The following is a 55,133-nucleotide window of genomic DNA, read 5'->3' as shown; positions in this document are numbered from 1 at the left end:
GGAGCGCCGCCGCGCGCTCCCCCAGACGAGGAGAAGCAACTTGCCGTTGACCGGAAAACAGCGCCGCCAGCTGCGTGCGCTGGGACACCACCTGGAACCGGTGGTCATCGTGGGCCAGTCGGGCGTGACCGAGGGCGTCATCGCCGCCGTGCAGCAGGCGCTGCATGACCACGAGCTCATCAAGGTGAAGATCAACGAGGGCCCGGAGACGCGCCAGGAGGCCGCGCAGAAGCTGGCCGAGGGCACCGGCGCCGAGCTGGCCCAGCTGCTGGGCCGCACCGCCCTGCTCTTCAAGAAGCGGGACGAGGACTCGGAGTTCGACAAGCTGTGAGCCGCGCCCTCAGGGTGTGAAGCCCGCGGCCCGGGCGGCCAGCTCGGCTCCCGAGCCCAGCCGCTCGAGCAGCGTGGGACCGAAGTACTGACGGCGGCCCTCGCCCTCGTTCGTCCTCACCTTCTCGGGCGTCTCCACGTAGCCCACGTAACCGTCCGCGAGCCCCAACACCCGCGTGGCCCCGGTGCGTGGCGCCAGCAGCGCGCCCACGCCCACCGTGGGCTCGCCCGGTAGCAGCAACAGCTCCAGCGGCCCCAACGCCAGTGCGCCCACCTCCGCCGTCCGCGAGGCCGAGGCGCACAGGAAGTTGTCCCCCGCCGCCCGCGAGTACGAGGGCACCAGCCGCGACGCATCCGGCCTCGGCAGCGCCACCTCCACCCGCGCGAAGCCCAGCCGCGTGCTCCCGGCCACCGGCACCGGCACCGCGCGCTCGGCCAGCCCCGACACCGCCTGAGCGAAGGACAGCGCCAGCGCCGCGCCCTCGCCCTGGCCGTAGGACACCGAGACGTTGCCCACCGTCCCCTGCAGCACCAACACCACCCCGCCCTTCTCCTCGCGCAGCTGGCTCAGCCGCCCCGGCCAGTCCGGGTCCACCACCGCCCGCTGCCTCGGCACCACCGTGGGGTGCGCGGCGAACACCAGCAGCTCCGCCACCGGCCCCTCGGCCCCTCGCAGCACCGCGCGCGTGAGCGCCCCGTCCGGAATCTCTCCGCCCGCCCGCGAGCGCACCAGCACCGGGTCCTTCGACTCGCCCACCTCCAGCGACACCTCCGTGAGCCGGGCCGCGGCCTGACGCAGCGCCTCGCAGGCCCCGGCCACCGCCGCCTCCAGCGCGTCCTCGCGGAAGCGCCCGGTGCCCGCGAGCTGCGACACCCACCGCGCGTCATACCCGCCAAAGGACGAGTGCGAGTGCGTCGCCGTCACCACCACGCCCCGCAGCCCCAGGCCGGCCGTCCGCTGACGCACCGCGGCCACGAGCTCGTCGGGCACCAGCAGCAGCTCCAGCGACACCAGCCCCACCTTCACGTCTCCTGCGGCCAGTACCACCGCCCGGGCCTGGGGTGCCGGGTCCGCCTGGCTGGCCTCGGGGCGAGGGGGCGCATAGCCCGCCACCACCACCGGGTAGGGAGGCTTCAGGGGCACCTTCGCCGCCCCGGCCCTCCATGCGCCCTCGGCCCGCGCCTGCCCGAGCACCACGGGGGGCCGCTCGGTCCACCGCCCGCACCAGTTCCAGGACGCGAGCGCGTACGCCGACCCGAGCGTCAGCAGCACGAAGGGAAGCAGGGAGCGCAGCAGTCGCCGCCGCCGGGAGGACATGCGAGGGGGAACCTACCTCCAAACGAGGAATTCCGGGGGCTCGGGCGCACGCCTGCCCTCGGAGAGGCACTCGCCCGTGGAATACCCATGAGCGCGGCAACCGTTCCCCACCGTTCTCCAGTTCCGTTCGGCACCCGAAGGGGATAAGGCAAGCGCGCATGTGCGGCATCTTCGGAATCGTCAGCCACCCGGAAGCTTCCAACCTGACGTACCTCGGCCTGCATGCGCTCCAGCATCGCGGGCAGGAGTCGGCGGGCATCGTCGCATCCGATGGCCAGAGTCTTCGGGCCCACCGCGAGATGGGCCTCGTCGCGGACATCTTCACCGCGCCCGTGCTCGAGAAGCTGCCGGGCCACGCGGCCATCGGCCACGTGCGCTACTCCACGGCGGGCGTCAGCCAGCTCAAGAACGCCCAGCCCCTCACGGTGGAATACGTGGGCGGCCACCTGGCCGTGGCCCATAACGGCAACCTCGTCAACGCGCAGGAGCTGCGCACCCAGCTCGAGGCCGACGGCGCCATCTTCCAGTCGGACTCGGACACCGAGGTGGTCATCCACTTCATCGCCCGCTCCAAGCAGCCCACCTTCGAGCAGAAGGTGACCGAGGCCCTCTCCAAGGTGAAGGGCGCCTACAGCATCCTCTTCCTCACGGACAAGAAGCTCGTCGCGGTGAGGGACCCCAACGGCTTCCGGCCGCTGGTGCTCGGCATGGTGAAGAACAGCTGGGTGCTGGCCAGCGAGACCACCGCCCTGGATCTCATCGAGGCGGAGTTCATCCGCGAGCTCGAGGCCGGCGAGATGGTGGTCATCGACGAGACGGGCCTGCGCTCCAGCCAGCCCTTCCCGCCCACGCGGCTGGGCCGGTGCATCTTCGAGCACGTGTACTTCGCCAAGCCGGACTCGGTGCTCTTCGGCAGCAGCGTGTACGAGGTGCGCAAGGAGCTGGGCCGGCAGCTGGCCAAGGAGCAGCCGGCGCCCGGGGCGGACCTGGTCATCGCGGTGCCGGACTCGGGCGTGCCCGCGGCCATCGGCTACGCGCAGGCGAGCGGCATCCCCTACGACGTGGGCCTCATCCGCAGCCACTACGTGGGCCGCACCTTCATCGAGCCCCAGCAGTCCATCCGCCACTTCGGCGTGAAGCTGAAGCTGTCCGCGGTGCGCCAGGTGCTCAAGGGCAAGCGCGTGGTGGTGGTGGACGACTCCATCGTGCGCGGCACCACCAGCCGTAAAATCGTGAAGATGCTCAAGGCCGCCGGAGCGCTGGAGGTGCACCTGCGCATCTCCTCGCCGCCCACGCAGTGGCCCTGCTACTACGGCATCGACACGCCGAGCCGCCAGGAGCTCATCGCCTCCAGCCACAGCGTGGAGGAGATCGCCCGCTACGTGACGGCGGACACGCTGGGCTACATCACCCTGGAGGGCCTGGGCAGCGCGGTGGGAGACCGGGAGCGCGCCACCTTCTGCACCGCGTGCTTCTCCGGCCAGTACCTCACGGGCAACCTCAACGTGGGTGCCCCGGCGCCAGCGGAGCCCGCCGCGAAGCTCGCCAGCGCCTGAGAACCGGGGCCTTCGGAGATGGCGAGCCCCTCCCATCCCGAGTTCCTCCGCGCGGAGCGGCAGTTCACCCGCTCCGTGCTCGCCGGCATCGTGCTGCTGGGCCTGGTGGCCGTGGCCGGGCCGCTGCTGTCCTACCGCGGTGACGTGCTCGAGGTGCGCGGCCAGTTCCGCTCGCGCATCGCCCGCGAGGCCCGGGTGTACGCCGAGGCGCTCGGCCTGCACCTCCAGCTGCTCAAGTCCGAGCTGGCGCGCGTGGCCGTGGGCGTGGGCCCCGACCTGCAAGAGGAGAAGGCCACCGAGGACATGCAGGACCTCTCCTCGCCGGACGCCGGCATCTTCCGCCAGGGCATCATCCTGCTGGATGCGGCGGGCCGTCCCCGCTGGAGCGAGCCCCATGAGCTGCTCGCGGGCCCCGCGCTGCTCGAGCGCCCCTGGTTCCAACACGTCCTCGTCCGGCAGGCCCCGGTGGTGGATGCGCTGGCGCCGGGCTCGTCCACCTTCGTCGTCGCCGTGCCCGTGGTGCGCCGGGGCCGGACCATCGGCCTGCTCGTCGGCCTGCTCGACGCGGGCGCGGACCTCCCCGGGACACGGCCCTCCAGCGAGCACCTGAGCCTGTTGGTGCTCAACCGCAACGGGGACCTCTTCCTCCCTCGCGCGCCCCCTGCCTGGGCCACCGCGCCGGGCTTCGCCTCGAAGGTGGAGACGCTGCTCGCCGAGGGCGGCCAGGAATTGGAGACGGGCGGGAGCCAGGTGTTCGCCTCGGCCACGCCGGTGCCGGGCACGGAGCTGCGGCTGGTGCTCGCCGCGGACGAGAGCGCCACCCTGGCCACCATCCGCGGCCGGCTGCTGGTGCAACTGCTGGTGCTCGCCGTGCTTCAGGTGGGCACGCTGCTGCTCTTCGGCCTGCACTGGCGGCGCGTCTACCGCCTCTTCCTGGAGATGGAGCGGCGCGCGGCGGAGAAGGAGACGATGGCCGCCCTGGGCTCGGCCGCCAGCCTCATCGCCCACGAGGTGAAGAACTCGCTCAACGGCCTCAAGGTGGCCACGGGGATGCTCTCCCAGACGGAGGAGCAGGGCCTCGCGGTGCGCACGCTGCGCGGGCAGATAGACCGGCTGGCGCACCTGGCCACCTCGCTGCTGCACTTCGGCAAGCCCGCGCGCGTGCAGCGCATGCCGGTGGACCTGCCGCACCTGGTGCGCGAGGTGCTCGACGGCCTGCGCGTGCTGCCCGAGGCCGAGGAGGTACGCGTGGACGCCCACCTGCCCGAGGCACTGCTGCTGTCGGGAGACCCGCTGTTGCTGGCCACCGCGCTGGACAACCTGGTGCGCAACGCGATGGAGGCGGCCGTGGCGGCCAAGGACCTGGGGAAGGTGGCCTCGCCCGAGGTGCACGTGAACGTGCGCCAGGACGGCGGCGAGGCGGTGGTGGAGGTGGAGGACAACGCGGGCGGTCCCCCTCCGGGCTTCGAGGACCGTCTCTTCGAGCCCTTCGTCACCACCAAGCCCAAGGGCGTGGGGCTGGGACTGTCCATGAGCCGGCGCGCGCTGGAACAACAGGGCGGGCGCCTCCTCTTCGAGCGCCTTCCCAACGGCAGCCGCTTCACCCTGCGGCTGACGCTGCAGGCCCCCCAGGACTTCCACGACTCGCAGGAGCCGATGACATGAACGCTCCCCTCCTCTTCGTCGATGATGATCGGGCCTTCTCCTCGCTGGGCGCGGCGGCCCTGCAGCGCGAGGGTTATGCCGTCACCCTGGCGCGCTCGCTGCACGAGGCCCGTGCCGCGCTCGGCAAGCTGACGCCCGCGCTGGTGGTGCTGGACCGGCGGCTGCCGGACGGAGACGGACTCGGCTTCCTCCCCGAGCTGAAGGCCCAGGCCCCCGGCGCGGCGGTGGTGATGGTGACGGCGCACGGAGACATCGCCAGCGCGGTGGACGCGGTGCGCGCGGGAGCCGCGGACTACGTGGCCAAGCCGGTGGAGCTGGCCGACCTGGTGCTGCGCGTGCGCCGGGCGCTGGACACGGGCCACTTGAAGGAACGGCTGGCCGCCGCCGAGGCCGAGCTCTCCGGACGGCGCCGGCTGGTGCCTCCCGCCTCGGGCGCCATGCAACGGGTGCTGGCCGCGCTCGAGCGCATCGCCGCTTCACCCCGCAGCGCCGTGCTGTTGCTGGGCGAGACGGGCGTGGGCAAGGAGATGCTCGCGCGGCACCTGCATGGACTGTCCTCGGGAGGCGAGGGCGCGCCCTTCGTCCACGTCAACTGCGCGGCCCTGCCCGAGCAGACGGTGGAGAGCGAGCTGTTCGGCCACGAGAAGGGCGCCTTCACCGACGCGCGCACCGCCCGCCGCGGCCTGGTGGAGGTGGCCAACGGCGGCACGCTCTTCCTCGACGAGGTGGGCGAGCTGCCCCCGGGCCTGCAGGCCAAGCTGCTCACCTTCCTGGACTCGGGGCGCTTCCGGCGCCTGGGCGGCACCACCGAGCACTCCAGCAGCGCGCGGATCGTCGCCGCCACGAACCGCGATCTGCCGGCCCTCATGGCCCGGGGCGAGTTCCGCGAGGACCTCTGGTTCCGCCTGAGCGTCTTCCGCATCGACATCCCCCCGCTGCGCGAGCGGCGCGAGGACATCCTCCCCCTGGCCGAGGGCATCCTCGCCGACCTGCGCCGGGAGCTGGGCCGCCGGGACACCCCGCTCGGCCCGCGTGCCCGGGCGCGGCTCCAGTCGTATGCCTTCCCCGGCAACGTGCGCGAGCTGCGCAACCTGCTCGAGCGCGCGCTGGTGATGGAGCCCGGCCCGGAGCTGCAGCTGGACGTGCTGGACGGCGTGAAGCCCGCGGCGGCCACGGCGGCGGCGAACACCGTGGACCCGGAGTCCTTCGTCCTCTCCGGCCCGCCCCGGGCGCTGGAGGACGTGGAGCGCGCCTATACCCGCTGGGCCCTGGAGAAGCTGGGCGGCCGGCGCATGGAGGCGGCCAAGGTGCTCGGCCTCTCGTACCCCACGTTCCTCAAGCGGCTGGGCGAGGATTAACGCGGGGCCTCGGCCCCAGCGCCCGCGCCCGTGCCCATGTGCGGCAGCGCCCCGATGGCCCGCAGCATGCCGCCGAGCACCTCGTCGAGCGTCGTCCGGCCCCGCGCCACGCGCTCGGGATGCTCGAAGGTGAGCCGGCCCCGGTTGAGGGCCTCGTCGAGCTCCGACAGGAGATTCGCCACCTCCTCGGAGACCCCCTGGCCCATGAGCATCGGCACGAGGGCCGCGGGCAGGTGCTCCTCCACGCGCACCGGCCGGCCGAGCAGCCGCGCCAGCGTGTCCGCCACCTCGTCCGGGCTGTAGTCCACCGGCCCCGTCAGCTCCACCACGCGCCGGCTGAACGCGGGCTCGCACAACATCTGGGCCGCCAGTTCCCCCACGTCCCGCGTCGCCACCATGTGCAGCGGACGGTCCGACGGACCGATGAAGCTCGGCATCACGCCCGAGGCCACCACCGCGGGCAGCCCCTCGCCCCAGTTCTCCATGAAGTACGCCGAGCGGAGGACGGTCATCGGCGTGCCCACGGAGGCCAGCTCCCGCTCGGCGAGATTCAACGTCTTCACGAGGCCCGTGCCTCCGGCGTGCTGCGCCCCCACCGAGGAGAGCAGCACGAAATGCGGCAGCCCGCTCTCGTCCACCGCCCGCCGCATCGCGTCCACCACCGTCCAGCACGCCTCCATCACCCCGGTGCTCGAGGGCACGGGCGGAGGCAGCATCAGGTACGCCCCCTGCGCGCCCACCATGGCCAGACTCAGCGCGGCGACGTCGCGCAGGTCCGCCAGCACCACCTCGGCGCCCCACTGCCGCCACGGCCCGGCCTTCGCCTCGTCCCGCAGGATGACCCGGACCCGCGCGCCCTTCTCCAGCAGCGTCCGCGCCACCACCGCCCCCGTATGCCCCGATGCTCCCGTCACGACGTACATGCGGCCCTCCTCTTCAGGACTAATGTGCTGCCCCTCGCCACTTCCGGAGGACCCCCCGCGGGTGAAGCCTCCCGAGGGCCAGCCCGACAGCGCCCTGGCAGGCGGCGGAACGAGGCCCCGTGCGTCCGCCCCCAGCACGCGAGCCCAGCCGAGCGCGGGCCCCCTGGCTTGACAGGGCGGCGAGGCTTCGCGAGCGTCCCGATGGAGGGCGCCGCCCGGGCGTCCGGGAGGAAGGCATGAAGAACGAGTCCCACGCCGAGCTGTCCGCGGCCCTCTGGCCGGATGCGAAACAGGTGCCCGCGAAGGTGCTGGAGTGCCGCCACTGCGGCCGGAAGAACCGCGTGCACGTGCCCCGGGCCGTGCTCGAGCCCAAGAAGTGCGAGTGCGGAGTCTGCGGCCAGCCCCTGTTCCTCTCGCCCCAGGAGCCGCTCACCGGCATCACCTCGAGCGCGTACGAGCACGCGCTGGACCGCACGACGCTGGCGGCGCTCAAGGCCATCCCCGGCTTCCCGGCGTTGATTCGCTGGCTGATGTCGCAGCTCGGCGAGCGCAGCCTGAAGCTGCTCAACCTGTCCAGCTCCGTGCTCTGCGGAGAGGACCAGTTCCCCGAGCTGGTCGCGCTGCTGGAGCGCTCACGCGCGAGCCTGGCTCTGGCGCAGAAGCCCACGCTGTTCCTCTCCGAGTCCCCGCACGCCAACGCGATGACGTTCGGCAGCGAGGAGCCCTCGGTGACCATCTACGCGGGCCTGCTCGACCAACTGGACGACAGCGAGGTGCTCTCCGTCATGGGGCACGAGCTGGGCCACATGCACGCCGAGCACGGCCTCTACCGGACGGTGGCCCAGGTGATGGCGAGCGGCACGCACCTGCTGGGCACGGTGGGCCAACTGCTGAGCTTCCCGCTGCAGAAGGCGCTCTACAAATGGATGCGCTGCTCGGAGCTGACGGCGGACCGCGCGGGGCTGCTGGCGTGCAGGGATTTGGGCGCCTCGCTCAACGTGCTGATGAAGCTGGCGGGCGGACACCGGCCGGGCGTCACCCGGCGCACGAAGATGCAACTGGCCCCCTTCGTCCGGCAGGCGCGCGCGCTCGCGAAGATGGAGGAGGACAACTGGTTCGATGGCCTGCTGGCCACGCTGATGACCATGGACAGCAGCCACCCGTTCGTCGCCTGGCGGGTGATGCACCTGCTGGAGTGGGTGGAGCACGGCAACTACCTGGAGATTCTCGCCGGGCACTACGAGCGCGCGAAGCACCCGCTCGCGGCCTGAGCCAGGAGGCCCTCCATGCACCCCGAGACGACTCGCCGCACGCTGTCCTTCGGCCTGCTGCTGATGGCCACCACCGCCTCGGCCGCCGAGCCGAAGAACGCCTCCTGGGCCGAGCTCCAACCCATCCCGGCCCGCCTGCCCGCCGTGAAGCAGAAGCCGGCCGAGCCCGCCCCGTGCCAGCCGGAGAACTTCATCCCCGGCGAGACAGCCTACGAGCGCGTCAAGCAGGCCGGTGAAGAGATGACCCTCAACGGTGAGCAGCAGGAGAACGAGCGGATGGTGAAGCTCCCGGCCCCGTACGCGCTCACCTACTACGCGTTCGGCTGCGCGAGCGATTTCTCATACGTGCTCGACATTTCGCGCAATGGCAAACGCCACGGGCTCTACCAGCACGTGCTCGGCTTCGAGGCGCACCCGTCCAGGCCCGTCCTCTTCTTCGCGCAGAGCGAGCGCAAGAACGGCCGCTACCAGGAATTCATCGGGCTGGTGGACCTCGACACCAAACGCAAGACGCCGCTGCCGCCGCTGCCGTGCGTGTCGGGCTCGAACGCGCGCTTCTCGGGAGAGCGCCTCATCACCTACGGCGAGGCTCGCGCGGGCAAGGACGGCAAGACGGACGTGTGCCTGTGGAGCCTCGACGGCAAGCTCCAGGCCCGGCTGCTCGCGGACCTCGATTGGATGGCCGCCGCGGGGGACATGCTGCTCGACCAGGTGGGGGTGCTGCCGAAGGAGCCCGGCACCTTCTACGCCCTCCACTACGACCGCTTCGGAACGCCCTCGCACTGCGAGCTGCGACTGCAGAGCCTCACGCGCGCCAACCAGTCGAAGCGCATCGACCTCGGCGTCTCCGACTCGCAGGAGGCCTGCGTGAGCAACACAGCGAAGCTCGACACCGCGAGCCTCTCGGGCCGCTGACACCGGGGACGCCGACGGCTACGAGTCCTTCAACGGAGACGCGCGCGCCCCATCATCCAGCAACTCGGAAACGGTCGTGACCTGGAGGGCCCGATCGAGCCAACAGTCGAGCGTTTCCAGCTCGGTACAGTGGAGGATGCGCTGCCGGGAGGCTTCGTCGACGGGAATCCTCCGGAGGGTGAGGATCCGCAGGAGACTCTCGACACGCCCCCGGCACAACCCCTCTTCCCTGCCGCGCGCCAGACCCTGCTGGAGTCCCCGCTCAATCATTTCCTCGGCCCAGCTTCCCATCAGCGCCTCCGCTTGCTGTGCGTCCATCACCGAATGTAGCACCTGCCCCGCTGCTCTTTGGATGGTCTTGCCTCCAATCCAGAGGAGGTAACGCATGACCACCACCAGATGTTCGGTGCCCTCGGGGGTGGCATGCACTTGCGCGAATAGAGCCGTCCACGCTGGGAGACGGTGGGCCAGTTCGTCGCTACGCCCATAGCGCAACACCAGCCACGCCAGCTGCGCCAACGGAGGACCGGACCGGGCTCGCAGTGCCTCTTCCCGCTCGGCCGTCAGGTCGTCGAGCAGGTACTCGAAGCGTGGCACCAAGGCTCGCCATGACTTCCGCGCCTCCTCTGTCTCCCCCGGTAGCTCGAAGAGGTCCTCCACCCGCCGCGGCGCCGTCCAGGCTCCCTCCGGCCCGTGGAACATGACGAGCGGGATGATGACCGGGAGCAACGCGCTCTCCAGGTGCTGCTGGCGCCAGTGCTCCAACTGGCGCACCACGTAACGCAGCATGCGCAAAGCCATCCACCGGTCCACCGACGACTGGTGTTCGAGCAGTACGTACAGCAGCAACGAGCGTCCCGTGCGCAGGCGGGCGGTGAAGAGCAGATCGCTCTCGGTCTCTCGCAACTCCGGGTCGACGACAGAGCCGGACTCCCGCCGAAGGGATGACCAGTCCACCTCGGAGACGACATGCGGGGGCAGCACGGCACGCAGCTCGGCCTCGGCCCGCTCGGGGTGGCCAAAGGTATAGCGGACGAAGAGGTCATGAGGACCGGGCATGGTGCACGGCGCCCAAGCACGGAGCGCGCCAGCCAGGCTTCGTGTCCTCGCGGCCGCTGGATGCAGTGCGCGGGAGGCCTGCCCACGCAACACGGCGAAGCTCGACACCGCGAGCCTCACGGGCCACTGACATCGGAGCCGTCGGCGCCCACGCGTCCTACGACGCGGCCGGCGGATCGTTTCGAGCGCCAGGGGAACACTCCCGTGCACACTCGGTTTCACCGTTAGTCTTGAAAAAAAGGGAAATGCTTGAGATGATTGATGTTCCTCATGGGACGTGGGCTCGCGTGCTCCGTGATGCCCGTGCCTGGAGATGGACCGTCCCGGGAGGGCTCTTCGCTCAACTGACGGCGTGTGCCTCACGCCGGAGGTGCACCCATGAAATCGCGGTTCCGCCTGCCCCTGCCCCTGTGTTGCCTCGGGGGTCTCCTGCTCGGCTCGACGGCCCTCGGCCAGCAGGATCCTCGCGTGGTCGTCGTCAAACCCTCCACCGCCGTGAAGGCCGGTGGCGTCAGGCCGTCCACCGCCCAGGCGCAACGCACCGCGCCGGTCGCGAAACGCTACTGGGCCGACTACGCCGGCAATGCCATCCGCCGCAGCGACCTCGACGGCTCGAATGTCGAGACCCTCGCCACCGACACCAGTGGCCCCTACGGGACCACCTATGACCCGGAGACGGGCAAGGTGCTGTGGACGAGCTCGGGCGACGAGCTGGTGCACATGGCGTCCTCCGACGGCACGGCCCTCAGCGGGTACGTCACCCTCAACAGCTCGTTCGAGGAGTATTCCGCGATCGTCGTCAAAGGCTCCGAGAGCAACGTCTCCTACGGGGTGGTGGACGCGCAGCTCGTCAAGGTCACCGAGGATCGCAACACCGGCACCGAGCGGCGCGACGTGCTGCTCAAGCTCGCCTCGCCCGACGAGGTGCACGGCCTGGCGCTCGCGCCGGACAACAGCGCCCTGTACCTGGGAGACCCCGACGGCCGGATGACCCGCAAGCTGAACCTCACCACCCTCCAGGTGCAGCAGCTCGTCTACGACAACGGAGGCAGCTGCACGACGTGCGCCATGGCGGCCCCCGCTCCCAAGCCGGCCGCGAAGCCCCTTCCCTCGTCCCAGGAGAAGCGCCGATGAACTCCCGGACCTCCCTGTCCCTGTTCGCGCTCGTCGCCGTCCTGTGCGGCGGCACGCTGGCCGGCGCGCAGCCCGTCACCGGCTATGTGGACCTGCACTCGCACCTGATGGCCGAGCACAGCTTCGGCGGCGGCTGGTTCTCGGGCACCCTCGAGGGACCCATGGACGTGGCCGTCCAGCGCTGCGATGGCAACTTCCCGCTCAAGTCCCACGCGGCCACGCGCTTCCCCGTCGTGTCGGAGCTGCTCGGGGATGACACCGGCTGGCACCTGGGCAAGCGGCGCGGGTACGACCGGCGGCAGTGCCGCTATGTCTTCGGCATCCCGGTGCCCGGCACCTGCCCGCAGCAGCACTTCGAGCAGTGGCCCATGTGGAACGCCATCGCGCATCAGCAGATGTGGCAGGGCTGGTTGCAGCAGGCCTGGCAGAACGGGCTGCGCGTCATGGTCGTGTCCGTCGCCGAGTCCAACTTCCTGTGCTCCAACACGGCCCCCGTGACGCGCCGCTACGACTGCGACGAGATGGCGTCCGCCAAGCGGCAGATCAACGCGGCGTATGGCTTCGTCTCGCGCAACAGCAGTTGGGTGGGCATCGCCACCACGCCCGCCCAGGCGCGCGCGCTCATCCAACAGGGCAAGCTCGTGCTCGTGCTGGCCGTCGAGGTCACGCAGCTCTTCCCCACCGGCGACTTCCTCGCGCAGCTGGACGAGCTGCGCAGCCTGGGGGTGAGCTCGGTGCAGGTGGCGCACCATGCCGACAACCGCTTCAGCGGCGCGGCGCCGATTCCCGAGTTGATGAGCGCCGCCGACAAGATCGAGCTCCTCTCGCTCGGGAGCGATCTCACGCGCATCAACGACATCGTCTGCCGCAACAGCACGGGCAGCACCGGCAAGTGCGATGGTGACACCTACCTCAACGAGCGGGGCCTCTCCGCCGAGGGCAACACCCTGGTCCGCGCGATGATGGACCGCGGCATGCTGGTGGACGTGGCCCACCTGTCGCGCAAGGCGTTCGCGGACACCTACCAGCTCGCGCAGCAGCACGGGAACTACCCGCTGCTCTACTCGCACGCGCACATGTGGAACACGATCGACCCCTCCATGGAGCGCCACGAGAAGTACATCAAGCCCGCCGAAATCCAGATGATCACCAGCACGGGCGGCATGGTGGGTCTGCGCCCGGGTCCGGAGTCGACCCTCCAGTACGGCTCCGTCAGCAACAGCTGCCAGGGCTCCGCCAGGTCCTTCGCCCAGTCGCTCATGTACGCCGTCGACAACGGCATGAAGGTGGGGTTCGGCGCGGACCTCAACGGCTTCATCTCGCAGCTCAAGCCCCGCTACAACCCCTTCACCTGTCCCTCGGACTACACGCAGATCAACAACGCCGGGGGGCCCAACGAGCTGCAGCGCAAGGGCCTGGCCCACGTGGGCCTGCTGCCGCAGCTCATGACGGACCTGCAGACCGTGGGAACGCCCAGCGCCTACCTCGACCACCTGAACCGCTCGGCGGAAAACTTCCTGCAGCTGTGGGAGCGCGGCGTCAGCCTGGGCACGGCGACGTCCGGCAACTGGACCGGCTGGCTCAACCGCGACGGCCCGAGCGGCTCAGGGGATTGGGAGGCACTGAGCGATTTCCTCCCCCTTGGCCAGGCGTGCTCCAGCCCCGTCGGCATCCAGTGCCAGACCACCTCCGGGGTGGACTGGACGCAGAGCGGCGAGGTGTACAGCTGCACGCCCTCCGGAGGCGGCATTTGCGTCAACGCGAACCAGTCCGATGGGTACTGCCAGGACTACCGGGTGCGCTTCCTCTGCCCGATGAGCGGCACGTTCAGCTACAGCGCCACCAACACGAACAGCGCGCAGCAGAACACCGTCACTCACTCGGTGCTGCTCAATGCCGGGCAGACGATTCAGCTCGGCACCTGCTCGGTGACGGGAGCCTCCGGCTCGGGTGACACGTACCTGCGGGTGTATGGCCCGGGAGGCACGCAGGTGGCCCTCAACGACGACAGCTGCGGGGTGCTCTCGTACCTGACCTACACGGCCAGCCAGAGCGGTACCTATCAGCTTCGCGCCGGCTGCTACTCTGGCGGGAGCTGCAGCGGCACGGTCGCCTACACCATTCAGTAGACAGGTTCGTCTCCCCGGCGGGTTCGAATCCCGTCGGGGAGAACCTGGGAAGCCGGCTCAGCGGCGTTGTGCTCAGGCGCTCGGCCCGACGCAGACACGAAACCGCCGCTGATGCGGACTTCACATCAGCGGCAGTTAGACCACCTTGGGCAGTCCGGCCGGTTACTGACAGGCGATTCCCGGTAGGCCCCGGTACGCGCCCTGCGAGGTCCACCGCGTGTAGGGCGTGCCGCACGACCCCGCGTACGGGTCATCGATGCCGTAGCCCGGCACCCAGTACTCGAAGTGCAGGTGCGGACCCGTGGAGGCACCGGACGAGCCCGCCCGGGCAATCCAATACGCGCAGCTGAGCGAGGTGTTCACGGCGAACTGCTGGGTGTACTTCATCAGGTGCCAGTACTTGCTCTTCGTGCCATCCGGGTGCCGCATGATGATGTAGTTGGCCGTGTAGAGGCCGCAGGCGGCGTACGGGTTGGACTGATTCCAGTAATTGCACCTGTCGTAATAACCATCCGCCGAGGACTCGATGACACCCTGGGCGGCGTTCATGACCCATACGCCGTAGTCCATCTTGCTGAACCCGCCGACCAGGGCGTAGTCCGTGCCCGTGTGGCCGCTGTAGCGCACGCCCCCACAGGCGTAATCCCTCCCACCGTAATCCTTGTACGCGCTCACCGTGCAGCCGCCGTTGCCACACTGGTCGGAGAGCATGGACATGGGAAAGCGGAACATCGTCTGCGCCGAGGAGACCGTCGGAACGGCCAGCAGCGCGAAGAGCAACGTCAGGGCCAGCTTCTTCATCATCGTCATCACTGCTCACCTCCCAGATCCGGAGCCGCCTGGCCCGTCCGCACGTTGATCTTCCAGAACTCGCCGCCGCCCGCGTTGTAACGAAGCACGTCGTTGCTCACCCACTCCATGTGGTGGCTCGAGACGGGCGGGGGAACGAAGCCCACCGGCGCGCCACCGAACAGCATGTAGTTCTCCAGCCCGACGTTGGTGAGCTGCTTGGGCTCCTCGCCCTCCACCGACGTGACGTAGAACGAGGCCACGCTGGTCCGCGCGGACACGAACACCACCGTCTTGCCATCCGGGGAGATGGAGGGCGTCGCATCCACGCCGGGCCCATCCGCGAGCACCTTCACGCGACCGTTCAGGTCGATGAGGCCCACGGCCGTCTCGTGTCCCTCGGCGTTGCCCATCAGCGTGGCCACCAAGGCGTCACCCTTCGCCGTTGGGAAGAGATCTCCGCCCACCCGCTGGGCCAGCAGCCGCTCACGACCGCTCGGCTCGCGCAGGCGCAGGTTGCCCTCGCCATCCAGCAGGGCCACGTGCGGCCCCACCGCGCGCGCCTCGCGGTACTTGAACTCGCGCGCCACCACGCGCACCGCGCCCGTCGGCTCGTCGTACTGGACGATGGCCAGCAGCGGCACGTCATCCGTCGCCTGCGCCTGCTCGGGAATCTCGGCGACGACACCCGCCAGCATGGTGCGGCCCTGGCCGAAGAGGTGGATGAACCGGGCCTTGGGCCCGAACTCCCTCTCCACGGCGGGGACGATGCGCTCACGCGCCTTGGTGATACGGCGGGCATCCGAGGGGTTCATGCGCTCCGCGGCCGACGCGCTCGTCGTCGCCGCCAGCGTCAACGCCGCCATGGACAGAAATAGCGCCGGGACGGCGCTAGCGATGGTGAGGGCCGGGATGAACGGGTGTTTCCTCATGAAGACGACCTCCGGGGGCGGCGTTTCCGCGCTGCCAGGTGGGAATGGAGTGAATCCCCCGATAGACGTCCTGAAAACGGATCCATCCCACCCAAGCAGGAAAACATTCGACTCAGGAGGGATTGCCCCGGCTCCAACCCATCGGCGGACGCCCCCGGAGGGCTCAACCCCCTCTGCGCGGGCCGCCGCTCACGTGTCGTCGCGGCTGTCGTCCTTCAAGTGATTCACGTCCCCCCAGGTCACCAGCCGGAAGGAGCCCGCGTGGTAGTCGAACTGGCTCCAGCTCGCGTTGAGCACGGAGAAGGTGCGCGGCGCGCCGGGCGGAATCCCCAGGCAATGCCGGAACAGACTGCTGAGGACTCCGCCATGGGTGACCACCACGATGCGCCCTCCCGCGTGGCGGGTGCCGAGCTCGTGCAGACACTCGACCGCATGGCGCAGCCGCTGTGACGCGCTCTCTCCACCGGGGATGACGAAGTCCGGCCCGCCCGCCGCGTACTCCGCGAACACCTCGGGATGGCGTTGGCTCGCCTCCTCCCGCGTGAGCCCTTCCAGGAGGCCCAGGCCCCGCTCGCGCAGGCGCATGTCCTCGACGACGGGGTGGCCCGTGCGCGCGGCGATGCGGCGCGCCGTCTCCAGCGCCCGGCCCAGGTCACTGCAGTAGAGCGCATGGAAGGAAACGGACGCGAGGCGCTCGGCGAGCGCGTCCGCCTGACGTAGGCCCTTGGCGCTCAGCCGACTGTCCAGGTGCCCCTGCAGGCGACCCAGGGAGTTCCACTCCGTCTCTCCGTGGCGGATCAGGATGAGTTCGGTCGTCATGAGGGACAGCGCGGACTCTACCTGGAAGCCCCCTCTTGGACGGCGGCCTCCCGGAGCTCGCACCGTGAGTGACTTGAAGAATCTTCAATGAAAGGATTTTGAAGTCCGCCCCCCGGCTTCAATTTCCTTGAAGTGGCCAGGGAACCCAACCCCTCGGAATCACTCGAAGAATCCCCGGCACGTGGCTTGCGAAGGGAACCCTCCCGAACCCCACCGGGAGCCACTTCCTTGCGTCGCGTTCCATCGCTGCTCGTCTCCTGCATGCTGCTCGGGGCCACCGCCGCCTCCGCGCAAGCAGCACCTTCTCCGGCCGCCCCGGCCTCCACGCCCGAGGCCACTCCGGCGCCCGCCGCTTCGCCCACCCCCCTCTGCCTCGCGTCGCTGCCGGACGAGGACAGCGTGGCCGCGCTGCTATGGGAGCGCTCGCCCGAGTTCGCCAGCGCCCGGGCCCGCGTGGCCTCCGCGCGCTCGGACGTGGTGCGTGCCGGACTGCTGCCCAATCCCGAGCTGGAGCTCGGCGCCAACACCCTGCCGCTGGGCTCCACCAACCCGCCGGGCCTCAACCGCTGGACGGAGGTGCCCAACTACGGCGTGGGCCTCTCCGAGCAACTGGAGCTGGGCAAGCGCGGCCCTCGCAAGGACGCGGCCCGCGCGGCCCTGGCCTCCACCGCGCTCGAGGTGCAGGCGCTGCTGCGCGCGCGCACCTATGACTTGCTGGAGCGCACCGCGGAGGTGGCCACCGCCGAGGTGCGCGTGGCCGAGCTGGAGAAGCTGGCCGCGGACGCCGCGCGGCTGACGGAGCTGCAGCGCGCCCGTGCGCAGCACGGAGAGACCGCGGGCCTGGACGCGGACCGCGCCGCGCTCGAGGAGGCCCAGCTCCAGGGCCAGCTCGCCGAGGAGAACAACCACCTCACCGAGGCGCTCCTGACGTGCTCGCGGACGGTGGGCCTGGCCTGCACTCCCTTTGGTGGCCTCGAGGCGGCGTCCCAGTTCCTCACCACGCGACTGGCGCGCACGCTCGCGCCCGTGGACGTACAGCAGCGGCCGGACCTGCGCTCGCTGGAGGCGCAGCAGCTCAGCGCGAAGTCCGCCCTGACGCTCGCGCGGCGGCGCTGGATTCCGGACCCCACCCTGCGCGTGGGCTACCTGCGCGACCAGTTCGTCATCTCCGGCAACCAGCGTGACTCGCTGGGCATCAACCTCACCATTCCCCTGCCCTTCTTCGACCATGGCCAGGCGGACGCGCTCGCCGCGAGCGCCACGGCCGAGGCCGCCGAGCGGGCCCGCGCCCAGCTCACCGCTCAGGCCGGGCGTGACCTGACGGCGCTCACCACACAGCGCCAGTCGGTGGAGACGCGGCGCGAGCGCGTGCGCACCCAGACGCTCCCCCAGGCCGCCAACCTGGTGCAGCGGCTGGAGGCGGCGGTGAAGGCCGGCGGGGCCTCGATGCTCGACTTGCTCTTCGCCCGCCGCACCTACGGCCAGCTCGTGCTGGACGCGGCCGACCTGGACCTCGCCGCCTTCCGCCTCTCCGTCTCGATGGAGCGCGTGCGCGGCGCCGGCCCCAAGCCGCCTGGCGAGCTGGCCGAGCACTTCTGACCTTCTTCCCTTCTTCGGAGACCCCACCCCCATGACCGCTTCTTCCTCCCGTTCTCTCCGCCGTCCCCTCTGGCTCGCCGCCGCGGGCCTCGGCCTGGGCACCGCCGTCACGCTCGGCCTGGTGCTCGGCAACCCCAACCGCGCCGAGGCCGAGGGCGCCGCCGCCTCTGGCCCCGTCGTAAAGGGTGAGAGCGTGCACCTGCCTCCGGATGGGCCGCAGTGGCAGTACATCGAGCTCGCGGTGGCCGCCGAGGCCCCTGCGCTCGCGCCGCTGCCGGCCCCGGGCCGGGTGGACCTGGACGAGCACCGCACCTCCGCCGTGGGCTCGCCGATGGCCGGCCGCGTGGACCAGGTGCGCGTGCGCATCGGTGACCGGGTGAAGGCGGGAGACCGGCTCTTCTCGGTGCGCTCGGGCGCCTTCGCGGACCTGGACCGCGAGGTGAAGAGCGCCGAGACGGACGTGGCGGACAAGCAGCGCGTGGCGGACCGGGTGCGCGAGCTGGTGGGCCTGCAGGCCGCGCCGGAGAAGGACCTGCTGGCCGCGGAGGCCGAGCTGCGCCAGGCGAAGCTGGCCCTGCAAGCGGCGCAGTCCAAGAAGTCGAGCCTCTCGGTGTCGGCGGACGGCGACAACCTCTTCTGGGTGACGGCGGCGCGCGCGGGCACGGTGGTGGACCTGGAGCTCACGGGGGGCCAGGAGGTGACGCCGGACCGGGACAAGCCGCTGCTGCGCATCTCCGACCTGGGCGAGGTGCTCGTCATCGCGGACATGCAGGAGGGGGACGCGGCGGACCTGCGCGAGGGCCAGACGGCGCGGGTGCGCACGCAGTCGGGCGCGGTGGAGCGGCGCGGCAAGGTGGAGCGCATCTCCGAGGTGGTGGATCCGCAGCGGCGCACGGTGGAGGTGCGCATCCGCGTGGTGAACGAGGACCGGGCGCTGCGGCCCAACGCCTTCGTGGAGGTGACGCCCGAGGCGCCCTCGGGAGTGAAGCGGCTGCGCGTGCCGGCGACGGCGGTGGTGACGGACGGAGCGCGCTCGGTGATTTTCGTGGCGCGCGAGGCCGGCCGGCTCGAGCGCGTGGCGGTGACGACGGGCCGCCGCCGCGATGGCGAGGTGGAGGTGCACGGCGGACTCGAGCCGGGCAGCCGCTTCGTCGCCCGGGGCGCGCTGCTGCTGGAGAACACCATCGAGCTGGCCAACTAGGTCCGCGAGGAAACGTCCATGTTCGAGAAGCTCGTAGACTTCAGTCTCAGGAACCGCGCGGCGGTCATCTTCCTGACCCTCCTCGCGGCCATCTGGGGATGGATGTCGTTCAAGGACCTGACGGTGGAGGCCTTTCCGGACCCCACCGACACGCAGGTGAACGTCATCACCCTGTACCCGGGCCAGCCCTCGGAGGAAGTGGAGCGGCAGCTCGGGCTTCCGCTGGAGCGCGCCCTCAACGGCACGCCGGGGCTGGGGCGCCTGCGCAACCTGTCGCTCTTCGGCCTGTCCTTCGTGACGCTCACCTTCAATGACGGGGTGGACGCGCTCTTCGCGCGCCAGCAGGTGCTCGAGCGCCTGCGCGACGCGGAGCTGCCCGAGGGCGTGACGCCGGAGCTGGGACCCCTGGCGACACCGATCGGTGAAATCTACCGCTACACGCTCAAGGGCGCGAAGGGCGACCCGATGAAGCTGCGCACGCTGCAGGATTGGGTGGTGCGGCCGGGCCTGTTGCGCGTGGACGGTGTGGCGGACGTGGTGAGCTATGGCGGCCTGCTGAAGGAAATCCACGTGCAGCCGGACCCCACGCACCTGGCGGCCTTCGGCCTGACGCTGGAGGACCTGGAGAACGCGCTGAAGGACGGCTCGCTCAACGCGAGCGGCGGCACGCTGGAGCGCGGCAGCGAGCAGTTCGTCATCCGCAGCGAGGGCCTGTTCCACGGCCTGGACGACATCCGCGATGTGCGGGTGGCCACGCACGAGGGCACGCCCGTCTTCATCAAGGACGTGGCCGAGGTGACGGAGGGCTGGGCGCCGCGCCAGGGCGTGGTGAGCCGAGAGGGCGACAACGACGTGGTGGAGGGCATCGTGCTGATGCGCCGCGGGGAGAATCCCTCGGTGGTGCTGGCGCGGGTGCGAGACGCCATCGGCAACATCAACGCGCGGCTGGTGCCGGACGGGGCCGAGGTGTCGGCCTTCTACGACCGCACGGACCTGGTGAACACCACGCTCAAGACGGTGGGCCACAACCTGCTCGAGGGCGCCATCCTGGTGACGCTGGTGCTCTTCGTCTTCCTGTTGGATTTGAGGGCGGCGCTGGTGGTGGGCTCGCTGATTCCGCTGTCGCTGCTCACGTCGTTCATCTACCTGAAGCTGCGGGGCATGTCGGCCAACCTGCTGTCCATGGGCGCGGTGGACTTCGGCGTCATCGTGGACGGAGGCGTGGTCATCATCGAGAGCATCCTGGCGCGCATGTCCCACCATGGGCCCCCCGGGCACGAGCCGGAGACGCCCATGGAGCGCATCAAGAAGGCCACCCAGGCGGTGGTGAAGCCCACGGTGTTCTCGCTGCTCATCATCATCGCGGCCTACCTGCCCATCTTCATGCTGCAGCGGGTGGAGGGGCGCATCTTCAGCCCCATGGCGAACACGGTGGTGAGCGCGCTGATGGGAGCGCTCATCTTCTCGGTGACGCTCATTCCGGTGCTGGCCTCGTTCGTGTACCGCAAGCCGGTGCAGCACAAGGAGTCGCCGGTGCTGCGCGCCGCGTCCAAGGCCTATGGCCCCACGCTGCGCTTCGCCCTCGGGCGGCCCTGGCTCGTCATCGCGCTGGCCACGGTGGGCCTGCTCATCGCCGGGTGGATGCTGCCGCGCCTGGGCAGCGAGTTCCTCCCCCAGCTCAACGAGGGCGGCCTCTACATGACGTTCACCCTGCCCTCCAACGTGTCGCTGTCCGAGGGCCGCAAGCTGGTGCCACGCCTCACCCAGCTCATCCGCCAGGCGCCGCAGGTGGACAGCATCCTGAGCCAGCTCGGCCGCCCCGAGGACGGCACGGACGCCACGCTCACCAACAACCTCGAGTTCTTCGTGAAGCTCAAGCCGCCCGAGGCGTGGCCGAAGGAGACGCCGGACCTGCCCTCGGTCATCGCCGTGCTGCAGAGGAACATCGACGAGGTGCCGGGCATCGAGGTGAACTTCAGCCAGCCCATCAGCGACAACGTCAACGAGAGCATCAGTGGCCAGTTCGGCCAGGTGGCGGTGAAGCTCTACGGGGATGACCTGAAGGTGCTCCAGGACCAGGCGGAGAAGGTGAAGAACGTCATCGCCGAGGTGCCGGGCGTGGCGGACCTGGGCATCGTGAAGAGCGGCGAGGTGCCGGACATCAAGGTGACGCCGGACCGGGTGGCGCTGGCGCGCTACGGCATGTCGCTGGGCGACTTCCAGCACGTCTTCCAGACGGCGGTGGGTGGCCGTCCGGTGAGCGAGTTCTGGGAGGGTGAGCGGCGCTTCGACGTGGTGATGCGCCTGCCGCTCTCCAGCCGGGACGACGTGGAGAAGCTGGCCAAGCTGCGCGTGCCGGTGGAGGGCGGCGCCACGGTGCCGCTGGAGGCCCTGGCGCACGTGGAGACGGGCTTCGGCCGCGCCTCCATCAACCGCGAGAATGGCCGGCGCTACATTGGCATCCGCATGAACGTGCGCGGGCGAGACCTGGGCTCGTTCGTCAACGACGCGCGCACGGCGGTGCAGGCCAAGGCGCCCAGCCCGGCGGGCACCTCCATCGAGTGGGGCGGCGAGTTCGAGAACAAGGAGCGCGCGATGAACCGGCTGATGACGGTGCTGCCGGTGGCGCTCATCCTCACGCTCATCCTGCTGTTCAAGGCGTTCGATTCGTTCGGCCGCGCGGTCATCACGCTGCTCAACGTGCCCTTCGCGCTCATTGGCGGCGTGTTCGGCCTGTACCTCGCGGGCATGCCGGTGTCGGTGGCGGCGGCGGTGGGCTTCATCGCGCTCATCGGCCAGGCGTCGCTCAACGGCGTGCTGGTGATGTCGGCCATCGCCGAGCGGCGCGCGGCGGGCGAAGCCCTGGACGACGCCATCGAGCGCGGCGCCCAGGAGCGGCTGCGGCCGGTGCTGATGACGGCGGCCCTCGCGGCGCTGGGCCTGGTGCCGGCGTGCATGAGCCATGGCATCGGCTCGGAGACGCAGAAGCCGCTGGCGGTGGTCATCGTGGCGGGCACCCTCTCCGCGTGCGCGCTCACGCTGGTGCTGCTGCCCGTCATGTACCGCCTGTTCACCCAATACACCGAGCGGCTGGTGGAGAAGATGCCCGCGCGCTTCCTCAAGGTGGTTCCGGCCGCGGAGAAGCTGAAGAAGACGGGCTCCTGAAGTCGTCGTAGCGGTCAGCACCCCCTCTCCCGTTTCGGGGAGAGGGTCGAGGTCGAGTGGGTGCATGCCGTGCGCCCAGTTCCCTCGGGGAGAGGGCCGGGATGGGGTTTCACCCCTCACCCCACCCCGGTCCTCACTCGGTATCCGGCCCAGCGACCCTGTCGGGGGCGACAATAGGGACGGGGCGCGCTACATGAAGGGCATGCGCCCCCTGTTCGCGGACCCGAAAACCGACTTCGTCTTCAAGAGAATCTTCGGTACCGAGGAGCACAAGCCCCTGCTGGTGGCCCTGCTCAACGGGCTGCTGGAGCTGGACGAGGCGCACCGCGTGGTGGAGGTGGAGCTGCTCTCCGCCGAGCAGCGGCCGAAGGTACAGGAGCTCAAGTACTCCATCGTCGACGTGAAGTGCACCGACGCGCGAGGCACCCACTACGTGGTGGAGATGCAGGTGCTCAACGTGGAGGGCTTCGAGAAGCGCGTGGTGTACAACGTGGCCAAGGCGTACACCGGCCAGCTCGATGCCGGGCAGACGTACCCGGACCTGGATGACGTCATCGGCGTGACCATCTGCGACTTCGAGCTGTGGCCCCAGCGGGAGGCGCCTCGGGTGCCGATGCTCAGCCGCTGGCGGATGCAGGAGCAGCACGGGGGCGCGCGAGGGCTGGGGCAGCTCCAGTTCGTGTTCCTGGAGCTACCCAAGTACGACGCATCGCGTCCCCCGCGGACGGTGGTGGAGAAGTGGGCCTATTTCTTCCGGGAAGCGAGCAACCTGGAGATGGTGCCGGAGGTATTGGCCGAGCAGCCGTTCCGGGACGCGCTGGAGGCGGCTCGCGCCGCGGGTTTCACCGAGGAAGAGTGGGACGCCTACATCCGCGCGGGCATGGCGCTCCAGGACGAACGCGGGGCCTTGTCGCTGGCTCGCAAGCAGGGACTCCAGGAGGGGCGCCAGGAGGGACTCCAGGAGGGGCGCCAGGAGGGACTCCAGGAAGGGCGCCAGGAGGGACTGCGAGCCATGCGCACGGCGCTATACGAGTTGCTGCGGCAGCGCGGCCTGTCGCCAGGCGCCCAGCAGCAGGCCCGCGTGGAGGGCTGTGAGGACTTGAGCACGCTTCAGCGCTGGCTCGTCCAGGCCCTGACCGCCACGAGCGCCACCGACGCCCTGCGGTGAGGGCCGGGAATAGGGGCCCGCCGTGCCTTCGTGACGCGGCTCAGAGCGTCTCCGCCCCGAGCGCCCGCATCACCACGCGCTCCTGCTGGAAGCGGCGCTCCAGCTCCTCGCGGTAGCAGCCCCACCACGCCCGGTCGAGCCGCTCCACCATCACCTCGTAGAGCACCATCTCGTCGCGCACCGTCTCACCCTCGTCCTTCCACGCCCCCATGGCCGGAGACTGCAGGAAGGCGGTGACACCGCCGAAGCGCTCGGTGAGCTCGGCGCGGACCTTCTCGAAGTCCGCCCGGGGGAAGGGCCGCTGCTCGTTGTCGCGCAGCGGCAGCAGGAACTGGACGACGTGCATGCCTTAGAGGTGCGAGGGCGTGTTCGGATCGAAGCCGATCGGCCGCGTCTCCTCCGCCGCCTTCTCACTCTCGGTGCGCACGTCGTACTGGCCGTGGTCCTGGAACTTGGCGCTGTCCATGCGCGCCTCGCTCAGCGAGTCCGGCCCCATGTCCAACCGGTCGGAGGCTTCCAGCACCTCGCCCAGGCTGGCCTTGCGCAGCTGGTCCTTCTCCAGCGACAGGTGGATGTCATCGCCTTCAATCCGCTCCACCGAGCGGAAGGGGACGCGGTAGTCCCGGGCGTAGAACACGCCCTTCTCCACGACGAAGGCGTCCTCCGCCAGGCCAATCACCTTGCCCAGCCGGTGCCCGTCCCTGCTCTTCACATCCATGCCGACCCGAACATCCATCCGCTGCGCCATCGCTCGCTCCTCGCTGCGGTGAGGGAATGGAGGCGGCCGGGTCCCTCCCGGCCGCGCCCCGGGGGAAGATGGGAATCGAGGCATCCCCCTCGCAGCGGGCCCTCGCTCGCCCCCCTCCTTTTCAGCCAGGGGATGGAGTTCCAGCCCGGTTGTCCGCCAGACTGCACCCCATGGACGACACCGCCCAGCCCCCACGCCTCTGGATCCCTCAGAGAAGCACGGTCCCTGGCACCTTGAGCGGCGAGGACCTCGCGCGCTTCACCGAGCGGGAACATGAGGTGCTGTGCCGGCGCTGGCGGCTGTTCGCGCCCATCAGCTTCGTCCTCGTCGGCCTCACCGAGGTGGCGCCGCTCTTCTCGCCCAACTTCCCCTCGGCGATGCACGTCACGGGCTGGGTGCTGGCGCTGATGGCGGGCATGTACCTGCTCGCGAGGCGGAAGCCGGGCCGGCGGGTGATGGGATGGGCCACGGCCGTCACCGGCATCGCGGTGGCCGCCTATAGCGCCACGCCCGCGGCGGAGATGGGACGCTTCGAGTCGCAGCACGTGCTGGCCATGGCGGTGCTCATCGCCATGCTGCCCGGCATCTTCTCGCTCACGGTGGCCGAGGCGACGGCGACGCTCGGCGGCAGTCTGGCTGCGTGGGTGGTGGTGTGCAGCCTGTGGAAGACGCAGGGGCCGGTGGACTTCACCGGCTTGGACGTGACGCTCACCTACCTCGTGTTCCTGTGCGTCGTCACGCTCGTGGTGCACCACATCAACCGGCGGCTGCGCATCCGCGAGTTCGCCGGGCGGTGCGAGCTGGAGCGCGTGCACCGCTTCGCCGTGGAGGAGGTGCTCCACCGTCACCTGCCGCCGAGCTACGTGGACCGGGTACTGTCCGGGGAGCACCCGCTGGACGGGCCTCCGGAGCGGCGCGTGGTGACGGTGGTGTTCGCGGACATCGTCTCGTTCACCCCGCTGTCGGATGGCCTGCCGCCCGAGGAGCTCGCCCGCCTGGTGGGGCGCTTCTACGACGTGATGGCGGGAGTGGCGTTCGAGCACGGGGCGACGCTCGACAAGTTCATCGGGGACGCGGTGATGGCGCTGGTGGGCGCACCGGACACGATGACGCCCCAGGAGCAGGCGCGGCGCGCGGTGGCGATGGCGCGCGACTGGCACCGGGTGGCGCGCGAGCTCGTCTGGCCGGGCTCGCGGGGAGAGGGACTGCGGCTGCGCGTGGGCATCCACCAGGACCCGGTGGCGGTGGGCGCCTTCGGTGGGCGGCTGCGCAGCGAGTACACGGTGCTGGGGCGCGGGGTGAACATCGCCGCGCGGCTCGAGCAGCGCTGCCAGCAGGGAGACATCCTCGTGTCCGAGCCCGTCTTCCAGCACCTCTCGCCCCGGCCCATCGACGCGCGGGCGATGGGCGCGCTGGAGCTCAAGGGCATCCCCGAGCCGGTGCACTGCTATTGCCTGACCGCCATCGACGACGCGCAGGCCCTCGAGGCCCCCGCGGCGTGAACCCGGCCGGGCCTACCCGGCGAGCCCGCGGCCCACGAGTGTCTCCGCGCGCCGCACGTCTCGCTCCAGCTCGTCCCGCCGGGCCTGCCTCTGCGGCTCGGAGGTGAAGGGCACGCGGGCCAGTTCCTCCTGAGCGGCGAGCGCCACGCGGGCCATGCCGTCCCGGGAGATGACGCCCACCTCGAAGGCCTCCACCGCCGCGCCCACGTAGGTGTCGAAGAAGAAGATGCGCCGGCCGCGCCACGTCTGGCGCACGGACTCGGGCGTAGCGACCACGTCGTGGATGAACACGGCCCGCACCGAGTCCGGGTGCTCCTGGAGCATCCGCTCGCCGAAGACCACATCGCCCTGCCCGCTGTCGCCCGTGAAGACGAAGCCGTACTCGGGATAGAGCTGCACGTAGCGGCTGAAGTTCTCGTACTTCATGGCGGCGATGCGCGCGTTGCCGAGCAGGTGCGTGAACGAGCCCGAGAGCATCACCGCGTGTCCCACGCCGTGCTCGCGCAGGGTGGCCAGCGTGCGGTCCTCGATGAGGCCGAGCGGATCCCGCGGCCGCGCGCTGATGAAGGTGAGGTCTCCCTCGCGCCCGGGAATGAGGCCCGGCCCGCGGTCCAGCTCCCGGTAGAACTGGAGCACGCCCGGGTACACCGTCTTCGGCGGATAGCGCGCGTCCACCCAGTTGGCGAGGAAGGTGTCGTCGATGTCGCTCAGCACCTTGTTCTCACCGCTCGGCGCGGACCCGGCCTCCCGGCGGATGTGCGCGAGGATGTCCTGCCGCAGGCCCTCATCATCCACGTCACCGAAGAGGAGTTCCTGGAGGTCCTGGGAGTTGCCGCGCCCATCGAGCAGGTTCTTGAACACCGTCAGCTCGCGGCCGCGCACCCCGAGCAACAGGGCATGCACCATGCGCTCGGCCAGTCCGGCGGTGTCTCCCGTCTGGAGCGCGGACACGAGCGAGGCACGCAAGGGCAGGCCCAATTCGGGCGCCCGCTTCACGCACAGCAACGCCAGCAGCGCGGTGAGGTTGTCCGGGCCCACGACGCGGTCGTCCACGTCGGAGAGCAGGGCATCCAGGTCCACGTTGAGCAGCAGGTAGTTGAGCTCGGCGGCACTCGCGCCCTCGAGCAGGTCGAGGATGCGCCGCTCCTCGCTCCGGTCGGTGTGGCCGGTCATCAAGGAGCGAAGCGTCTGGAGCTTCCGGACAGCGGCGGTGAGGTCCACGCGGCCAGCCTACCGCGAGCCGCCCTCGCCTCCGCCATGGGGCCTGCCCCCACCACCGGGACCTCCCGGTCCAGCGGGTCCCTCCGGCGGAGCACCGGACCCTCCCGGCCCACCGGGACCGGCGAGGCTCGGCGCGGGGCCTCCGGGGCCCACGGTGCTCAGGCTCGGCGCGGGGCCTCCGGGGCCCACCATGCTCAGGCTCGGCGCGGGGCCTCCGGGGCCGACGATGCTCAGGCCTTGCGTGGAGACTCCCGGCCCCACGGTCCCCGGCGTCGAGATGGAGAGCGGCGCCGCCTGCTGCGGGCCGCCCATGAAGATGTTGATGACCAGCGATTGGGGTGCCGGTGCCGCGGGCGGCGGTGCCGCGCCGGCCGTGGGCACCGAGAGCGAGCTCAGCGGCACCTCGGTCAGGTCTCCCGCTTCACCCAGTCGCTCCAGCTTCACGGCCGCACCCGTCGCCGAGTCCACCGTCAGCAGGTACCTCGTCTGCTTCGACATCTCCCCTCCTCGTGGTTGTCAGTGGGCTCTCGCGAGCCGCTCCGTCCGCAGTCCTTCGGGAAGCATCGCCAGCGTCACCAGGAGCGAGCCCACGCTCGCGATGATGCCCCGCTCGAGCAGCCGTGTCAGTTCCCGCTCCAGCGTGCCGGGAGCCGCGGGCCCGGAGACGGCCTCGGCCGCCGTGCGCAATGCCTGCTCGCGCGAGGTGGGCGCGTCACACGCCAGCAGCAGCGCCACGGTGGCCTCGGCCAGGCGCTCGCTCGCGGGAGTGACGTTGAAGCGGCTGTCGACGAGCACGAAACCGCCCTGCCAGTGCGGCCTCACGGCGAGCTCGCCGTTCTCTCGCCGCTCGTGACGCTCCTGCCACTGGGAGATGAAGGACTGGAGCGCCGCGCCCCGCGCGAGCACCTCGTTGAAGCGCGGGTGCTCGTAGTCGAAGTAGTAGGCCAGCGCGTGGAGCGTCTCGTCCGGGAAGGACGGGAAGACGTGCCGGTAGGCGGGCATGGGGGAGATGCGGGTGAAGCCCTGCTCGAGCCAGCCCGCGTGGTTGGGGCTGAAGCGGTCCATGCGGATGGGCGAGCTCATGTCCGGCGGCCGCAGGTGCGCCATCTTCCGCAGCAGCTCGAGCGTGCGCGAGTAGTCGTCGATGTCTTCGCGGGGGAAGCCGTAGATGACGTTCCAGAGCGAGTCCACGCCCTGCTCCTGGCACCAGCGCAGCAGGGCCACGTTCTGCGCGCCCGACACGCCCTTGCGCATCACCTTGAGCGTCCCATCCGCGAGCGTCTCCACGCCGGCCTGCACGCGGGTGATGCCCGCCTCGCGCAGCAGGCGCACCTGGCGGCGTTTGAGATTGGATTTGATCTCGAAGAACTTCTCCGTGCGCGTGGGCTGGCCCGCCCAGTGGGGCAGCAGGTCCTTGAAGTAGTCCATCGCCAGGATGTTGTCGGCGTACTGCACGGGCGCGGCGCCGTGACGCCGGCCCACCTCCTCCAGCTCGTCCACCACGCGCCGCCAGCTCTTGCGGCGGAACGTCATCGCCTCGCCATTGAGGCCGCAGAAGGTGCAGTGCGAGTGCTCGCCCCACCAGCACCCGCGCGAGGCCTCCAGGGGCAGCCACATCCCCGCCATCAGCTCGGGCGCGCTCGTGCGCACCAGCTGGAAGAAGTCCTCGTAGTCCGGCGTGGGCAGCGCGTCGAGGTTCGCGTAGCCCGGCTCCTTGCGCCGGGGGGACTCGCGCACCCCGCCGCCCTCCCGGTAGAGCAGGCCCGGGGGCACCTCGTCGCGGCCCCGGCTCAGGTTCTCGCACAGCTGGGGGAAGGAGTCGTCCGCCTCGCCCGTGGCCACGTAGTCGAGGAACTCGAAGCGCTCCATGTACTGCCGGCCCATGCCCGCCTCGAAGTTGGCGCCACCGGCCACCAGCTTCACCCGGGGGTAGCGCTCGCGAATCATCCGCGCGAGGCACAGCGAGGGCATCGTCTGCTCGAAGGTGCTGGTGAAGCCCACCACGTCGTACTGGCCCCAGTCGCAGGACTCGAAGACGACGCGCAGGAACGCGGGCGCCAGCGCCTCCAGCGCCCAGATGTGCTCGCGGGAGGCGGGCGCCAGGCCCCACACCGGATGGTCCAGCACCTCGCGGGCATAGGCCTCGCGCGCGCCCTCGCGGCGCCCGTGGAAGGCCTGCGCGAAGGCCCACTCACCCGCCAGCACCGTCATGGGCGCCTCGTGGCAGAAGAAGCGGTAGGCCTCCGCGCCCAGCATCTTCCACAGCGTGACGTTGAAGTACCGGGTGTGGCACTCGAGGCCCCGTGCCTTCACCGCCGCCTGCAGCAGGCCCGCGGCGAGACTCGGGCGATGAACCGCCGCCAGCGGCATCACGACCAGCGCGACCTTCATGGGCCGTGAAGCATAGGGGAGCCCTTCCGAACCGGCCAGTGAGGAGCCGTACGTAGGGGCCTGAACAGCACGGCCCACGAGCGGCGCACCCGGCGGCGAGTGCGGGCACAATCTCCCGGGTGCCCACGTGGGCACGCCCCGTTCCATGGCCACGACGCCCCCATCACTCGAGTCTCTGCGCCGCCAGCTCGAAGGCCGGTGGGAGAGCATCGAACAGGCCCGGGAGTGCTATGCCGCGCTCACCCGGAGGCTCGCCTCCTTCCAGTGGAAGCGCGCGCTGCGCGGCCATCCGGAGCTGCTGGCCCAGACGCGGGAGCAGGAGGCGGAGCTCACCGAGGTGCTCGCGTACATGGAGCACCGCGCCCGCCTGGAGGGGTGGACCCCGGACCACCCGGGGCTCGGCGTCCTCCACGAGCTGCGGGCCTGGCGCACGAAGCTGGAGGCCCTGGCGCGCAAACGGCTCGCGGGCTCCCTGGCGCAGCAAGGGGATTCCTTCCAGGAGTTGCTGGAGCAGCTCGAGGCGCTGGCGCTCGCGCCCGAGGCACGGCCGCTCCAACCCGACGAGCCCGTGCTCCTCGAGGGCTGGATGCCGGCCTGGCCGGGTCCCGGACGCTTCTGGCTGACGCCGGAGCGGCTGGTCTGGCGGCCCTGGTTCTTCGGAGAGCCGGTGCAGCTCGAGCCGGAGTCCCTCTCCCCAGAGAACATCGCCGTGCTGCCCAGGGGATTCTTCCTGCTCGCGGAGGGAAGGCGGGGGTTCACCCTGCTGCCCTCCGTCGGCCAGGCCCTGAAGCTGAAGGCGCTGCTCGAGCTGTGCCGTCAGCTCGCGCAGCACCGGCGTGAGCAGCCCCAGGTGTTCGACCTCATCACCCCTCCCATGTACTGGCACCACCCGGACTACCCGGCCGACAGGCGCTGGGGCCTGGGAGTATTCGGGCCCCATGGCATGACCTTCCTTCCGGTGCGCGAGCCCACGCTCCGCGAGCGACTGAAGCGCTGGGTGGGCTTCGAGGTCCGCCGTCCCGAGCCGGAATTGCGGCGGCTGGAGGGACTGGTGGAGCGCCTGCGGCGGCTGCCCTCCGACACGTTCAACCAGGCCCTGGGGGAGCTCACCCGCGCCCAGGGAGGAAAGCACTACTGGCCGGCCACCGGGCTCGTCCGCCTCCCGGACGCCGGACAGGACTTCCGGTTGCGGGCACCAGCGCAGGTGCTGGTGGTCCCCGCCTCCGAGCAGAGCGGTGCCCTCCACACCTTCCTCGAGCGCTATCCGCCACAGGGCGAGGACGCGGTCTCCCGCAAGGCTCCGGCGAGCTGGTGGTGGCGGCACTCCAAGGAGAAGGTGGGCATCGTCCTGGGCGCGGCCCTCTCCTACCCCCTGGCCTTCATGCTGCCCTCCGCCGTGAGCTGGCTGGCCTACCTCGCGGGGCACGGCCTCTCGTTCTGGTCAAGCGCGCGCTTCGCGAAGGCCAAGGGTTATCCCTGGTGGCTCGGACTGGTGCTCGCCATGGGGTGCTCCCCGATCGGGACGCTCCTGCTGTTCTTCATCCCGGAGAGGAAGAAGAGCCTCGGGCCCTTCACGAGCAGGTAACCCGTCAGGTCCGGCCTCCTCCGTCCATCGCAGGTGGAATTCCGCCCACAACGTTCCCGAGGCCGTAAGGGAATGTAGCGTCCCGCGGCGGATGGCGCCGAAGAGACTCGTCCGGTTGGCACGTGTGGCACAATCCGCCCGACCCCCCCTGGCGTCCGGCACGACTCCGATGACCCAACCTGGCAGCGGGCGGCTCCTCGCGGGCCGCTACAAGCTCCTGCGGTCCATGACCCTGGCGGGGCGGAGCGAGACGTTCGAGGCGCTCGATGAGCGGAGCGGGCAACGCGTCGCGTTGAAGCTCGTCCGTGCGAGCGCCCTGGAGCCGGAGGCACTGGAGCGGCTCAAGCGCGAGCTGCACCGGGCCCGGGAGGTGGCGAGCCCCCACGTGCAGCGAATCCTCGACGTGGGGCGCCATGCGGACGACGCCACCGGGGTGGAGCGGCCCTTCCTCGTCGCGGAGTGGCTCGAGGGCGAGAGCCTGGAGCAGCGGCTTTGCGAGCGTGGGCCCCTGACGCCCCAGGAAGCGCTCCCGCTGGCGCGGCAGCTGTGCGAGGGCCTGGCCGCGCTGCACGACGCGGGGCTCGTGCACGGAGACCTCCGGAGCGCCCGGGTGTTGCTCGTCCCGGCGCTGGAGGGGACGCGTGCCGTGCTCATGGACACCGTGTGGGCCTGGGATGACGCGAGCCCACTGGCCGCCGACCCGTACCTCGCACCCGAGCGGCGCACGGGCTCGGCGCCTACGACTTCGTCGGACCTGTACGCGCTGGGGCTCGTCCTGCTCGAGCTGCTCGCGGGGGCACTGTCCTCGCCCGGCTCCGAGGCGGGCGATCTCCTCGAGCACCTGCATCGCGGCACGGCGGCCCCGGCGGTGGACCTCGGACTGCCCCACCGTTGGGAGGGCGTCATCCGCCGCTGTCTGGAGCCGCTGCCGCGCAAGCGCTTCACCAGCGCCCGCGAGGTGGTGCGCGCGCTCGTGCAACCCAGCCGGCCCATCCGCGCCATCGACGAGCCGAGCGTCGCCATCCGCACGGTGCTGCTGCTGGACCTCGTCGACAGCACCCGGCTCGTCGAGACGCTGGGGGATGCCCGCGCCGCCGAGCTCTTCGCCCGGCACGACCAGCTGGCCCGCGAGCTGCTGCATCCACATGGCGGACAGGAAATCGACAAGACGGACGGCTTCCTGCTGCTCTTCGAGCGCCCGGTGGAGGCCGCCCGCTACGCGCTCGCCTACCACGAGCGGCTGGGGGAGCTGTCGCGCGAGCAGGACGTGTGGCTCCAGGCGCGTGCGGGCATCCACCTGGGCGAGGTGGTGCTGCGCGAGAACCCGCCCCACCTGGTGGCCCAGGGCGCCAAGCCCGTGGACGTGGAGGGGCTCACCAAGCTGATCGCCGCCCGCATCATGCCACTGGCGATGGGAGGGCAGACGTTGATGACGCGCGCGGCCTTCGACATCGCCCGCCGCGCCTTCGTGGGCACCAGCGGTGGCGGGGCCGGGCTGGTCTGGCGCGCCCATGGCTTCTACCTGCTGGCCGGGGTGGAGGAGCCGGTGGAGGTGTGCGAGGTGGGCATGCCGGGCAGAGCGCCGCTGGTGGCCCCCACGGACGCGGTGAAGGCCCGGCGGCTCGCCCCACCGACGCCCTCGCTGACCGGCATTCCCGCGGTGTCGAGGCCGGAGCGGGGCTGGCGGTGGGGCTCGGTGCTGCTCGTGCTGTGCGGACTCGTGCTCGCGGCGATGGCCGGCTACAGGGTACGGCCGGAGTCCACCTCCACACCCTCGGTGGAGACACGGCAGAAGAAGCCGCGCCGCTCGGTGGCGGTGCTCGGCTTCAAGAACCTGTCCGGGCTGCAGGAGGCGGCATGGCTGTCCACGGCCTTCTCCGAGATGCTCACCGCCGAGCTCGCCGCGGGAGAGGACCTGCGCATGGTGGCGGGCGAGACCGTGGTGCGGATGAAGCGCGAGCTGTCCCTGGCCGACAGCGACAGCCTGGCGCCGGACACGCTCGGCCGCATCCGCGCGCACCTGGGGGCGGACTTCGTGGTGCTCGGCTCCTACGTGGCGCTGCCGGAGAAGACGGGCGGGCAGCTCAGCCTCCAGTTGAGGCTGCAGGACGCCACCACGGGAGAGGAGGTGGCCATCCTCAAGGAGACGGGCACGCAGGCGGGCGTCCTCGAGCTCGTGGCGCGCATGGGCGACAGGCTGCGGGGCCGGCTCGTCTCGCACCAGCCGGCGGGGACGGACGCGGGACTCTCCACGGCCTCGCTGCCCGCCAACGCCAACGCGCTCCGGCTCTACGCCGAGGGCCTCGCCCGGCTGCGCGCGTACGAGCCCCTCGCGGCCCGGGACTTCTTCACCCAGGCCATCGCCGCGGACCCGCGCTTCGCCCTGACCCACTCGGCGCTGGCGGAGACGTGGGCGGTGCTCGGCTACGACACGCATGCCCTGGAGGAGGCCCGGGAGGCGCTCGGGCTCGCGGAGGGCCTGTCGCGCGAGGAGCGGCTGCTGGTGGAGGGCCGCGTCCACGAGATGGAGAAGGACTGGGACAAGGCGGTGGAGGGCTACCGCACCCTGTGCGGCCTCTTCCCCGACAACCTCGACCATGGCCTGCGGCTCGCCAGCGCCCAGTCCGCCGGAGGCCAGGGACGCGATGCGCTCGCCACCCTCGCGGCGCTGCGCCGCATGCCGCCGCCGGACTCGGAGGACGAGCGCATCGACCTGGCCGAGGCGCAGGTGCTGCACAGCCTCTCCGACTACAAGGGCGTGCTGCCGCTGGCGGCGCGGGCGGTGGAGAAGGGCACCGTGCGCGGCTCGCGGCTGCTGGTGGGCAGGGCGCGGCTGGCCCAGTGCAACGCGCTGCTGCGCCTGGGAAACCACGCGGAGGCGAGCGCCGCCTGCCAGGAGGCCCGCCGCATCTTCGTCGAGGCGGGAGACCCGGGCTCCGAGGGACAGGCGCTCAACCGGCTGGCCAACGTCGCCTACGAGGAGGGCAACTACGAGGAGGCCAAGCGCGTCTTCCACGAGGCGCTGCGCCTCTGGAAGGAGATCAACCACCGGAGCGGCGTGGCGATGGCGACGCAGAACATCGCCGACACGCTGCTGATGCAGGGCGAGCTGGCGCAGGCGGAGCCGCTCTTCGAGGAGGCGCTGGCCCTCGAGGTGGAGATCAACGACCGGCGCAACGAGGGGCTCATCCGGACCAACCTCGCGCAGTTGCGGCTGATGCGAGGGGACGTGGCGCGGGCGCGGCAGCCGGGCGAGGAGGGCGTGCGCCTGAGCCAGGAGACGGGCTACCGGTACGCGCTGATGATGGGGCTGTGGACGCTGGGCAATATCGCGCTGGCGGAGGGCAACCCGGTGCGGGCGCGGCAGCACTACGCGGAGGGGATCGCGCTGGCGGGACAGACGCAGGACCACCGCTACGCGGCCTACCACCTGCTCGGCTCCGGGACGGTGGCGCTGTTGGAGGGAGACCTGGCGCGAGCGCGCAACCAGTACGAGGAGGCCCTGCGCCTGCGCCAGAAGCTGGAGGGCCGCAGCGAGGTGGCGGAGACGCAGATCGCGCTCGGGCTGCTGGCGGTGGAGGAGGACAGGCCGGAGGCGGGGCTCGAGCCGCTGCGCGAGGCGGTGGAGACGCTGCACGGGCTGGGGCTGCCGGATGGAGAGGCGCAGGCGCACACCGCGCTGGCGCTGGTGTACCTGGCGCGGCATCAGCCCGAGCAGGCGCGGGTGGCGATTGAGCGCGCGGAGACCTTGGCGGCGCGCAGCCAGAACGCGCAGACGCGGCTCGGCTCGGCGCTGGTGGCGGCGCGGGTGCTCACCGCGGAGGGCCGGCCCGCCCAGGCGGTGAAGCGGCTGGAGGCGGTGCTGAGCGAGACGCGCGGCAAGGGGCTGGTGCTGCTGGAGTACGAGACGCGGCTGGCGCTCGCGGAGGCGGAGTGGGAGTGGGGCCGGCTGCCCCTGGCGACGCAGCGGCTGCGGGTGCTGGCCGCGGACGCGAGGGCGAGGGGGCTTGCGGGCTTCGTCCGGAAGGCCGAGTCCCTCGGAGGCAATGATCCCCGAGTCGAAGAGCAACCGTGAGGGCCACGCCGTTCACAGCTCGGAAGGGGATTCACCCGCCTCGACGAGCGCCGCGAGCTTCGCGAGTGACAACCGCCAGCCGAGCTCGTTGTCGGCGGGTGGCACGCCGCTCGGTACGCCCTCGTGCACGGCGAGGATCTCGGTGCCGCCGTCCGCATCGGTGAGCGTGAAGGAGATCGTCATCTCGCCGCTCAGCGCGGGATTGTCCGTCTCGAACTCGACCACTTCCACGACCTGCTCGCCTGGCACGAGCTTCACGAAGCGGCCGTGGTACGTGTCGGTGTGCGCGGTCGTCTTGCCGGTCCCGGTCTGCGCGTCGTACGTGAGCGAGATGCGGATAGAGCCCCCTTCGCGAGGCTCGAACGCATGCACGTGGCTGCTCATGCCGGTGGGCACCCTCCACGTCGCGACCGCGCGAGCATCGAGAAGCGCGCGATAGACACTCGCGCGGGGCGCATGGACGCGAAGGCTGATGCGAGTCGAGCTCATGAAGGAACCCTCTCCTCACTGGACGTGGGCCCGGCGGTGACGGGCCGTCCGGCGATGAAGTCCTGGAGGTCCTCGGGCAGGGGCGAGTCGAAGGTGACGCGCTGATCGGTGCCCGGGTGGGGGAAGGAGATGCGCGCGGCGTGGAGGGCGTGGCGCGGCAGGCGCAGGCGGGCCCAGGCCTCGGGCTCCAGACTGTGCTTGCTGAAGCGATCGAAGTAGCCGGGGTCGGGGCCGTACATCTTGTCGCCCACGAGGGGAAAGCCGGCCTCGCGCAGGTGGATGCGGATTTGATGCTGGCGGCCCGTCTCGGGGTAGCAGCGCAGCAGGGCGAAGGGCGCGCCGTCGCGGGTGAAGCGCTGGAGTACCTGGAAGCGGGTGCGGCTCTCCTTGCCCTCCACGGGATCGATGCGCACGGCGATGCGGATGAGGTCGGTGCCCTCGGCGATGGGGGCGTCCACGCTGAAGGAGTCCTCGGGGGGGTGGCCCTCGCAGACGGCGAGGTACTCCTTGTGCACGTCGCGGGAGACGAAGAGGCGGCCGAGCACGCGGCAGGACTCGGTGGTGCGCCCGCAGACGACGAGGCCACTCGTCTCGCGGTCGAGGCGGTGGGCGGGCTCGGCGAAGGCCTCGCCGAAGCGCTCGCGCAGCAGGGAGACGAGCGTGCCCTTGTGATAGCGGGCGGTGGGGTGGATGGGGAGCCCGGCGGGCTTGTCGAGCACCAGCAGCCACTCGTCCTGGAAGAGGGCGGTGAGCCCGGTGGTGGGCGTCTGCGGCTCGGCGCTGGCGGGGCGGCGGATGATGAAGGAGAGGCCCGGGTAGACGGGGGTGGAGGGCTTGAGGCGGCGGCCCTCGCACAGCACGCCGCGCTGGATGATGCCGTGCAGGCGCTCGCGCGACAGGCGGCGGAGCTTCTCGGTGAGGTAGCTGTCGAGCCGCCAGCCGGCGTAGTTCGGCTCGACGACGAAGGGGATGTCGACATGGCCCTCGGGGGCTTGCCCGAAGGGGGTGGGGGTGTCTTCGCTCTGCGCTCTCATGCGGCCGTGCCGGCTTAACACAGCGCGCCAGCGGCTTCCTCCCCGGGTGCGACTGGACGATTCCAACGCGCCCCCCTTGTGGCGGGAGGGCTCCACATGGAATCACTCGCGGCGCCGTGATCGACGAAGGAAGACCTATGAAGGGCCAGACCGCCACGCGAGCCTCACCGCCCATCGGCTCCGAGGAGGAGCTGAGGGAGCGCCAGTCGTTGCTCGGAGAGAAGGAGGCCGTGCGCGGGGTGCTCTTCAACGCCGTGCTGGAGGTGGCGCGCGCCGAGGGAGGCACCGCCGCGGTGCAGGACTGCCTGGAGGCGAGCGGGGAGAAGAAGTTCCTCGACTTCTTCAGCTATCCGGGCGGCAGGTTCCTCGAGGTGCTCTACACGGCGGCGCGGCTGCGCAGCGGAAGCCACGAGGACTTCGAGCAGGCGCTGAGGCGCCTGGGCCAGCAGGCGGCGGAGAACTTCCTGGTGTCCACGGCGGGCCGGACGCTGCGGGTGCTGGTGCAGAACAACCCGCACCGGCTGCTCAACAGCCTGCCCTGGGCGGTGCAGGTGGGAATTGGCGGCGTGGAGGTCTCCATGCGCCGCACGAGCCCCTGGAGTGGCATCCTCACGGTGCGGCGCGACTTCTGTCCCCGCCCCTTCGTGGAGGGCGGGTTCCTGGCGACGCTCCAGGCGGCGGGAGTGACGAACGCGCAGGTGCGCTCGTGGCCGGCGGGACCGGCCACCACCGAGTACGAGCTTGCCTGGCAGTAGGCGCGGTTACATGACCGCGAGCCGCGGCGACTCCCCCACCCCGAGGAGCTGCTCGTACTCGCGGGCGATGCGCTCGCCGGTGTGCCCATCCCAGAGGGGCGGGACGCGGCCCTTCTTCTCGTAGCCGTCGAGGATGCGGTCGGCGGCCTGCTGGATGCGGGCCGGCTCGGTGCCCACCACGAGGTTGGTGCCGAGGTCCACGGTGATGGGGCGCTCGGTGTTCTCGCGCACGGTGAGGCAGGGAATGCCGAGCACGGTGGTCTCCTCCTGGAGGCCGCCGGAGTCGGTGAAGACGAGCCGGGCCTGGGAGGTGAGCGCGAGGAACTCGAGGTAGCCCATGGGGTCCACCAGGCGCAGGCCCGGGGTGCGCTCCAGGGAGGCGCCGAGCCCCGACTCCGCGATGCGCTTGCGGGTGCGCGGGTGGACGGGGAACACCACGGGCATGCGGCTGGCCACATGGCCGAGCGCGGACAAGAGCCCGCCGAGCACCTTCGGGTCATCCACGTTGGAGGCACGGTGCAGGGTGCACACGGCGTAGGCGTGCGGGTGCAGGCCCAGCTCCGGGAGGACCGGCAGCTTCAGCGCCTTCTCGCGGGCGCCGAGCAGCGAGTCGATCATCACGTTGCCGACCATCCGGATGCGATTGGCCTCCAGGCCCTCGCGGATGAGGTTGGCGTCCGCGTCGGCCGAGGGCGTGAGCAGCAGCTCCGCGATGCGGTCGGTGAGGATGCGGTTGACCTCCTCGGGCATGGAGTTGTCGAAGGAGCGCAGGCCCGCCTCCACGTGGGAGATGGGGATGCCCATCTTCACCGCCACGAGCGCGGCGGCCAGGGTGCTGTTGACGTCGCCCACGACGGAGACGAGGGCCGGCTTCTCGCTGGCGAACACCTTCTCCAGCTCGAGCATCACCCGGGCCGTCTGCTCGGCGTGGCTGCCCGAGCCGACGCCGAGGTGGATGTCCGGGGCGGGCATGCCCAGGTCGGTGAAGAAGACGTCACTCATCTTCACGTCGTAGTGCTGACCGGTGTGCACCAGCTTCTGCGACAGCGCGCCGCGCTCGGAGATAGCCCGATGGATGGGGGCCACCTTCATGAAGTTGGGACGCGCGCCGACGATATGGAGAACCTTCTTCATGGTGGCGGGAAGCTAGGCACGGCTCTTGGAGTGCCTAGGGGCACATGCCCGCCGGTGCGTTGCGGCGTCCTGAATCTGATAGAGAGCGCCCCATCATGTCCGCCCCGCGCACCTTCGCCGTCATCCCCGCCCGCTATGCCAGCACGCGCTTTCCCGGCAAGCCGCTGGCCCTCATCGCCGGCCGGCCGATGATTGAACACGTCTGGCGCCGCTGCCAGGAGGCGCGCGTCTTCGACGAGGTGGTGGTGGCCACGGACGACGTGCGCATCCAGGAGACGGTGACGCGGCTGGGGGGCACGGCGGTGATGACCTCGCCCGAGTGCGCCACGGGGACGGACCGGGTGGCCGAGGTGGCGAGGGCCCGTCCGGACGTGGACGTCTGGGTGAACGTGCAGGGAGACGAGCCGCTGGTGGACCCGGCTTCACTGCGGGTGCTGGCGGGGCTCTTCGCGGACCCGGCGGTGGAGATGGGCACGCTGGTGCGCCCGCTGGAGGCGGCCGAGGTGGACAACCCCCACGTGGTGAAGGCGGTGCTGGCGCTCGACGGGGACGCGCTCTACTTCAGCCGCAGCACGGTGCCCTTCATCCGCGAGCCGGCCGACGCCCCCGGAGTGAAGCGTTGGGCGCACCTGGGGCTGTACGGCTACCGGCGCGAGACGCTGCTGCGGCTGGCGGGCCTGAGCGCCACCCCGCTGGAGCAGGCGGAGAAGTTGGAACAACTACGAGCGCTGGAGCATGGCCTGCGCATCCGGTGCGGGAAGGTGGCGGGGCGTACGGTGGCGGTGGACGTACCCGAGGACGTGGCCCGGGTGGAGGCGGCCATCCGGGGAGGTTGAGCGGACGCCCCCTGGCCCCACGGGTAGACATGCGCGCAGGCACGTCCCGGGTTAGTCTGCGCGCGTGTCCGACGCCCCCCAGAAGCCCGACGCCTCCCAGAAGAAGCCGCAGTTCTCCCGCGTGACGTTCCGGCGCCTCATGAGTCTCGCCCGTCCCCAGGCGCGCAGGCTCGTGGCCGGCACCGCCTTCCTGCTCATCGCCAGTGGCCTGGGGCTGGTGTTCCCGAAGGTCGTCGGCGACCTCATCGACCAGGCGCTCAAGGCGGGAGACCGCGCCCGCATCGACAGCATCGCCTTGACCATGGTGGCCGTCGCCCTGCTGCAGGGGGTGGCCATGGCGATGCGCTACTACCTCTTCACCACCGCGGGCGAGCGCGTGGTGACGAAGCTGCGGCAGGACCTCTTCGGCAGCCTCATGTCCCAGGAGGTGGGCTTCTTCGACGAGCGCAAGACGGGCGAGCTCACCAACCGGCTCGCCTCGGACACCACGGTGCTGCAGAACACCGTGAGCGTGAATATCTCCATGGTCCTGCGCAACGTGGCGCAGTCACTGGGTGGCATCGGGCTGCTCCTCTACACCTCGCCAGTGCTCACCGGGCTGATGCTGACCATCGTGCCGGTGGTGGCGGTGGGAGCCGTGACGTACGGCCGCAAGGTGCGGGGGCTGTCCAAGCAGACGCAGGACGCGCTCGCCGCCGCCAACGAGGTGGCCGAGGAGAGCCTCTCCGGCATCCGCACCGTGCGCTCCTTCGCCGCCGAGCGGCACGAGGTGAAGCGCTATAGCGCCGCCACCGAGCGCGCCTATGACGTCGCGCGCCACCGGGCGCGGCAGTCCTCCTACTTCCTGACCGGGGCCTCCTCCGCCGGCTACGTGGCCTGCGCGGTGGTGCTCTGGTACGGCGGCCGGCTGGTGCTGGACGGGAAGATGACGGTGGGCAGCCTCACCTCCTTCCTCATCTACTCGCTGATGGTGGCCATCTCGCTGGGCTCCCTGGCGGACCTCTGGGCGGACTTCATGCGCGCCTCGGGTGCCGCCGAGCGCGTCTTCGAGCTCATCGACCGGCAGCCGGCCATCCCCGCCTCGGGCGGCGAGCGCCCGGCCACCATCGAGGGCCGCGTCGACTTCCTCCAGGTGGACTTCGCCTACCCCACGCGCCCGGACGTGCCGGTGCTGCGGGGCCTCGACCTGCACCTCGACCCGGGCGAGGTGGTGGCCATCGTCGGTCCCTCGGGCGCGGGCAAGTCCACCATCGCCGGCCTGCTGGCGCGCATGTATGACCCGCAGGGCGGCCGCATCCTCCTGGACAGGAAGGAGATGCGCTCGCTCGACCCCGAGTGGCTGCGCCAGCGGATTGGAACGGTGTCGCAGGAGCCGCAGCTCTTCGCCTCCTCCATCGCGGACAACATCCGCTATGGCCGCATGGACGCCACGGACGCGCAGATCGAGGCCGCCGCGCGCACCGCCAACGCCCACGAGTTCATCAGCCACTTCCCCGAGGGTTACCGCACGCTGGTGGGTGAGCGCGGCGTGCAGCTGTCCGGCGGACAGAAGCAGCGCATCGCCATTGCGCGTGCGGTGCTCAAGGACCCGCGCCTGCTGGTGCTGGACGAGGCCACCAGCGCGCTCGACGCCGAAAGCGAGCACCTGGTGCAGGAGGCCCTGGAGCGGCTGATGAAGGGCCGCACCACCATCATCATCGCCCACCGCCTCTCCACGGTGATTGGCGCGGACCGCGTGCTGGTGCTCGAGGACGGCAAGGTGGTGCAGAACGGCGACCACGCCACGCTCATGGACCAGGACGGCCTCTACCGCCGGCTGGTGGAGCGCCAGTTCGCCGCGGCCTGAGCGGCGCCCGCCTCCCCGCCTGCCCTCCCTCCAGGCATGAAAACCGTCCCGGAGGGAGTGGCGCCGTGAAAATGACGTCATTACATCAGCTGCCGCAGAAAGGAGGTGATGCCTTGACCGACAGCAACAGTCAGGCGTCCACCTCCGCTCGTATGGCTCGCTGAAGAAGCGCCATGCGGCGGAAGTGTTGACGCCGAGCAGTTCGGGCCCGCCCGTTTCGCGCACCCCTCCACGCTTGGGGCCGCGGGACGGGCGGTCCCTTTTTGTACCGGGCCTTCGGGAATGCACGTGCGACAACCCTGTTGCAGGTGCCAGGGGGAAAAGGCGCGGTTTCATCCGCTGGAGGCCTGACCTTGTCCATCACACCTTGCCCGAGCCCTCTGCCTTCCGCCCTCCGTGACGAGTCGGCGGTGGAGGTGCAGCGCAATCTGTTCTGCTTCAATTACGACGCCTGCCTTCACTTCGCCGTCAAACGCGGCTGGGAGGGCTGGAGCTGCCGTCACTGCCCGCTGCGCGACCAGCGCGATTGCGAGCCCCAGGCCCGCGACTACGCCGAGAGCCGCCCGAGGACCCAGGGGCACGACTGACTTCCGCCCTTTGCCGGGCTTCCGGGACCAGGCGGGCATCCAGGCCCCCTGACAGAATCATTGACGCCCCCGGGGTCTCTTGGCAGGAAGGGTCATGCGCTCCAAGAAGACCAAGTTCATCTTCGTGACCGGCGGGGTCGTGAGCTCGCTGGGCAAGGGGCTCGCCTCTGCATCCATTGGCGCCCTGCTCGAGAATCGCGGGCTCGACATCACCCTGCTCAAGCTCGACCCCTACATCAACATCGACCCGGGCACGATGAGCCCGTTCCAACATGGCGAAGTCTTCGTCACCGACGACGGTGGCGAGACCGACATGGATCTGGGCCATTACGAGCGCTTCACCAACGCGCGGATGTCCCGGCTCAACAACTTCACCTCCGGGCGCATCTACCACGCCGTCATCCAGAAGGAGCGGCGTGGCGAGTACCTCGGCAAAACCGTCCAGGTGATTCCGCACATCACCGACGAAATCAAATCCTGCATCCGCCAGGCGGCGCAGGGCGTGGACGCGGTCATCGTCGAGGTGGGCGGCACGGTGGGCGACATCGAGTCGCTGCCCTTCCTCGAGGCCATCCGCCAGATGCGCTACGACGTGGGCGGGGGCAACACCGTCTACATGCACCTCACGCTGCTGCCCTACATCGGCGCGGCCGGCGAGGTGAAGACCAAGCCCACCCAGCACTCGGTGATGAAGCTGCGGGAGATCGGCATCCAGCCCGACTTCCTCATCTGCCGCACCGACCGGGAAATCTCCCGCGAGATGAAGGACAAGATTGCCATGTTCTGCAATGTGGACCCGGGCAACGTGTTCACCTCGCCGGACGTGAAGAGCATCTACGAGCTGCCGCTGGAGCTGCACCGCCAGGGCATCGACGAGCGGCTGGCCGAGACGCTCAACATCTGGACGCGCGCCGCCCGCCTGGACCGGTGGGAGGACATCATCCGCAAGGTGTACTCGCCGGGCCGCGGCGAGGTGAAGGTGGGCATCGTCGGCAAGTACGTGGACCTCAAGGAGAGCTACAAGAGCCTCAACGAGGCGCTGCTCCACGGTGGTATCGCCAACGACGTGAAGGTGGACCTGCAGTTCGTGGACTCGCAGGACGTGGAGGACAAGGGCGCCGAGGCGCTGCTGGGCGGGGTGGACGCCATCCTGGTGCCGGGCGGCTTCGGGGTGCGCGGCACCGAGGGCAAAATCATGGCGGTGCGCTACGCCCGGGAGAAGCGGGTGCCCTTCTTCGGCATCTGCCTGGGCCTGCAGATGGCGGTGGTGGAGTTCAGCCGCAACGTGCTGGGCCTCGCCGGCTCCAACTCCCTGGAGTTCAACGAGCACACCCCGCACCCGGTGGTGACGCTCATGGAGAGCCAGGTGAAGGTGCAGGACAAGGGTGGTACCATGCGCCTGGGCAGCTACGCCTGCGCCCTCAAGCAGGGCTCGCTGGCGCGCAAGCTGTATGGGGAGGACGTCATCAACGAGCGGCACCGCCACCGGTACGAGGTGAACAACGCCTACCGCGGCCGGCTGCAGGAGGCGGGCCTCGCGGTGTCCGGCCACAACCCCGAGCTCAACCTCGTGGAGATGATTGAGCTGCCGGACCACCCGTACTTCATCGGCTGCCAGTTCCACCCCGAGTTCAAGAGCAAGCCCTTCGCGCCCCACCCGCTCTTCTCCGGCTTCATCGGCGCGGCCGTCAGCCACCGCGACGCGGGGAGGACGCAGGCATGAGCGCCACGCCGTCCATCGAGCTGTGCGGGCACAAGGTCGGCCCCGGCCAGAAGCTCTTCGTCATCGCCGGCCCGGACAGCATCGAGTCCGAGGAGATGGCGCTGCGGCACGCGAAGCTCCTCAAGGAGCTGACGGGCCGGCTGGGCGTTCCCTACGCCTTCAAGTGCTCCTACGACAAGGCCAACCGCACCAGCGGCAAGTCCTTCCGGGGGCCCGGGCTGAAGGAGGGTCTGCGCATCCTCGGGCGCATCAAGCGCGAGGTGGGCGTGCCCGTCCTCACCGACGTCCACGAGACGAGTCACGTGGGCCCCGCCGCCGAGGTGGTGGACATCATCCAGATTCCCGCCTTCCTCTGCCGCCAGACGGACCTGGTGGAGGCGGTGGCGCGCACCGGCAAGGGCGTCAACCTGAAGAAGGGCCAGTTCGTGGCGCCCAAGGACATCGTCCACTCGGCGCGCAAGGCCGTGGAGGTGGGCAACCCCAACGTGCTCGTCACCGAGCGCGGCGCCACCTTCGGCTACAACAACCTCGTGGTGGACATGCGCGGCTTCGCCCAGATGCGCGAGGCCGGGCTCGTCGTGTGCTTCGACGCCACCCACTCCGTGCAGCTGCCCTCTTCCGGCGACGGCCAGACGGGCGGCGAGCGGAAGTTCGTCTCCCTGTTGGCCCGCTCTGCCGCTGCTGCCGGGATAGACGCGCTTTTCACGGAAGTGCATGAAGACCCGGACCGTGCCCTGTGTGACGGTCCGTGTTCGCTCAATCCCCAGATGTTCGAGGACGTGTTACGTCAGGTTCTGGCCATCCGGCGTGCGTTGGGGCACGAACCGGCGTAACGAGAATTCTGTGGCCGAGCGCAGTGGCCGTAGGCTGTGAATCGAAGTCGTGGGGAGGGAGTCCAAGGGACGCGACATGACGGAGCTGCCGCCCAAACCGAGCAGGGACGAGCTGACGGAGCGCGCCGCGCGCGTGCGTCTGCTCGTCTTCGACGTGGATGGGGTCCTCACGGATGGGGGCCTGTTCTACGGGGGCGAGGGCGAGGTCATGAAGCGTTTCGACGTGAAGGACGGCCACGGCCTGGTGATGGCGAGGCTGGCGGGGTTGCGCACCGCCATCCTCACCGCGCGCACCTCTTCCATCGTGGAGGTGCGGGGGCTCGAGCTGGGCGTCACCTCCGTGCTCCAGGGCCGCAAGAACAAGCTCGCCGGTTTCCGCGAGCTGCTCGAGCAGCTGGAGGCCACCCCCGAGGAATGCGCGTACATGGGGGACGACGTCAACGACCTGGGACCCCTGGGGCTGGCGGGGCTGTCGGCCTGTCCGGCGGACGCCGCTCCCGAAGTACGGCAGGAAGTGCATTACGTCGCGAGGTGCCGGGGAGGCCACGGTGCCGCGCGCGAGCTGGTCGAGCTGTGCTTGAAGGCATCGGGACGGTGGGAGGCCACCGTTCAACACATGAGGGACCCTGATGCCCTACAAGCTGTCAAGTTGTGAAATCGAAGAATTTTCGCTTCCCGCTTAGGTGTCTTATCCTATGAAGGCCGGAAGCCAAGCAGTGCAGAGTGAGGGGAGTTCGATGACGGATCAGCTCTACACGACCCACGACATCAGCCGGTTGCTCCAGGTGGACCCGTCCACGGTGAGCAAGTGGATCGACCGCGGCATCCTCATGGCGTTCCGGACGCCGGGCGGTCACCGGCGCGTGCGCTCGGCGGACCTTCGCACCTTCCTCATCACCCACCAGATGCCGGTGCCCGAGGAGCTGGGCAGCAGCACCGTGCGCCTGCTGGTGGTGGATGACGAGCGGCAGGTGCTCGACGCCATCAAGCGTGCCTTCAAGCCCTACGCGAACCAGGTGGAGCTGCAGACGACCACCAGCGGCGTCGAGGCGCTGCTGCTGGTGAGCGAGCAGAAGCCGCACGGCATGCTCATCGACCTGAACATGCCGGACATCGACGGTATCGAGGTGTGCCGCCGCATCCGTGCCCGCAAGCAGATGGAAGGCGTGCGGCTCATCACCATGACGTCGGCGCACTCGCCCGAGGTGGTGGAGAGCTCCAAGCAGGCCGGCGCCGTGGCATGCCTGCCCAAGCCGCTGGACGTGCAGCAGGTGCTCGACCTGTTCCGCGTGCCGCTGGCGCTCGGGGCGGCTCCCGCCGTCAAGCGCTAGTCCGCGCCCACGACCAACGCGGCGAGGCGTCTCCACGGGGCCCTTTACAGGGTCCCGAGTGAGGGCGCATCGCCGCGCGTGTGCCCCAAGGGCCCGTCCCCGCCGGGCGCTGTGCACTCCCCACTAGCCGTTGACCTTCACCTCGACCACGCGGGGGCGGGACTCCTCACGCCGCGGCAGCGTCAGGGTGAGCACGCCGTTCTCGTAGCGGGCCTCCACCTTGGACGCGTCCACGGTGCGCGGCAGGACGAAGGAGCGGGTGTACACGCCGAAGCTGCGCTCCAGGCGCCGCGCGCCGTCCTTGTCCGAGCGCTCCACCTTGCGCTCTGACTTGAGGGTGAGGGTGTCGTTCTCCACCTTCACCTCGATGGACTTCGCGTCATGCCCCGGCAGGTCGACGTGGAGGGTGATGCCCTCGGCCGTCTCGTAGATGTCGGCGGGCGGGACGAGCTCGCGCACGCCGCTCGGGGACAGCTCGCGGAAGAGCTGGTCGAACTCACGCGCCACGAGGGGGCCCAGGGCCACGGCACCATTGCTCATCTGGAAGGGATTCCAACGGGTCTGCATGGACGTCTCCTGTTCGCGCCGTACTCCTCGCGGAGCAGCGGCACGCGGGTGGGTTTGAAGCGGGTGGGTTGTTTTGGCGCCGCGCCCTGTTTCGATAGGGCCCGGCGCCGCTCACAGCTTCAAGAGAACCATGCTTCGGGACGTGTCAAGGCGACGCGCCGCGGGCCCCATTCCCCGCCGGTTCAGTCGTCCTCTCGCCCCAGGTGGACGAAGGCGTCCTCGCCCTCGCGGGAGATGTGCACCACCCATGGCCGGCAGCACACCGGGCAGTCCTCCACGTACGTTTCCGAGGAGGGCCCACCAGGGTCCACCGACACCTCCACCTGCTCACCGCAGTAGGGGCACAGCAGCAGTTGCTCATCGGCGAAGGGCTGCATCAGCGCTCTCCTTCCTGGAGGGACACCAGCCGGGCGAGCACGGGCCGCGGGCACTCTCCGCCCTCGCGCCAGAGCACCACTCGCGGGCGCAAGCCGCCCACGTCCACGCCTTCACAGGAGGGGGGCAGGGACTCGAGCTTTTCGAGCGCGCGGGAGAAGAGCGTCCACGCCCCCCGGGCATTGCCCGCGTCGCGCTTGAGCCAGCCGGCCGCCACGAGGATGAGGCCCTGCAGCAGCAGCCGGCGCGGGCCGCGCTCGCCCTGCCAGGCCTCCTCCCACACCTCATGGGCCTCGAAGAAGGCGCCGGCGTCGAAGAGCGCCACCCCCTCCGCCAGGCAGGTTTCGAATCCTCGTGGCATCGAACGCGACTCCGGGCCTCTTCCTCCATAGACTGGCGACCATGGCCGCACCTCGCAACCGCATTGGAGAGATTCTCGTCAAGGCCCGCGTCATCGACGAGATGCAGCTGCGCAGCGCGCTCGCCCAGCACGACCAGTGGGGCGGACGCCTGTCGCGCATCATCAGCGACATGGGGCTCGCCCGGGAGGACACCATCACCGAGGCCATCGCCCAGGGCCTGGGTGTGCAGCGCGTGCAGCTGGGCACCGCCAAGGACACCGGGGCCCTGGCGAAGCTGGACGTCGGCATCGCCGAGCAGAAGAGCATCTTCCCCGTGTCCCTGCGCGACAACGGCAAGACGCTCGTGCTCGCCATGGCGGACCCCACGGACCTGCAGACCATCGACCAGGTGGCCGCGCGCAGCCGTACACGCGTCGTCCCCGTGGTGGCTGGCGACCGGGAAATCCAGAACGCCATCCTGCGCCACTACCGCAACCAGGATCCGGCCGTCACCCACAGTGCCCACCCTGCCTCGAACCGGAGCGGCGGCGGCGGCGGTGGTGACGAGGACGAGTTCAAGATCGTCGACATCAGCGGCAAGACGGTGATGAAGGCGCTGAGCGACATCGCCCCGAACATGGCGAAGGAGAACGCCGCGCGGCAGGCCGGTGCCGCGGCCACGCCGGCGCCCGTGTCCTCGCGCGCCTCGGGGAGCTCGAGCGCCACGGATCTGCTCGATGAAATCATGAGCGCCAGGCCCTCCCCGGCCGAGGTGTTCTCCCCCGAGGAGATGCAGCGGCTGGAGTCTGTGCGCCTCAACCAGGAGAAGAGCTCCAAGATTCTGCGCGCCCTGCTCGAGCTGCTGCTGGAGAAGGGTGCGATTCAGCAGCGCGAGCTGGCCGCGCGCATGCGCTCCTGAGGCGCCCTACCCCAGCACCTCCTGGAGCTCGCGGCCGCTGAGCCCCAGGAGATGGAGGATGGTGTCCAGCCCCCCGGCGGAGATGGAGGCATCGGCCGCCTGGCGCAGCTTGGGCTTGGCGCGGAAGGCGATGCCCAGGCCCGCACGCTCCAGCATCAGCAGGTCGTTCGCGCCATCGCCCACGGCGATGACCTGGTCGAGCAGGATGCCCTCCGCCTGGGCGATGCTCTCCAGCAGCTCCGCCTTGCGGCGCGCGTTGACGATGGGCCCGAGCGTGCGGCCGGTGAGTTTGCCGTCGGCCTCCTCGAGCACGTTGGAGTGGGCGTAGTCGATGCCCAACCGGGCCTTGAGCGCCTCGGCCGCCACGGAGAAGCCCCCGCTGAGGATGGCGGTGCGGTAGCCCAGCCGCTTGAGCACGCGGATGAGCGTCTCGGCACCCTCGGTGAGCGGGAGGTTCGCGGCGATGTCGTGCAGCACCTTCGCGTCCAGTCCCTGGAGCAGCCCCACGCGCTGGCGCAGGGACTCGTCGTAGTCCATCTCGCCGTGCATGGCGCGCTCGGTGATGCGCGCCACCTGCTCGCCCACGCCCTTCGCCCGCGCCAGCTCGTCGATGACCTCGATGCGGATGAGCGTGGAGTCCATGTCCATCACCACCAGCCGCTTGCTGCGCCGGTAGAGGCTCTCTCGCTGCAGCGCCACGTCGAAGGTGCTGGAGGACATGGCCAGCTCCAGCAGCGAGCGCTTGAGTTCCTCCGCGTCCCGCTCCGGCGGCAGCGCGATGTGGATTTCGACGGAGCCGAGCTCCGCCTCGGACAAGCGGTTGATGCGCTCGATGTTGGCCGCGTGCTGGGCGAGGCGCTCGGCCACGGCGTGCAGCTCACGCGTGCCCAGGGCACGGCCCACCACGGTGACGACATGACGGCTGGGGACCCGGGCGGCCAGGGCCTTCGGCGCCGTCACGGGCTGGAAGTCCAGCGACACGCCCAGCTCCCGGGCCGCGAAGAGCAGCTCCTTGAGCAGGCCGCGCGACTCGGGCAGGCGGACCAGCAGACAGAGGGTGAGCTGACCCTGCACCACCACCTGCTCGATGTCGAGCAGCGCCGCGCCCACCTCGGCGAGGATGCCGGTGAGGCGCGCGGTGATGCCAGGATGGTCCTTGCCAGTGACGGTGACGAGCACGGAGTCCTGGGGGGTCGGGCTGTCGCTCATGGTGGAGCGAGTCTGACAGCCCGGCGCATCCACCGCGAGCACTCGTCAACGGGGGTACAGCCTGGGGCACGGCGTGGAGCCCGGTGTCACACCGGGCCCCGGCACCGGGCCGTTACCGCGGCTCCGAGGAGAGGATGAGATCGCCCTTGGAGAGGTACTGCGTCTCGGGGAAGGACTTGTAGAAGTCCTCGAGCATCGCGTCGAGGTTCGGGTAGCGCTGCTCCACCTTGTCCTGGGTCATCTTGTCGAAGATGGCGTCCAGGCCGGCGGGGGCCTCGGAGTTGACCTCGGAGGGCAGCGGCGAGCGGCGGCCCGGAATCTGCCCGGTGAGCATCTCGTAGAGGAGGATGCCCAGGCCGTAGACGTCGGCGGCGGGGCCGGCCTCCTTCGCGCGCTGCTGCTGGATGAGCTCGGGGGCCAGGTACACCATGCCGCTGGCGCCCACGAAGACCTGGGGCAGGCCCTTGGAGGCATCCTGCTCCACCACGCGCACGAGGCCGAAGTCGCCCAGCTTCGCGTTGCCGCAGGCATCGAAGAGGATGTTCTCCGGCTTGAGGTTGTGGTGCGTGAGGCCCACGGCGTGCGCGGCGCGCAGCGCGTAGGCCACCTGCAGGAAGCAGCGGATGGCCAGCGGCACCGGCACGCCCTTGCCCCCGCCCTCCTCCAGCTTGCCCTTGAGGCTGCCGTGCAGCAGCTCGAGCACGTAGTAGGGCCGGGCCGTCTCGGTGTTCTGGTCCAGCACCTGGACGATGCCCGGGTGGCGCACCTGGGCCTGGGCGCACAGCTCCTTCTTGAGCCGCTTGAGGACCTCGCCGCGCTGGAGGAAGGAGAAGTAGCCGAAGATGTCCTTCAGCTCCTTCACGCAGATGTCCAGCCCGAGCGCGGTGAAGCGGCCCTTGTACGCGGTGGCGAGCGGCCCGGAGCCGAGGGCCTCGAGCTTCTGGTAGCGCTGGTCCAGCAGCTCCGCGGCCTTCACGGTGGGCGGCGGCGTCACGGGCGTGGGAGCGGCCATCGGAGCGGTGGGCGCCATGGGGGCCACGGGAGGCACGGGCGCGGAGGGCGGCAGCGGAAGGGCCTCGTTGCGCATGCTGGCCACCGGAGGCGGCGCCGGCACGGGCGGCGGCACCTCGAGCGAGAACGCACCGGACGCGCGGGGGCGAGGCAGCGCGGGAGGCTCCACGGGCCGCGGCAGCTCCGACTCGTCTGGCGGGGGCGGAGGCACGGAGGGATCGGCCTGCTCGTCACCGTCTGGCGCGGCGAGCGCGTCCCCGGCGAGCTGCTCGGAGAAGAACTCGCCCACCTCCAGGCCGAACTTCTCCTGCATCTCGCCGTCCACCACGCGCTCGCCCTGCTCGGTGAGGCGCAGCTGCGCTTCCCGGTGGTCCAGCGCGATGTAGAGGTACTTGCGGAGGAAGAGGTAGTAGCTGTCGAACTCGAGCGAGACGGACGGCTCGAGCGCGGCCTTCACATCGGCCAGCTTGTTCGAGCGTCCCAGGCGGCCGTTCTCCCTCAGACTCTGGAGGATGAACAGCGCCTCGCCGCAGACGGTATCGCGGTGGATGGAGGGCTTGGGCATGCGGGCCGGACTCTACGCCCCCCGGCGCCATGCCTCAAATCAGCCTCGGCCGAGACATCAGGCAATCCGCAGCAGCTGCTTCACCGTGTCCAGCACTTCCTGGAAGCGCACCGGCTTGCGCAGGTAGATGTCCACGCCCAGCTGCATGGCACGCTCGCGCGCCTCGGGGCCGCCCGCGGAGATGGCCACCACGGGAATGGCCCTGAGCGAGGCCTCGGAGCGGATGCGCTCGATGAGCGCGAACCCATCCATCACCGGCATGTACAGGTCCGTCATCACCAGGCTGAAGCGGCCCTGCTTCTCCTGCAGTTGCTGCAGCGCGTGGTGCCCGTCCGGAGAGAAGTGCACCTCCAGCGGTACCTTGCCCGCCAGCTCGCCGCTCGCCAGCTTCTTGAGCACGTAGCTGTACATCTCGACGATGTGCGGGTTGTCCTCGACGATGAGGACACGGTAGCCCTCGGCGGGGGGAGGAGCCGTCTGGTCCGACGCGCGGGTCTGTCCTGCCGAGCTCAAGATGTCACCCAATCGCTGCCGGTCCTGATCGCTCACCACCCGGATGCCGACTCCCGCCGGCGCCTCGGCCGACGCGGGCCGGACCCAGGCCACCGTCCCCACGACTTCTACCGGATTCAGGAGCCCCGGGAAAGAAAGTGCCAGTCCCACCTCTTGCCCGGCCGTGAAGGCACGATCGGTCTGCACGAAGATTCCCCCCTTGGAGAGATTCTCCGTGACCTCGGTCATCCGGGCCTGATCCGGGAACTGCACTCGCAGCACGAGCGGTACTCGGGGGCCATCTCGCTTGTCGTCTGATCCCCGGTTCATAACAAGGGGTTGAAATCGCTCGGCATTTCGCTGATGGCCCTGAGTGTAGCGCCGTGGGTTTATGTTGACAACGAAGCCATTCGAGACTTACGAAGCGCCCGCCATGGCGGAGCCCCTGTTCACCCCCGAAGAGCAGAAGAAGTTCGACGCGGAGATCGCGGAGATCCTCTCGCACTACCCCGCGGATCGGAAGAGCGCCGCGATGCTCCCCGCGCTGCGGCTGATGCAGGAGCTGAAAGGCTGGCTGCCCCCCGAGGGACTCAAGCTGGTCGCCAGCCGGCTGGGCGTCACCCCCGAGCGCGCTTATGAGGTCGCGAGCTTCTACGTGATGTACCACCTCAAGAAGCCCGGGAAGTACACCGTCGACGTGTGTACCAACCTCTCGTGCTCCCTGTGGGGCGCCGAGAAGATGCTCGCCTACCTGGAGCAGAAGCTCGGGCTGAAGGCCGGTGAGGCCAACGAGCGCTTCTTCCTGCGTGAGACCGAGTGCCTGGCCTCTTGCGGCACCGCGCCGTGCCTGCAGATCAACGAGGAGCACCACGAGAGCCTGACCAAGGCCAAGGTCGACGAGATCTTCTCCAAGCTCTCCTGAACTCCTGCATCAAGGAACCTGATTCCATGGCGACAACGGCATTTGAACCGCTCATCTCGAGCGCCTGGGGCAAGCCCAACTCCTGGAAGCTCGATGAGTACAAGAAGCGCGGGGGCTACAAGGGTCTGGAGAAGGCCCTGGAGCTGGCGCCGGCCCAAATCATCGACGAGGTGAAGAAGTCCAACCTGCGCGGCCGCGGCGGCGCGGGCTTCCCCACGGGCCTCAAGTGGAGCTTCGTCCCCAAGGACAGCCCCAAGCCCAAGTACCTGGCCGTCAACGGCGACGAGTCCGAGCCGGGGACCTTCAAGGACCGCTACATCCTCGAGAGTGATCCGCACATGATGCTGGAGGGCATCGCCATCGCGGCCTACGCGCTGGGCGTGCACACCTGCTACGTGTACCTGCGCGGGGAGTTCAAGCTGCAGGCCGAGCGCACCAACGCGGCCATCCGCGAGGCGTACGCCGCGGGCATCTTCGGCAAGAAGATGCTGGGCAAGGACTTCCAGCTGGACTGCTACGTGGTGCGCGGCGCGGGCGCCTACATCTGCGGCGAGGAGACGGCGCTGCTGGAGAGCCTCGAGGGCAAGAAGGGCTGGCCCCGCCTCAAGCCGCCGTTCCCCGCGGTGGTGGGCCTGTTCGGCTGCCCCACGGTGGTGAACAACGTGGAGACGCTCGCCAGCGTGCCCCACGTCTTCACCCGCGGCTCGGCCTGGTACGCCGGCCTGGGCACCGACAAGTCGGGCGGCACGCGCCTGGTGTGCCTCTCCGGCACGGTGAACCGGCCGGGCGTCTACGAGGTGCCGCTCGAGGCCACCTTCACCCAGCTCATCTTCGACGACAAGTACGGCCAGGGCCTGCCCAAGGGCCGCAAGGTGAAGGCCGTCATCCCCGGCGGCTCCTCGGCGCCCATCCTCAGCCCGGACGAGCTGGACATCGCCATGGAGTTCGAGGCCGTCAAGGTGAAGCAGACCATGGCGGGCTCCGGCGGCGTCATCGTGATGGATGACACCACCTGCATGGTGCGCAGCCTGTGGCGCGTGGCGCGCTTCTACGCCGAGGAGTCGTGCGGCCAGTGCACCCCGTGCCGCGAGGGCACCCCGTGGCAGTCGCGGCTCCTGCGCAAGATTGAAGAGGGCCGCGGCGAGCCGGGCGACGTGGAGATTCTCAGCAACGTGGCGAGCTCCATCGCGCCCTACCCGCCCATCGGCCTGGGCAACACCATCTGCGCGCTGGGCGATGCAGCGGCGCTGCCGACCCATTCCTTCCTCATGCGCTTCCGCGACGAGTTCGAGGCGCACATCCGCGAGCACCGCTGCCCGTTCGGCGACAAGCCCTGGGGCGCGTTCGGAGACTGGTCGTGAACATCGAGCTGGTTCTCTTTGGAGCCTTCGCGCTCCTGACGCTGCTGTCGGCCGGGCTGGTCATCTTCGCCAAGAGCCCCATCAGCTCGGCCATGTCCCTGGTGGCCACGTTCTTCTTCCTGGCCGGCATCTACGTGCTGCTGTGGGCCCACACCGTGGCGGTGCTCCAGGTGCTGGTCTACGCGGGCGCCATCATGGTGCTCTTCCTCTTCGTCATCATGCTGCTCAACCTGGGCGAGGCCACCTCGACCGGGCCGCGCATGTCGCTCTCGCGGATTGCCGGTGGCGCGGCGGCGGCGGGCCTGCTGGTGGTGCTGGTGATGGCCATCTGGCGCATCCCGGCGGACGCCCACACCTTCAGCGCGGCGGAGACCCAGACGTTCGGCACGCTGGCGGCCATTGGCCAGGACATCTACACCCGGTGGCTGCTGCCCTTCGAGGCGGTGAGCCTGCTACTGCTCGTCGGCATGGTCGGCGCGGTGGTGGTGGCCAAGTCGAGGATCTGAGCCCATGGTTCCCATCTCCTACTACCTCATCCTCGCCGCCGCCCTGTTCTGCCTGGGCATGTTCGGCGTGCTCATCCGCCGCAACGCGCTGGTCATCTTCATGTGCGTGGAGCTGATGCTCAACGCGGCGAACCTGACGTTCCTCGCCTTCGCCCGGCAGCGCGGCGACCTGGCGGGACACGTGTCCGCCTTCTTCGTGATCGCCGTGGCGGCGGCCGAGGCCTCCATCGGTCTCGCCATCGTCATCGCCGTGTTCCGCAGCCGGGGCACCGTCAGCATCGAAGAAATCCGGACGATGAAGCACTGACGGTCGGCTCCCCCCTTTCGCTCCCCCAGAGAGCCCCCTGCCCATGGATCTCAAGACCTTCTTCATGACCGCGCCGGTGGAACCGGCCGTGTACGCGCAGTCGCTGTGGCTCATCATCGCGCTGCCGCTGCTGGGCGCCTTCGTGTGCGGCGTGTTCGGCAAGATGCTGGGCCGCGCCAACGTCCACCTGATTGCCTGCTCGACGGTGGCCGGCTCCTTCGTGCTGTCGCTGGTGGCCTTCTGGTGCGTCAACCACGCGCCGCCGGGCTCCACGCCCGTGGCCATGGAGAGCTCGTTCGCCTCCAGCGCCATCCGCTATGCCATCGGCTACGACTATGGAACGTGGTTCGCCGCCGGGAACTTCCGGGTGAACTTCGGCCTGCTGGTGGACCACCTGTCGGGGACGCTGCTGCTGGTCATCACCGGCGTGGGCTTCCTCATCCACCTGTACTCCACCAGCTACATGGAGCACGACGAGAGCTACTGGCGGTACTTCGCGTACCTCAACCTCTTCGTCGCCGCGATGCTCACGCTGGTGCTCGCCGACAACCTCGTCCTGCTCTTCGTGGGCTGGGAGGGCGTCGGTATGGCCAGCTACCTGCTCATCGGCTTCTGGTACTCGGACACCGCCAAGGCGTGGGCCGGGCGCAAGGCCTTCGTCACCAACCGCATCGGTGACTTCGCCTTCCTCATCGCCTCCTTCCTCGTGGTGCTGCTGGTGTCCGCCTTCAACACCCAGGCCGACGCGGCCAACTTCTCCCAGGTGGGCGGCAACCCGGCGAGCGCCCAGGTGCGCTTCCGCGAGGGCCTGGACCTCAAGGGCCCCCTGTCCTTCCAGGGCCTGGAGGTCATGGCCAACGCGGTGCAGGTGAAGGCGGAGGGCGGGCGCGAGGCGGCCGTCACCCTCGAGTCCACCATCGCCGACGGCCCGCTCAAGGGCCGCACCTTCGGCGGCGTGCTGACGGTGGCGCTGCTGCTGTTCCTGCTCGGCGCGGCCGGCAAGAGCGCCCAGTTCCCGCTGTACGTGTGGCTGCCGGACGCCATGGCCGGCCCCACGCCCGTCTCCGCCCTCATCCACGCGGCGACGATGGTGACCGCGGGCGTCTACCTCTTCAGCCGCATGAGCTACCTGCTGGT

General features: G+C 70.1%; 49 protein-coding genes. 29 read left to right on the top strand and 20 right to left on the bottom strand.

All coding sequences use genetic code 11. The features are described 5' to 3' along the window. The first annotated feature begins 40 nt into the window (after window positions 1-40). On the top strand, window positions 41-331 hold the full coding sequence (gene yhbY, locus ACJ8AN_RS24615) for a ribosome assembly RNA-binding protein YhbY (RefSeq protein ID WP_407757893.1): 291 nt from the start codon (window positions 41-43) through the stop codon (window positions 329-331). Window positions 332-340: 9 nt separating this feature from the next. Here the strand turns inward: yhbY and ACJ8AN_RS24610 are convergent, their stop codons facing one another. Then, the gene (locus tag ACJ8AN_RS24610; protein ID WP_407757892.1) at window positions 341-1,648 is read right to left on the bottom strand and encodes a neutral/alkaline non-lysosomal ceramidase N-terminal domain-containing protein; all 1,308 of its coding nucleotides are present in this window, start codon (window positions 1,646-1,648) and stop codon (window positions 341-343) included. A 158-nt stretch (window positions 1,649-1,806) separates the two neighbouring features. Between ACJ8AN_RS24610 and purF the strand changes: the two genes are divergently transcribed. From purF to ACJ8AN_RS24595, 3 genes are read left to right on the top strand one after another with little or no spacing between them, the layout of a single operon-like run. Next, a complete protein-coding gene (gene purF / locus ACJ8AN_RS24605; protein WP_407757891.1) occupies window positions 1,807-3,204 on the top strand; it encodes an amidophosphoribosyltransferase in 1,398 nt (465 codons plus the stop codon). Window positions 3,205-3,222: 18 nt separating this feature from the next. Continuing rightward, window positions 3,223-4,869, top strand: coding sequence for an ATP-binding protein (locus ACJ8AN_RS24600; RefSeq protein ID WP_407757890.1), 1,647 nt, complete (start codon window positions 3,223-3,225; stop codon window positions 4,867-4,869). Beyond that, entirely contained in the window at window positions 4,866-6,227 is a 1,362-nt protein-coding gene (locus ACJ8AN_RS24595; protein ID WP_407757889.1) for a sigma-54-dependent transcriptional regulator, read from the top strand. Before ACJ8AN_RS24600 ends, ACJ8AN_RS24595 begins: the two co-directional genes overlap by 4 nt. Here the strand turns inward: ACJ8AN_RS24595 and ACJ8AN_RS24590 are convergent. Further along, window positions 6,224-7,150, bottom strand: coding sequence for an NmrA family NAD(P)-binding protein (locus ACJ8AN_RS24590; RefSeq protein ID WP_407757888.1), 927 nt, complete (start codon window positions 7,148-7,150; stop codon window positions 6,224-6,226). The two genes, ACJ8AN_RS24595 and ACJ8AN_RS24590, sit on opposite strands and share 4 nt — an antisense overlap. 236 nt (window positions 7,151-7,386) lie before the next feature. On the opposite strand from ACJ8AN_RS24590, the gene ACJ8AN_RS24585 reads away from it, so the two are divergent. After that, window positions 7,387-8,421 (top strand): M48 family metallopeptidase, encoded by a 1,035-nt coding sequence (locus ACJ8AN_RS24585; protein ID WP_407757887.1) that lies wholly within the window; start codon window positions 7,387-7,389, stop codon window positions 8,419-8,421. 15 nt (window positions 8,422-8,436) lie between these two features. After that, window positions 8,437-9,336 (top strand): hypothetical protein, encoded by a 900-nt coding sequence (locus ACJ8AN_RS24580; RefSeq protein WP_407757886.1) that lies wholly within the window; start codon window positions 8,437-8,439, stop codon window positions 9,334-9,336. 18 nt (window positions 9,337-9,354) lie between these two features. On the opposite strand, the gene ACJ8AN_RS24575 is transcribed toward ACJ8AN_RS24580, so the two are convergent. Further along, the gene (locus ACJ8AN_RS24575; RefSeq protein ID WP_407757885.1) at window positions 9,355-10,395 is read right to left on the bottom strand and encodes an Rpn family recombination-promoting nuclease/putative transposase; all 1,041 of its coding nucleotides are present in this window, start codon (window positions 10,393-10,395) and stop codon (window positions 9,355-9,357) included. 378 nt (window positions 10,396-10,773) lie between these two features. Here ACJ8AN_RS24575 and ACJ8AN_RS24570 point away from each other — a divergent pair, with 378 nt between their 5' ends. Then, on the top strand, window positions 10,774-11,529 hold the full coding sequence (locus ACJ8AN_RS24570) for a hypothetical protein (protein WP_407757884.1): 756 nt from the start codon (window positions 10,774-10,776) through the stop codon (window positions 11,527-11,529). Further along, entirely contained in the window at window positions 11,526-13,658 is a 2,133-nt protein-coding gene (locus tag ACJ8AN_RS24565) for a membrane dipeptidase (RefSeq protein ID WP_407757883.1), read from the top strand. Before ACJ8AN_RS24570 ends, ACJ8AN_RS24565 begins: the two co-directional genes overlap by 4 nt. A gap of 162 nt (window positions 13,659-13,820) precedes the next feature. Here ACJ8AN_RS24565 and ACJ8AN_RS24560 read toward each other — a convergent pair whose 3' ends face one another. The 3 genes from ACJ8AN_RS24560 to ACJ8AN_RS24550 all read right to left on the bottom strand — a co-directional run bounded on the left by ACJ8AN_RS24560 (window position 13,821) and on the right by ACJ8AN_RS24550 (window position 16,198). Continuing rightward, a complete protein-coding gene (locus ACJ8AN_RS24560; protein WP_407757882.1) occupies window positions 13,821-14,468 on the bottom strand; it encodes a M23 family metallopeptidase in 648 nt (215 codons plus the stop codon). After that, window positions 14,468-15,379: a TolB family protein gene (locus ACJ8AN_RS24555; protein WP_407757881.1), complete on the bottom strand. Its 912-nt coding sequence runs from the start codon at window positions 15,377-15,379 to the stop codon at window positions 14,468-14,470. The genes ACJ8AN_RS24560 and ACJ8AN_RS24555 overlap by 1 nt, the downstream gene beginning before the upstream one ends. A 189-nt stretch (window positions 15,380-15,568) precedes the next feature. Further along, window positions 15,569-16,198 carry a histidine phosphatase family protein gene (locus ACJ8AN_RS24550; protein WP_407757880.1) on the bottom strand — a complete coding sequence of 210 codons (630 nt, stop codon included), beginning with the start codon at window positions 16,196-16,198 and terminating at the stop codon, window positions 15,569-15,571. Between the two features lie 228 nt (window positions 16,199-16,426). Here ACJ8AN_RS24550 and ACJ8AN_RS24545 point away from each other — a divergent pair, with 228 nt between their 5' ends. The 4 genes from ACJ8AN_RS24545 (at window position 16,427) to ACJ8AN_RS24530 (ending at window position 23,331) form a co-directional block, all read left to right on the top strand. Next, window positions 16,427-17,797: a TolC family protein gene (locus ACJ8AN_RS24545; RefSeq protein ID WP_407757879.1), complete on the top strand. Its 1,371-nt coding sequence runs from the start codon at window positions 16,427-16,429 to the stop codon at window positions 17,795-17,797. 31 nt (window positions 17,798-17,828) lie between these two features. Then, window positions 17,829-18,998, top strand: coding sequence for an efflux RND transporter periplasmic adaptor subunit (locus ACJ8AN_RS24540; protein WP_407757878.1), 1,170 nt, complete (start codon window positions 17,829-17,831; stop codon window positions 18,996-18,998). Window positions 18,999-19,016: 18 nt separating this feature from the next. After that, a complete protein-coding gene (locus ACJ8AN_RS24535; RefSeq protein WP_407757877.1) occupies window positions 19,017-22,163 on the top strand; it encodes an efflux RND transporter permease subunit in 3,147 nt (1,048 codons plus the stop codon). A gap of 202 nt (window positions 22,164-22,365) precedes the next feature. Further along, window positions 22,366-23,331: an Rpn family recombination-promoting nuclease/putative transposase gene (locus ACJ8AN_RS24530; RefSeq protein ID WP_407757876.1), complete on the top strand. Its 966-nt coding sequence runs from the start codon at window positions 22,366-22,368 to the stop codon at window positions 23,329-23,331. A 40-nt stretch (window positions 23,332-23,371) separates the two neighbouring features. Here ACJ8AN_RS24530 and ACJ8AN_RS24525 read toward each other — a convergent pair whose 3' ends face one another. Then, window positions 23,372-23,677 carry a hypothetical protein gene (locus tag ACJ8AN_RS24525; RefSeq protein WP_407757875.1) on the bottom strand — a complete coding sequence of 102 codons (306 nt, stop codon included), beginning with the start codon at window positions 23,675-23,677 and terminating at the stop codon, window positions 23,372-23,374. 3 nt (window positions 23,678-23,680) lie between these two features. Further along, window positions 23,681-24,049, bottom strand: coding sequence for a hypothetical protein (locus tag ACJ8AN_RS24520; protein ID WP_407757874.1), 369 nt, complete (start codon window positions 24,047-24,049; stop codon window positions 23,681-23,683). Window positions 24,050-24,312: 263 nt separating this feature from the next. Between ACJ8AN_RS24520 and ACJ8AN_RS24515 the strand changes: the two genes are divergently transcribed. Continuing rightward, window positions 24,313-25,581, top strand: coding sequence for an adenylate/guanylate cyclase domain-containing protein (locus ACJ8AN_RS24515; protein ID WP_407757873.1), 1,269 nt, complete (start codon window positions 24,313-24,315; stop codon window positions 25,579-25,581). Window positions 25,582-25,593: 12 nt separating this feature from the next. Here the strand turns inward: ACJ8AN_RS24515 and ACJ8AN_RS24510 are convergent, their stop codons facing one another. The 3 genes from ACJ8AN_RS24510 to ACJ8AN_RS24500 are packed head-to-tail and all read right to left on the bottom strand — an operon-like array spanning window position 25,594 to window position 29,193. Beyond that, window positions 25,594-26,802, bottom strand: a complete 1,209-nt coding sequence (locus tag ACJ8AN_RS24510) for a phosphatase domain-containing protein (RefSeq protein ID WP_407757872.1) — start codon at window positions 26,800-26,802, stop codon at window positions 25,594-25,596. 9 nt (window positions 26,803-26,811) lie between these two features. Next, a complete protein-coding gene (locus ACJ8AN_RS24505; protein ID WP_407757871.1) occupies window positions 26,812-27,300 on the bottom strand; it encodes a hypothetical protein in 489 nt (162 codons plus the stop codon). Window positions 27,301-27,318: 18 nt separating this feature from the next. Further along, entirely contained in the window at window positions 27,319-29,193 is a 1,875-nt protein-coding gene (locus tag ACJ8AN_RS24500; protein ID WP_407757870.1) for a RiPP maturation radical SAM C-methyltransferase, read from the bottom strand. Between the two features lie 145 nt (window positions 29,194-29,338). Here ACJ8AN_RS24500 and ACJ8AN_RS24495 point away from each other — a divergent pair, with 145 nt between their 5' ends. Further along, window positions 29,339-30,778: a hypothetical protein gene (locus tag ACJ8AN_RS24495; protein ID WP_407757869.1), complete on the top strand. Its 1,440-nt coding sequence runs from the start codon at window positions 29,339-29,341 to the stop codon at window positions 30,776-30,778. A 169-nt stretch (window positions 30,779-30,947) separates the two neighbouring features. Further along, on the top strand, window positions 30,948-34,853 hold the full coding sequence (locus tag ACJ8AN_RS24490) for a tetratricopeptide repeat protein (protein WP_407757868.1): 3,906 nt from the start codon (window positions 30,948-30,950) through the stop codon (window positions 34,851-34,853). A gap of 12 nt (window positions 34,854-34,865) precedes the next feature. Here ACJ8AN_RS24490 and ACJ8AN_RS24485 read toward each other — a convergent pair whose 3' ends face one another. Further along, window positions 34,866-35,342, bottom strand: coding sequence for an SRPBCC domain-containing protein (locus ACJ8AN_RS24485; RefSeq protein WP_407757867.1), 477 nt, complete (start codon window positions 35,340-35,342; stop codon window positions 34,866-34,868). After that, on the bottom strand, window positions 35,339-36,376 hold the full coding sequence (locus tag ACJ8AN_RS24480; RefSeq protein ID WP_407757866.1) for an RluA family pseudouridine synthase: 1,038 nt from the start codon (window positions 36,374-36,376) through the stop codon (window positions 35,339-35,341). The genes ACJ8AN_RS24485 and ACJ8AN_RS24480 overlap by 4 nt, the downstream gene beginning before the upstream one ends. A 137-nt stretch (window positions 36,377-36,513) precedes the next feature. Between ACJ8AN_RS24480 and ACJ8AN_RS24475 the strand changes: the two genes are divergently transcribed. Beyond that, window positions 36,514-37,131: a TIGR02265 family protein gene (locus ACJ8AN_RS24475; RefSeq protein ID WP_407757865.1), complete on the top strand. Its 618-nt coding sequence runs from the start codon at window positions 36,514-36,516 to the stop codon at window positions 37,129-37,131. Window positions 37,132-37,137: 6 nt separating this feature from the next. Here the strand turns inward: ACJ8AN_RS24475 and wecB are convergent, their stop codons facing one another. Next, on the bottom strand, window positions 37,138-38,265 hold the full coding sequence (wecB, locus tag ACJ8AN_RS24470; RefSeq protein WP_407757864.1) for a non-hydrolyzing UDP-N-acetylglucosamine 2-epimerase: 1,128 nt from the start codon (window positions 38,263-38,265) through the stop codon (window positions 37,138-37,140). A gap of 95 nt (window positions 38,266-38,360) precedes the next feature. Between wecB and kdsB the strand changes: the two genes are divergently transcribed. The 7 genes from kdsB to ACJ8AN_RS24435 all read left to right on the top strand — a co-directional run bounded on the left by kdsB (window position 38,361) and on the right by ACJ8AN_RS24435 (window position 45,421). Beyond that, window positions 38,361-39,101, top strand: a complete 741-nt coding sequence (gene kdsB / locus ACJ8AN_RS24465; RefSeq protein WP_407757863.1) for a 3-deoxy-manno-octulosonate cytidylyltransferase — start codon at window positions 38,361-38,363, stop codon at window positions 39,099-39,101. A gap of 139 nt (window positions 39,102-39,240) precedes the next feature. Further along, complete coding sequence (locus ACJ8AN_RS24460; RefSeq protein ID WP_407757925.1) at window positions 39,241-40,947, top strand: ABC transporter ATP-binding protein; 1,707 nt, start codon at window positions 39,241-39,243, stop codon at window positions 40,945-40,947. A 353-nt stretch (window positions 40,948-41,300) separates the two neighbouring features. Further along, window positions 41,301-41,534 (top strand): hypothetical protein, encoded by a 234-nt coding sequence (locus ACJ8AN_RS24455; RefSeq protein WP_407757862.1) that lies wholly within the window; start codon window positions 41,301-41,303, stop codon window positions 41,532-41,534. 94 nt (window positions 41,535-41,628) lie between these two features. Beyond that, a complete protein-coding gene (locus ACJ8AN_RS24450) occupies window positions 41,629-43,257 on the top strand; it encodes a CTP synthase (RefSeq protein ID WP_407757861.1) in 1,629 nt (542 codons plus the stop codon). Then, window positions 43,254-44,090, top strand: a complete 837-nt coding sequence (gene kdsA, locus ACJ8AN_RS24445) for a 3-deoxy-8-phosphooctulonate synthase (protein WP_407757860.1) — start codon at window positions 43,254-43,256, stop codon at window positions 44,088-44,090. Before ACJ8AN_RS24450 ends, kdsA begins: the two co-directional genes overlap by 4 nt. A gap of 76 nt (window positions 44,091-44,166) precedes the next feature. Then, entirely contained in the window at window positions 44,167-44,745 is a 579-nt protein-coding gene (locus tag ACJ8AN_RS24440; RefSeq protein ID WP_407757859.1) for a KdsC family phosphatase, read from the top strand. A gap of 82 nt (window positions 44,746-44,827) precedes the next feature. After that, a complete protein-coding gene (locus ACJ8AN_RS24435) occupies window positions 44,828-45,421 on the top strand; it encodes a response regulator (RefSeq protein WP_331103335.1) in 594 nt (197 codons plus the stop codon). A gap of 123 nt (window positions 45,422-45,544) precedes the next feature. On the opposite strand, the gene ACJ8AN_RS24430 is transcribed toward ACJ8AN_RS24435, so the two are convergent. From ACJ8AN_RS24430 to ACJ8AN_RS24420, 3 genes are all read right to left on the bottom strand, one after another. Next, complete coding sequence (locus ACJ8AN_RS24430) at window positions 45,545-45,988, bottom strand: Hsp20/alpha crystallin family protein (protein ID WP_407757858.1); 444 nt, start codon at window positions 45,986-45,988, stop codon at window positions 45,545-45,547. A 182-nt stretch (window positions 45,989-46,170) separates the two neighbouring features. Further along, window positions 46,171-46,365 (bottom strand): CPXCG motif-containing cysteine-rich protein, encoded by a 195-nt coding sequence (locus ACJ8AN_RS24425; RefSeq protein WP_407757857.1) that lies wholly within the window; start codon window positions 46,363-46,365, stop codon window positions 46,171-46,173. Next, a complete protein-coding gene (locus tag ACJ8AN_RS24420; protein WP_407757856.1) occupies window positions 46,365-46,724 on the bottom strand; it encodes a DUF309 domain-containing protein in 360 nt (119 codons plus the stop codon). Before ACJ8AN_RS24420 ends, ACJ8AN_RS24425 begins: the two co-directional genes overlap by 1 nt. 41 nt (window positions 46,725-46,765) lie before the next feature. Between ACJ8AN_RS24420 and ACJ8AN_RS24415 the strand changes: the two genes are divergently transcribed. Continuing rightward, the gene (locus ACJ8AN_RS24415; RefSeq protein WP_407757855.1) at window positions 46,766-47,623 is read left to right on the top strand and encodes a hypothetical protein; all 858 of its coding nucleotides are present in this window, start codon (window positions 46,766-46,768) and stop codon (window positions 47,621-47,623) included. Between the two features lie 6 nt (window positions 47,624-47,629). Here ACJ8AN_RS24415 and serB read toward each other — a convergent pair whose 3' ends face one another. The 3 genes from serB to ACJ8AN_RS24400 all read right to left on the bottom strand — a co-directional run bounded on the left by serB (window position 47,630) and on the right by ACJ8AN_RS24400 (window position 51,230). Continuing rightward, window positions 47,630-48,832, bottom strand: coding sequence for a phosphoserine phosphatase SerB (gene serB / locus ACJ8AN_RS24410; protein WP_407757854.1), 1,203 nt, complete (start codon window positions 48,830-48,832; stop codon window positions 47,630-47,632). A gap of 112 nt (window positions 48,833-48,944) precedes the next feature. Next, on the bottom strand, window positions 48,945-50,408 hold the full coding sequence (locus tag ACJ8AN_RS24405; RefSeq protein ID WP_407757853.1) for a serine/threonine-protein kinase: 1,464 nt from the start codon (window positions 50,406-50,408) through the stop codon (window positions 48,945-48,947). A gap of 57 nt (window positions 50,409-50,465) precedes the next feature. Further along, window positions 50,466-51,230 carry a TIGR02266 family protein gene (locus ACJ8AN_RS24400; protein ID WP_407757852.1) on the bottom strand — a complete coding sequence of 255 codons (765 nt, stop codon included), beginning with the start codon at window positions 51,228-51,230 and terminating at the stop codon, window positions 50,466-50,468. 103 nt (window positions 51,231-51,333) lie between these two features. Here ACJ8AN_RS24400 and nuoE point away from each other — a divergent pair, with 103 nt between their 5' ends. The 5 genes from nuoE to ACJ8AN_RS24375 form a co-directional block, all read left to right on the top strand. Then, the gene (nuoE, locus tag ACJ8AN_RS24395; protein ID WP_407757851.1) at window positions 51,334-51,822 is read left to right on the top strand and encodes an NADH-quinone oxidoreductase subunit NuoE; all 489 of its coding nucleotides are present in this window, start codon (window positions 51,334-51,336) and stop codon (window positions 51,820-51,822) included. Window positions 51,823-51,848: 26 nt separating this feature from the next. After that, window positions 51,849-53,183: an NADH-quinone oxidoreductase subunit NuoF gene (gene nuoF, locus ACJ8AN_RS24390; RefSeq protein WP_407757850.1), complete on the top strand. Its 1,335-nt coding sequence runs from the start codon at window positions 51,849-51,851 to the stop codon at window positions 53,181-53,183. Next, window positions 53,180-53,689 carry an NADH-quinone oxidoreductase subunit J gene (locus ACJ8AN_RS24385; RefSeq protein WP_407757849.1) on the top strand — a complete coding sequence of 170 codons (510 nt, stop codon included), beginning with the start codon at window positions 53,180-53,182 and terminating at the stop codon, window positions 53,687-53,689. Before nuoF ends, ACJ8AN_RS24385 begins: the two co-directional genes overlap by 4 nt. A gap of 4 nt (window positions 53,690-53,693) precedes the next feature. Beyond that, on the top strand, window positions 53,694-53,996 hold the full coding sequence (nuoK, locus tag ACJ8AN_RS24380) for an NADH-quinone oxidoreductase subunit NuoK (protein WP_407757848.1): 303 nt from the start codon (window positions 53,694-53,696) through the stop codon (window positions 53,994-53,996). 43 nt (window positions 53,997-54,039) lie between these two features. Beyond that, window positions 54,040-55,133 (top strand): proton-conducting transporter membrane subunit (locus tag ACJ8AN_RS24375; protein ID WP_407757847.1); only part of this gene is annotated, 1,094 nt, incomplete at its 3' end.

Origin of the sequence: Archangium sp. (genome assembly GCF_045802675.1) — a bacterium.
Classification (GTDB): Bacteria; Myxococcota; Myxococcia; order Myxococcales; family Myxococcaceae; genus Archangium.
The sequence above is the reverse complement of the archived record's forward strand: the minus strand, read 5'-3'. Positions and strand labels throughout refer to the sequence as shown.

Bases quoted from the DNA above. Each gene is read 5' to 3' on its own strand.
- ACJ8AN_RS24610 (WP_407757892.1), bottom strand. From the start codon at position 1,648: ATGTCCTCCCGGCGGCGGCGACTGCTGCGCTCCCTGCTTCCCTTCGTG.
- purF (WP_407757891.1), top strand. From the start codon at position 1,807: ATGTGCGGCATCTTCGGAATCGTCAGCCACCCGGAAGCTTCCAACCTG.
- ACJ8AN_RS24600 (WP_407757890.1), top strand. From the start codon at position 3,223: ATGGCGAGCCCCTCCCATCCCGAGTTCCTCCGCGCGGAGCGGCAGTTC.
- ACJ8AN_RS24595 (WP_407757889.1), top strand. From the start codon at position 4,866: ATGAACGCTCCCCTCCTCTTCGTCGATGATGATCGGGCCTTCTCCTCG.
- ACJ8AN_RS24590 (WP_407757888.1), bottom strand. From the start codon at position 7,150: ATGTACGTCGTGACGGGAGCATCGGGGCATACGGGGGCGGTGGTGGCG.
- ACJ8AN_RS24585 (WP_407757887.1), top strand. From the start codon at position 7,387: ATGAAGAACGAGTCCCACGCCGAGCTGTCCGCGGCCCTCTGGCCGGAT.
- ACJ8AN_RS24580 (WP_407757886.1), top strand. From the start codon at position 8,437: ATGCACCCCGAGACGACTCGCCGCACGCTGTCCTTCGGCCTGCTGCTG.
- ACJ8AN_RS24575 (WP_407757885.1), bottom strand. From the start codon at position 10,395: ATGCCCGGTCCTCATGACCTCTTCGTCCGCTATACCTTTGGCCACCCC.
- ACJ8AN_RS24570 (WP_407757884.1), top strand. From the start codon at position 10,774: ATGAAATCGCGGTTCCGCCTGCCCCTGCCCCTGTGTTGCCTCGGGGGT.
- ACJ8AN_RS24565 (WP_407757883.1), top strand. From the start codon at position 11,526: ATGAACTCCCGGACCTCCCTGTCCCTGTTCGCGCTCGTCGCCGTCCTG.
- ACJ8AN_RS24560 (WP_407757882.1), bottom strand. From the start codon at position 14,468: ATGACGATGATGAAGAAGCTGGCCCTGACGTTGCTCTTCGCGCTGCTG.
- ACJ8AN_RS24555 (WP_407757881.1), bottom strand. From the start codon at position 15,379: ATGAGGAAACACCCGTTCATCCCGGCCCTCACCATCGCTAGCGCCGTC.
- ACJ8AN_RS24550 (WP_407757880.1), bottom strand. From the start codon at position 16,198: ATGACGACCGAACTCATCCTGATCCGCCACGGAGAGACGGAGTGGAAC.
- ACJ8AN_RS24540 (WP_407757878.1), top strand. From the start codon at position 17,829: ATGACCGCTTCTTCCTCCCGTTCTCTCCGCCGTCCCCTCTGGCTCGCC.
- ACJ8AN_RS24535 (WP_407757877.1), top strand. From the start codon at position 19,017: ATGTTCGAGAAGCTCGTAGACTTCAGTCTCAGGAACCGCGCGGCGGTC.
- ACJ8AN_RS24530 (WP_407757876.1), top strand. From the start codon at position 22,366: ATGCGCCCCCTGTTCGCGGACCCGAAAACCGACTTCGTCTTCAAGAGA.
- ACJ8AN_RS24525 (WP_407757875.1), bottom strand. From the start codon at position 23,677: ATGCACGTCGTCCAGTTCCTGCTGCCGCTGCGCGACAACGAGCAGCGG.
- ACJ8AN_RS24520 (WP_407757874.1), bottom strand. From the start codon at position 24,049: ATGGATGTGAAGAGCAGGGACGGGCACCGGCTGGGCAAGGTGATTGGC.
- ACJ8AN_RS24505 (WP_407757871.1), bottom strand. From the start codon at position 27,300: ATGTCGAAGCAGACGAGGTACCTGCTGACGGTGGACTCGGCGACGGGT.
- ACJ8AN_RS24500 (WP_407757870.1), bottom strand. From the start codon at position 29,193: ATGAAGGTCGCGCTGGTCGTGATGCCGCTGGCGGCGGTTCATCGCCCG.
- ACJ8AN_RS24495 (WP_407757869.1), top strand. From the start codon at position 29,339: ATGGCCACGACGCCCCCATCACTCGAGTCTCTGCGCCGCCAGCTCGAA.
- ACJ8AN_RS24490 (WP_407757868.1), top strand. From the start codon at position 30,948: ATGACCCAACCTGGCAGCGGGCGGCTCCTCGCGGGCCGCTACAAGCTC.
- ACJ8AN_RS24485 (WP_407757867.1), bottom strand. From the start codon at position 35,342: ATGAGCTCGACTCGCATCAGCCTTCGCGTCCATGCGCCCCGCGCGAGT.
- ACJ8AN_RS24480 (WP_407757866.1), bottom strand. From the start codon at position 36,376: ATGAGAGCGCAGAGCGAAGACACCCCCACCCCCTTCGGGCAAGCCCCC.
- ACJ8AN_RS24475 (WP_407757865.1), top strand. From the start codon at position 36,514: ATGAAGGGCCAGACCGCCACGCGAGCCTCACCGCCCATCGGCTCCGAG.
- wecB (WP_407757864.1), bottom strand. From the start codon at position 38,265: ATGAAGAAGGTTCTCCATATCGTCGGCGCGCGTCCCAACTTCATGAAG.
- kdsB (WP_407757863.1), top strand. From the start codon at position 38,361: ATGTCCGCCCCGCGCACCTTCGCCGTCATCCCCGCCCGCTATGCCAGC.
- ACJ8AN_RS24460 (WP_407757925.1), top strand. From the start codon at position 39,241: ATGAGTCTCGCCCGTCCCCAGGCGCGCAGGCTCGTGGCCGGCACCGCC.
- ACJ8AN_RS24450 (WP_407757861.1), top strand. From the start codon at position 41,629: ATGCGCTCCAAGAAGACCAAGTTCATCTTCGTGACCGGCGGGGTCGTG.
- kdsA (WP_407757860.1), top strand. From the start codon at position 43,254: ATGAGCGCCACGCCGTCCATCGAGCTGTGCGGGCACAAGGTCGGCCCC.
- ACJ8AN_RS24440 (WP_407757859.1), top strand. From the start codon at position 44,167: ATGACGGAGCTGCCGCCCAAACCGAGCAGGGACGAGCTGACGGAGCGC.
- ACJ8AN_RS24435 (WP_331103335.1), top strand. From the start codon at position 44,828: ATGACGGATCAGCTCTACACGACCCACGACATCAGCCGGTTGCTCCAG.
- ACJ8AN_RS24430 (WP_407757858.1), bottom strand. From the start codon at position 45,988: ATGCAGACCCGTTGGAATCCCTTCCAGATGAGCAATGGTGCCGTGGCC.
- ACJ8AN_RS24425 (WP_407757857.1), bottom strand. From the start codon at position 46,365: ATGCAGCCCTTCGCCGATGAGCAACTGCTGCTGTGCCCCTACTGCGGT.
- ACJ8AN_RS24420 (WP_407757856.1), bottom strand. From the start codon at position 46,724: ATGCCACGAGGATTCGAAACCTGCCTGGCGGAGGGGGTGGCGCTCTTC.
- ACJ8AN_RS24415 (WP_407757855.1), top strand. From the start codon at position 46,766: ATGGCCGCACCTCGCAACCGCATTGGAGAGATTCTCGTCAAGGCCCGC.
- serB (WP_407757854.1), bottom strand. From the start codon at position 48,832: ATGAGCGACAGCCCGACCCCCCAGGACTCCGTGCTCGTCACCGTCACT.
- ACJ8AN_RS24405 (WP_407757853.1), bottom strand. From the start codon at position 50,408: ATGCCCAAGCCCTCCATCCACCGCGATACCGTCTGCGGCGAGGCGCTG.
- ACJ8AN_RS24400 (WP_407757852.1), bottom strand. From the start codon at position 51,230: ATGAACCGGGGATCAGACGACAAGCGAGATGGCCCCCGAGTACCGCTC.
- nuoE (WP_407757851.1), top strand. From the start codon at position 51,334: ATGGCGGAGCCCCTGTTCACCCCCGAAGAGCAGAAGAAGTTCGACGCG.
- nuoF (WP_407757850.1), top strand. From the start codon at position 51,849: ATGGCGACAACGGCATTTGAACCGCTCATCTCGAGCGCCTGGGGCAAG.
- nuoK (WP_407757848.1), top strand. From the start codon at position 53,694: ATGGTTCCCATCTCCTACTACCTCATCCTCGCCGCCGCCCTGTTCTGC.